Genomic DNA, 57,671 nt, shown 5'->3' with positions numbered 1-57,671 from the left:
GGTCAGCACGCCGAACCCGACCGGCACGCCGGTGTCCACGCTGACCTGGGTCAGTCCGAGGGTGGCCGCTTCGCAGACGTAGTCGAAGTGCGGGGTGCCACCGCGGATCACCACGCCGAGGGCGACCACCGCGTCGTAGCCGCGCTCGGCCAGACGCTTGGCGGCGACCGGCAGTTCGAAGGTGCCGGGCACCCGGATGACGGTGGGCTCGGCGATGCCGAGCTCCTTCAGGGCGCGCTGGGCGCCGGCCAGCAGCCCGTCCATCACCTGGGTGTGCCACTGGGCGGCGATCACCGCGACCTTCAGGTCCTGGGCGTTCTCGACGGTCAGCTCGGGTGCTCCGTGGCCGCTCACGTTCGGTTTCCTCTCGTGCAGTTCACGTCGGGTAGGGGCTTGGTGGGGTCAGCCGACGAGCCACGGCAGGTCGTGGCCCATCCGGTCGCGCTTGGTCAGCAGGTAGGCCAGGTTGTGCTCGCCGGCCTGCACCGGGATCGGCTCCCGGCCCTTGATCTTGAGACCGTGCTCGCTGAGCGCGGCCAGCTTCTCGGGGTTGTTGGTCAGCAGGCTCAGCGAGCGCACCCCGAGATCGGTGAGCATCTGGGCGGCGACGCTGTACTCCCGGGCGTCGGCGGGCAGGCCCAGCTCCAGGTTGGCGTCCACCGTGTCGCGGCCCTGCTCCTGCAGCTGGTAGGCGCGCAGCTTGTGGCCCAGGCCGATGCCGCGCCCCTCGTGACCGCGCAGGTAGAGCACGACGCCGTGGCCGGCCTCGGCCACCCGGGCCAGCGAGGCCTGGAGTTGCGGGCCGCAGTCGCAGCGCAGCGAGCCGAGGACGTCGCCGGTCAGGCACTCGGAGTGGACCCGGACCAGCACGTCCTCGCCGTCCGGCAGCCGCCCGGCGGCATCCAGGCCACCGGCGACCAGCGCGATGTGCTCGGTGCCGTCGATCGTGCCGCGGTAGCCGACCGCCGTGAACTCGCCGTGCACGGTGGGGAGTTTGGTGACCGCGACGCGCTCCGCGTGCAGCTCGGTGCGGCGGCGGTAGGCGATCAGGTCCTCGATCGAGATGATCGCCAGGCCGTGCTCGCGGGCGAAGGCGACCAGTTCGGGCAGCCGGGCCATGGTGCCGTCGTCGTTGACCACCTCGCAGATCGCGGCGGCCGGCGGCAGCCCCGCGAGCCGGGCCAGGTCCACGCCGGCTTCGGTGTGGCCCGGGCGGACCAGTACCCCGCCGTCCACCGCGCGCAGCGGGAAGACATGCCCCGGACGGGTGAAGTCGGCTGCGGTGCTGGTCGTTTCACCCAGCAGACGGACCGTCAGGGCGCGGTCGACGGCGGAGATGCCGGTCGACTCCACCTCGCGGGCGTCCACCGAGACGGTGTAGGCAGTGCCCTTGCGGTCCTCGTTCACCTGGGTCATCGGCGGCAGGTTCAACCGGTCGGCGTCCGCCTGGGTGACCGGCACGCAGATCACGCCGGAGCTGTAGCGGATGGTGAAGGCGAGCAGTTCGGGCGTGGCGGCGGTGGCCGCGAAGATCAGGTCGCCCTCGTTCTCGCGGTTCTCGTCGTCCACCACGATCACGGCGCGGCCGGCGGCGATGTCGGCGATGGCGCGCTCGACCGGGTCGAGGGTGAGGTCGATAGCGGTGCTGCTCATGCCGTTGCTCCCTGCAGGGTCGAGGTGGCGGTGGTCCGAGGGGTGCGGCCGCGCAGCCACCAGGCGCGCAGGCCGAACAGCACCAGCACGAAGTAGATGCTGTAGGTCAGACCGGAGAACGCGTAGCCGTTGTTGAACGCGAGCGGGACGCCGACCACGTCGACGGCGATCCAGGCGATCCAGAACTCCACCCAGCCGCGCGCCTGGGCGACCATCGCCGCCAGGGTGCCGGTGAAGATGTAGGCGTCCGACCACGGACTCCAGGACATCCAGGAGTAGTGGGTGAAGAGCAGCGCCAGGCCCACCGTGGCCAGCGCCGTGGCGCCGACCAGCACCGCGCGCTCGGTCCAGCCGGCGAACCGCACCTGGACCTCACCGGTGTCCCGGCGGCCGCGCTGCCACTGGAACCAGCCCCAGATCGCGGTGACGATCACGATCACCTGCTTGCCCGCGAGACCGGACAGGTGACCCGACGCGAAGGCGCCGAACAGCACGACCCCGGAGAGGAGTTGGGCCGGCCAGCTCCAGATCGAGCGCCGCCAGCCGAGCGCCAGCGCGCCCAGGCCCAGCAGGTTGCCGATCATGTCGGTCCACTTCACGTGCTCGCCGAATATCGAGAAGGCGACACTGTTGAGCCAGTTCACGAGGCGTCCTTCGAGCCGGCCGGGGCGGTGCCGAGGATGGAGACGGCCGAGGCGCTCGGGACGGTGCCCGCGCCGAGCAGCCGTTCGACGTACTTGGCCAGCACGTCCACCTCCAGGTTGACCGGCTCGCCGACCGCCTTGCCGCCCAGCGTGGTGAGCGCGAGGGTGGCCGGGATCAGGCTGACCGTGAAGGTGTCGGCGGCGGCCTCGACCACGGTGAGGCTGATGCCGTCCACGGTGATCGAGCCCTTGTCGACCAGGTAGCGCGAGATGCTCTGCGGCAGCGAGAAACGCAGCACCTCCCAGCGCGGCAGCCCGTCCTCGTCCAGTTCGCCGGGAGCCCGGCCGAGCAGGGTGCCGGTGGCGTCGACATGCCCCTGCACCAGGTGGCCGCCGAGCCGGGCACCGAGCGCCATCGCGCGCTCCAGGTTGACCCGCGAGCCGGGGCCAAGTGCGCCGAGGCTGGACCGGTCGAGCGTCTCGGCCATCACGTCGGCGCTGAACTCGCCGGTGTCGGCGGCCAGTTCCTCAGGGGTGTCGACCACGGTCAGGCAGACGCCGTTGACCGCGATGGAGTCGCCGTGCCGGGCGTCGGCACAGACCAGGGGGCCGCGCAGGCGGATCCGCGAGGAGTCGCCGAACTCCTCGATGGAGACGACCTCGCCGAGCTCTTCGATGATGCCGGTGAACACCCGGGTTCTCCTCGCGCTAGAGGCGCGGACTCCGGGGCGGCAAGAATCATGGGAAGACCACACGGGTCGGGTGTACGGGCGGGAGGGCCGACCGAGCGCGCACCGCCTCGCCGAGAACGAGGACCGTACGCCGAACGTCGAACACCACCTGCCGAACGCGGTACCCCCGGGAGGGGAACCGCGGCACCACACCTGATCCGTCGCGCACGCCTCCCATCCGGACTTTAACCGTCGGTCCAGGAGTTTCACCTGGTCAACCGGCCGCTGGCTGCGGACGGGTCGCGGACTGTAACCGCCGGTTCGGATTTTCACCGACCCCGGAGTGCGCTGAACGTCACTGCTTACTGCATTGCCGTCATTCTGCCACGGCCCGCGAGCGCGGCGGGAGGGGGTGGTGCTGTGCTCTGTTTCACTCGGCGCCCGGGAATGTCGGCGACGTGGACGTTCGGACCCGGCCGTCAGACCGGCGAGCACGCCATCAGCAGCCTTCTCGACTCTTCCGATAACAGCATGATCACAACCTGACGGTAGGTCAGGACGAGCTGACAGGCTGTGCCGCCACCACTTGTTCGCGCGTCAGGCAGAGGATCATCATGCCCAACACTTCTCCCGCACAGCCCGGTTGGGGCCGGCCGCAGCAGCCGGCGCCGCGTCGGCCGCGCAAGGGCCTCAAGATAGCCGGCATCGGATGCGGCATACCGGTCGGGCTGCTGGTGCTGCTCGTCGCCGTCGCGGCCGCGGTCGGACCGACCAAGACGACGGCCACCGCGAAGCCGGCGACCGCGAAGCCCGCGACGGCGACGGCGTCCTCGCTCGCCCCGGTGGTCACGCCGACGCCCACGCCCGCCCCTCCCACACCTGCCCCGTCGCCCTCCCCCACGGAGCGGCCCAGCACGGTCCGGCCGACCCCGACCCCGACCCCGCCGGCGCCCAAGCCCACCCCGCCCGCGACGCAGCCCGCGACGACCGAGCCGCAGCCGGCCGACCCCACCACCCCTGCGGCCCCAGCCGGCCCCGCCACCGCCGGGGTGATCCTCTCGCCGAGCGGCAACTTCTACCGGGCCGGCGAGTTCTGCCCCACCGCCGACCTCGGGGAGTCCACCGTGGACAGCCACGGCACCAGCATCACCTGCATCACCGAGAGCGGCGGCCACCACTGGCACTACTGAGGCGCTCAGGGTGACGAGCGGGCCGGTGCGGTCGGCGCAGTGGTCGGCCGGTCGCCGGTGCCGGTGCCGCCGACCGGGCGGGTGAACAGTTGGCCGGTGTTCTGGTCGACCAGCACCAGCGAGCCGACCGGCGCCGGGGCGGGCTGGACGACCGCCACCGCGCCGGCGTCGAAGGCGGGCCAGGGGCCACCGGCGTACTGCGGCGCCGCCGTGTCCGTGGTCGGCGCCAGCAACGGGTTGCCGCAGGCGCACCGGGCCCGGGGGACGCCGCGGTCGTCCACCAGCACCGCGCTGCCGGCCTGCAGGACGGACTGGAAGCCGGTCCCGGCGCCGTCGACGAAGCCGTGGTTGGTCACCCGGGTGTCGACCCGCAGCACGACCGGGGTGAGCGTGGACAGGTACTCGGGGATCCCGCCGATGTCGATGCCCTCGGCGGCGGCCCAGGCGTGCCCCCTGTCCGTGTGGCTGGTCAGGAAGTCGGAGAGCTCGGCGACATCACAGCCGGCGGCCTGCTCGGTGCCGCCGTAGAGCCCGGCCGACCCGCCGTTCACGGTTCGTACACCGCCCGGACCGGCCGAGGCGCTGACGGCGACGGGTGAAGCGCTCGGGGCGGGTGAAGCGCTCGGGCTGCCGGACGGCGGGACGACGACGGAGGGCGTGTACGGGTCCCGACCCGGGTCGCCCGCCGCCTGAAGGGTCACCTCCGGCGCGGCGGACCCGGTGGCTCCGCTCGACTCGGGCTGCCGCTCCACCAGGATCACCGCGAGCCCGGCCACGACGGCCACCAGAACGGCGGCCGCCGCCAGCGAGCGGCGCCGGTGCCACCACGGTGGCCTCGGCCCCTGGCCCGCGGCACCGACCACGGTGCGCGGCGGCACCGGCGGGGGTGGCGTGCTGGCCGACCCAGCGGCCTCACCCGCCCCGCTCGCCCCGCCCTCCCCGCTCGACCCGCTGGGGGCGGCCCGCTCGCTCGGTCGGTCGGGCCGGTCTGACGGTGTCTCAGCGCTCACGGGCCATTGTCTGTGCACACGGCCCAGCCCCCGCAACCGCTGCTGCGGTGAACGGCCCACGCACCGTCAACCGCTCCAGGACGATCTGATGGTCCGTCAGCCCTGTGGATCGATCACCCGCTCGGTCGATTTCGCACAGCTGCCCGATTTGACAGGCTGGACCTCCCCTCGGCGATGGAGGTGAGGTCATGACCGAGACGATGACCGATACGTCGACTGATACGACGCCCCTGACGGTCGATCAGGTGCTGGCCCGGATGCGCGATCTCACGCCAGGCTTCCCGCCGGCCGACGGCGTCGGCGTCTTCCACCGGATGTACCTGACGGTGACCGAGCTGGTCGCCGCCAAGCTCGACGCCGGCTACTTCGCCGACCCCGCCGCGCTGGCCGTGCTGGACGCGCTGTTCGCCGGCCGGTACCTGGCCGCGGTGGACGCGGACGCCGTGGGCAGTCCCCCGCAGGCCTGCTGGCGACCGCTCTTCGAGCTGCGCCGAGGACCCGGGATCCACCCGCTGCAGGCCGCGCTCTCGGGGATGAACACGCACATCGAGCACGATCTGCCGCTCGCCGTGCTGGACACCGCTCGGCGGCTCGGCCGCGACCCGGTCTCCTTCGAGGCCGACTACCAGCGGATCAACGACCTGCTGGCCCAGGTGGAGGCCCAGATCCGCACCGAGCTGCTGCCGGAGCCCGGGCCGGTCCAGGCCGCCGAACCGCTGCTGCACGTGATCGGCGTCTGGAGCATCGACCGGGCCCGGGAGGCCGCCTGGGCCACCGTGCTGGCGCTGCGCGCTCTGCGCGACGCGCCGCTCGCCTACCAGGCGCTGGTCGACGCGCTCGACGGCACGGTCGGGATGGTCAGCCGCGCCCTGCTCACTCCGGTGGCGTGACGGCGGCGGCGCAGCGAGGGTGTGGCGGCGGGCGGGATCAGGGTCCGACCTTGAGCTGACCTTAAATCATGACCGGTTCACCACAGCTCTCTTGACGCAGCTATTGGTCTCTACCAATGTGGGGATGCCGCGGCACACCCCCACATTGTCCTGGCGGCGTGCCCGTGCGCCGCCCCACGCCGAGGAGGCCCGCCCATGAGGCGTGTCACCCTGCCCACCCTGGTCGCCACCACCCTGCTGACCGGTGTCGTCCTGCCCCTTTCGCTCCCGGCGACCGCACAGGCCGCCAGTGGTATCACCGGCCTGGTCGCCACCCTCACCGAGCCGCAGAGCTGGCAGGGCGGCCTCGAAGCCGACTACACGATCACCAACGACACCAGGGCGACCGTCAACTCCTGGTCGCTCACCTTCGACCTGCCCGCCGGGGAGAGCGTCAGCAGCTCCTGGAACGGCACCCTCACCAGCAGCGCGACCAGCACCGGCACGCACTACACGCTCACCTCGCCGAGCTGGGCCGCCGCGCTGGCCCCCGGAGCGAGCGCACCGGTGGTCGGGATGGACATCACCACCGGCAGCAGCCAGGTGCTGCCGGCCAACTGCCTGATCGACAACCTGCCGTGTGCCGGGGTCCCGGTCAACAACACGCCGCCGACCGTCCCCACCGGCCTGGCGGTCGCCGGCACCGGTCCGGATGCCGTCTCGCTCTCCTGGAACGCCTCCACCGACAGCTCGGGCGTGGCCGGCTACAACGTCTACGAAGGTTCCTCGGTGGTCGCCTCGACCACCACGGCCACCTCGGTCACGGTCAGCGGCCTGCTGGCGGGCAGCAGCCACACCTTCACCGTCACCGCCTTCGACGCGCTCGGCAACGAGTCCGCGAAGTCCGCCGCGGTGACCGGGGTGGCCGGCAGCGGCACCTCCGCCGGGGTGGCCGCCCCGTTCGTCGACCTGGGTGCCTACCCGACCCCCAACCTGCCGCAGATCGCCGCCACCACCGGGCTCAAGCAGTTCTCGCTCGGCTTCATCGTGAACGGCACCAGCGCCTGCACCGCCAGCTGGTTCAACGCCTACGACCCCGGCACCGGCTGGGACAAGGCCGACTTCGACGCGGTCCGGGCCGCCGGCGGCGACGTCCGCCCCTCCTTCGGCGGCGCGAACGGCACCGAGCTGGCGCAGTCCTGCACCGACGTGCCGAGCCTCACCGCCCAGTACCAGAAGGTGGTCGACGCCTACGGCCTGGACCGGATCGACTTCGACATCGAGGGCGCCGCGGTCTCCGACCACGCCTCGATCGACCGCCGCTCGGCCGCGATCGCCGCCGTCCAGGCGGCCCAGCGGGCCAAGGGTCGCGACCTGTTGGTCAGCCTGACCCTGCCGGTGCTGCCCAGCGGCCTGACCGCGGACGGCGTCTACGTCCTGCAGTCGGCAGCGGCCGCGGGGGTGAAGGTCGACGTGGTCAACGTGATGGCGATGGACTTCGGCGACAGCGAGGCCCCCAACCCGTCCGGCCAGATGGGCAAGTACGCGATCCAGTCGGCGCAGTCCACCCGGGCACAGATCGCCCAGGTCTGGCCGAACCTGACCAGCGCGCAGACCTGGGCGATGGTCGGCGTCACCCCGATGCTGGGTCAGAACGACAACACCAACGAGGTGTTCGGCCTCTCGGACGCCCAGCAGCTGCTCACCTTCGCCCAGCAGAACCACCTGGGCGAGCTCTCCTTCTGGGAGGTCACCCGGGACGGCAACGCCTGCACGGGCGCCCTGTACAAGTGCACCAACATCACCCAGACGCCGTACGAGTTCTCCAAGATGTGGGCCGGCTACCAGGGCTGAGCACGCAGACGGCCGAGCCCCCGACCACCTGGTTCTCCCAGGCGGTCGGGGGCTCGGCCGTGCGTCGCGCCGGGCGCGCGGGCGATCAGGCCCAGCTGGAGTGCAGCGGCTTGCCCTCGGCGAAGCCGGCCGCGCTCTGGACTCCGACGATCGCCTTCTCGTGGAACTCCTCCAGGCTGCTGGCGCCCGCGTAGGTGCAGGAGCTGCGGACGCCCGCGATCACCGAGTCGATCAGGTCCTCGACACCCGGGCGGGCCGGGTCGAGGAACATCCGCGAGGTGGAGATGCCCTCCTCGAAGAGCGCCTTGCGGGCCCGGTCGTAGCCGGACTCCTCAGCGGTGCGGTTCAGCACCGCGCGGGCCGAGGCCATGCCGAAGCTCTCCTTGTACTGGCGGCCGTCGGCGGCGGTCTGCAGGTCGCCCGGCGACTCGTAGGTACCGGCGAACCAGGAGCCGACCATCACGTTGGACGCGCCGGCGGCCAACGCCATCGCGACGTCGCGCGGGTGCCGCACGCCGCCGTCCGCCCAGACGTGCTTGCCCAGCCGGCGCGCCTCGGCCGCGCACTCCAGCACCGCCGAGAACTGCGGGCGCCCCACGCCGGTCATCATCCGGGTGGTGCACATCGCGCCCGGGCCGACCCCGACCTTGAGGATGTCCGCGCCCGCCTCGACCAGGTCACGCACGCCCACCGCGGAGACCACGTTGCCGGCCACGATCGGCACCTTCGGGTCCAGCCCGCGCACCGCGCGCAGCGCGCTGATCATCGACTCCTGGTGACCGTGCGCGGTGTCCACCACCAGCACGTCCGCACCGGCCTCGAGCAGCGCCTTGGCCTTGCCGGCAACGTCCCCGTTGATCCCCACGGTCGCCGCGATCCGCAGCTTGCCGGCGGCGTCCACCGCCGGGGTGTAGAGCGTGGCGCGCAGCGCGCCCTTGCGGGTCAGGATGCCGACCAGCATCCCCGCCGCGTCCACCACGGGCGCGACCTTGCGGTGCCCCTCGTTGAGCCGCTCGAAGGCGGCGCGCGGGTCGATGCCCTCGTCGAGCAGCAGCAGATCGCGCGACATCACCTGGGAGACACTGGTGAACCGGTCGACCCCCTGGCAGTCGCTCTCCGCCACCACACCGACCGGCTTGCCATCCTCGACCACCACCAGCGCCCCGTGCGCCCGCTTCGGCAGCAGCGCCAGCGCGTCGGCCACCGTGGCGCCGGGCGCGAGCGTGACCGGAGTGTCGAACACCAGGTGCCGCTGCTTCACCCAGTCGATCACCTCGGCGATCACCTCGGTCGGGATGTCCTGCGGAATGGCCACCAGCCCACCCCGCCGCGCCACCGTCTCGGCCATCCGCCGGCCGGCGACCGCCGTCATGTTGGCCACGACCAGCGGGATGGTGGTGCCGGTCCCGTCGTTCGAGGAGAGGTCGACGCCCTGCCGGGAGCCCACTGCGGAGCGGCTGGGGACCATGAAGACGTCGTCGTACGTCAGGTCGTACGGTCCCGAATAACGGTCGTCGATCGTGCCGGTCTGGGGGTTCAAGAAGCGCATGAACGGGGCTCTCTGACTTCGGGAGGGTAGACCTCGGGTGCAGGTAGGGCCGGTCGGCCGAGCGCACTCGGGCGCCCCGCACCCAACCGTCGATCCTTACGGATACCCAGCTCGAAAGCCAGTTCACACGCAAACGCTGAAGATCCACACAACAGCAGTCCGCTGCAGGCCCTGCGGGATTGTAGGAACCTCTAACCCAGCGGGCATCCGCTCCCAGGACCATCCGGCGCGCTGAATGCGGCACTGCCGTTGACCGCCGGCCACGGCGGCAACGGCAAGCCGCAGCCCCCGGTGCTCACGGGAGGAACGTCACCGCCGGGAAGGCCGGAGACGGCCCGTCGAGCAGGTGCCCGCGGCGGTGGCGCAGGTGCTCGTCGAAGAACGCCAGGGGGTACGCCTGCTGGATCTTCACCCCCTGGTCGGGATCGAGGGTGCCGATCGTGCCCTGGAGCTGCTGCCCGCTCCATCCGAGCAGCTTCGCCACCTGCGGGAACAGCGCCTCGTTGTCGCCGTACGACACGTGAACGGCGCCCTGGGCCTGGATGTTCAGCCGCCAGCCCCGCAGGTGCGACCAGAACGCGGCGGCCTGGGGATCGGTGGCCCGGGTGAACACGGCGGTCATCATCATGAACGGCCGGTCCAGGTCGCCGGTCAGCGGCGGGTTCATCTGCATCGGGCCGTCGAGGCTCAGCCCGGCTCGGATGCGCTCGTCCGCGAGCGTGGCGCAGGCGGTGGCCGTCCCGCCCTTCGACCAGCCGAACGCGCCCATGCGGTGGGGGTCGAGGGAGCCGAGCAGCCCGGCCGGCAGCTCCCGCCGGCCGACGTCCGGATTGCACCCGGCGGCCAGCTGCTCGACGCAGTCGAGGACGAAGCGGAGGTCCGCGGCGAAGTCCCCCGGGTAGGTGGGGGCGTTCCGGTTGTCGCTGGGGACGGCGATCCGGCCGTCCGGGAACTCGGTGTACGTGTCGTACTGGTGAGCGATCGTCACGACCGCGCATCCGTGGCTGGCCAGCTCCTGGACCATGATCGTGTGGTCGCCCTGGTGACTGTGCGCGCCGTGCGAGTACACGAGGACGGGCAGCCGCCGGCCCGACCGCCGCACCGGAGCGCCCACGTGGCCGGCGGTGAGCGGCGCCAGGGGGGCGAGGGCGCTGAATCCCACGTCGGCGAGGAACGCCTGAAGGGCGCCGGCCGGCATCCAGGGCGCCAGCGGGTACCGCTCGACGTCCCGGGCGGGGTACCAGACGGTGGCCATCAGCTCGCGGAAGTGTCCGGGGCCCGCGATGTCGTCCGGGCGCGACCGGTCGACGAGGTGCAGCTGGACCGTGCCCACCGGGTGCGGCCCGGTGGGCACGGGCAGCGTGAGCCGCGTCGGGCCGGGGGCGGGCGGAGCGGCCGGGGCGCCCGGCTCTGCCCACGCGGGCCCGGCGATGGCGGCAAGCGGCACGGCGGCTCCAGCGGTCAGCGTGGCTCCGAGCATGCGGCGGCGCGTCAGGTCCTTGCGGCCGGTGAACGGCGTGGTGGTCACGGCTCCCCCTGGGATGACGGATCGTCAATCATGGCGCGACGGCCAGTCCGTGGGCACGGGGGGAACGTTGTCACGTGCCCCTTGCGTGCGACATCAGCCCACCGATCGATCACTCGCGCCGGCATCGGCCCACGGGTTTACATCCTGGGGCCGATGCGGTCGGCGGCGTCGTCCTCCCGTGCCAGGCCAGCGGCCGGCCAGGTGTTCGACGAACCGGCGCCGTTGCGGCGGCTTCGCAACTTCCCACCCGCACGGAGCCGCTGTGGCGCGGGGTGTCGCTGGACCTGCGCGCGCAGTAGGTATCGGGCCCAGCCCGTACTAGCCGGGCAGCTCACAGACGGTGCTGGTGAGTCGGAGCGGGCCGAGGCCGGTCGGGACGGACTTGATCATGTGGTGGGTGACCACAGGGGCCTCCGGAGGGCGGTCGCGTCCTGGCGGGCGCGAAAGCGGACGGTGGAGCGGAGGAGCGGGGATGGGAGCTCATCCGCGGGGACGCGTGAGCTGAGCAGCGCGATGGCGGAGTCAGCGACACGCGGGGAACATAAATGGCTCTGTAACTCTGGTTATTTAGCTGGTTAACCTAGGTCGGACGGATGGCCGGAGCAATCCCCGACCGACGAGTAGTCCCGCCGCCACGGTTGCGATTCGGTTACGGCGCCTGGAGAGAAGGGGCAGCACGGGAGGAAGCGGGCGCAACGGGAGGGAACGGCCGCGGCGGCGCTGTGATAGGAGTGTTCGGCCGTGCTCCCGCTGAGGGAGCCTGGCCATGAGCGGACCATGACGGGCGATCAGATCGCCGCAACCAGGACCAGGAAGGAAGCCCCATGGCCGGGGAGGGTACCGGCGAGCCGAAGCAGGTCGGCGAGCGCATCCAACGGCTGCGCACCGAACTCGGCTTGACCCAGCGGCAGCTCGCGGAGCCCCAGTACACCGCTGCCTACGTCTCCACCCTGGAGGCGGGCAAGGGCCGTCCCTCCGAGACCGCGCTGCGCTACCTCGCGGAGAAGCTCGGCACCAGCTACGAGCAGCTGGCCACCGGCATTCCCACCGGCCTGCGCGCCCGACTGCGGCTTGGCCTGAGCGAGGCCCGCCGCCTGCTCGGCACCGGCGAGGGCACCGCCGCAGACCTGTTGAGCGATCTGCTGGAGCAGACCGTCCAACTCGACCTGACCGACCTGCGGTCCGAGGTTCTCGTCGCGCTCGGCGACTGCGCGCTGGAACGCGGCGACCTCACGACCGCTCGGAACCGGTTCGAGGAGGCCGAGCAGTTGCTCGCCGAGGAGCCGCTACCACGCCGAGTCGCCGCGATCCGCGGGCGGGCGCGAACACTGCGGCTTGCCGGCGAACTCCGTTATGCCTGCTACCTGCTGGAGAACACCCTCGACGAGCTCAACGACCAGGGCCTGGCCGACCCCGACGCGCTGCTGCTGCTCTACACCACGGTACTCACCCTCTACCTGGACATGGGCGCCTACGAGCGAGCCGGACAGGCGGCGAACCACGCCCTGGAGCTGGCGCCACGCGTGCACGATCCCGTGTCCGTCGCCAACCTGCACCGGGGCGTGGCCCGCACACTCGCGGCCCAGGGCCGCTTCGAGGACGCGGAGGCCTACCTGGTCAAGGCACAGACGGTGTACCAGCAGTGGGAGATCCGCACCGACCTGGCGCACTGCCACTGGATGCGCGGCTACCTGCACACCCAGCACGGTCGACTGCCCGCGGCGGAGGCCGAGCTGGAGGCCGCGCGGGACATGTTGCGCGCCGCCGGGGCAGAGTTCTACGCCCTCCAGGTGGAGGTGGAACTCGCCGACGTGTGGTGGCGGCGCGGCCGTGGCGAGGAGGCTGCGGACTTGCTCACCGGGATGCTCGGCGACCTGGGCCTCGGCCACGGCTCCGTGCACGCCGCCGCCGCGCACCGCCTGCTCGGCTCGATCCGAGAGGAGCACGCCGACACCGACGCGGCCGAGCGGCACTACCGCGCCGCCGTTGCCCTGCTGGAGGAGGCCGGCGCGTCCGGCGACCTGGCCGACGCCTGCCGCATGCTCGGAGACCTGCTGCACCGTCTCGAGCGCACCGATGAGGCCGTGGCGGCCTACCGCCAGGGCCTGCTGCGCGCCGCCCACCCCGGCACCACGACGCTCGGCCCGGCACCGGCCGTCCCCGTCGTGCCACCCGAGCGACACGGCTGAGACCGTCGCGGCGGCCGCCGTTTCCTCCCACTCGAAAGCGACTTGGCGGTAGGGGTTGCGGGGCTCCGTCGGTTACCCCTAACTTAACCAGCCATGTAACTGAAGTTATCTCACGAGTATCAGTGCTCGCCCTTGGGCTCGGCCAGCCGGCCACGGTGCTGCTCCGTCGTGAGATCTCTGCGGGAGCGGAAGGCCGTGAAGGTCGCCCGGGCGCTGGGGATGGGCCGGCACGGGGCGGCCGTACTCGCTGCCTGCGCCACGCTCGCCGCACCGCCCGATGACCTCGCACGCGGCGAACCCCCCGTCGCCGTCGCCGAGTCGGGATCCGGCGGGCGGCCGTTCTCGCACTCGAGCCGGCCACCTGGCGTCCCCGAGCCACCCGGCAGGGCCCGCGACCACCCGCGCCACTGCTCCGGCGGGATGCGTCAACGCGTGGGCACCGCCTCGGCGTTCACGAACGGACCCGAGGTGGCGATCGCCGACAGCGCGCGAACTGTCGGCGCCGGGCCCCCAACCTCCCGGGACCAGCCCGTCCCCGGGACGAACCCCCACAGAAAAAGGGTCAGTCATGTCCATCCGAAGAACACTCACCGCGCTCGGCGCGGCAGCGCTTGGGCTCTCGCTCCTGCTGCCCGTGCAGAGCGCGGACGCCGCGACCTACCGAAACGGCGCGTGGTTCAGCTACGTCTCCGGTCAGCAGAACACCAACGCCACCGGCGCCGGCGTCACCATGATGCAGGCCACCCCCTACGTGGCGAGCGCACAAGGCCACTCACTGCAGGAACTGTCCGTGCAGGACGCGAACCAGCAGTCCACCATCGAGGTGGGCTGGACCGTCGACCCGCAGGTCAACGGCGACTACCTGCCGCACCTGTTCGTCTTCCACTGGGTCAACGGCCAGGTCTCGTGCTACAACGGCTGCGGCTTCGTCCCCGCCACCGGCACCGGTGTCTGGCCCGGTATGCCCGTCACCTCGGGCGTCACCGCCACCTACCAGATCGACCACGACGCCAACACCCAGGCCTGGTGGATCTACTACAACGGTCACGCCGTCGGCGACTTCCCCGACTCGCTCTGGCAGGACCCCGTCACCCAGGCCGACACGTTCACCAGCGCGCAACTCGTCAGCGCCTTCGGTGAAGTCGCCGACCCCGACCAGGTCAGCCAGAGCTGGATGGGCGACGGCTCCTGCGGCAGCCGGTCCAACTCCTCCTCCATCTCGAACTACCAGCTCTACGGGTCCAACGACCAACCGAACTTCGTGGTGCGGGCGACCGATCCCGCTGACTACAACTTCGGCAGCGCCACCGCCACTTCGTTCCAGCTCGGCGGACCCGGCGCCGGCGGCGCCTGCTAGGGCGGACGCCCCGCTGACCGGGCGTGGCTCCGGGCACCTCCCCCACCGGCCGCCCGGAGCCACGCCCCTGACCAACAGCCGGCAGCCCCGCCACCGGTGGCGTGCGTCGATCACGCACGCCACCCACTCCCCCGCCCCGCCACGTCCGCCCACCACAGCCAGAGGAAGCCTCGCTGTGCACAACACCTCCGCCGGCCCCGCCACTTCGGACCGCGAGCCCGACACGGGCGGCTTCGTCGTGATCGGGACGACCAACCTCACCCGACGTGTCTGCGCCGCTCTGCGCCAACAGCGCCGGCAGGTACACCACCTCCCGGCACCCGACGACCAGGAGCTCGGACGAGCCCTGGCCGGCAGACCGGCGGGAGTAGCCGTCCTGACACGCGACGACGTCACCGCACTCCGCTACGCCCTCGCCGTCCGGCACCTCAGCCCTGCCGCACCCGTCGTCGTCACCGTCTTCGACCGCACCATCGCGCAACAGCTCCAGGCCCTCCTGCCGCACTGCACAACCCTCTCCCCGGCCGAACTGCTGGCCCCCACTCTTGCCGGGCTCTGCGCGGCCCCCGACCTCCTGGCGCTGTCCCGGACGGGACACGCGGTGCGACGGCAGGACGGCCGCCCGACACACACGACATGGCAGAACGCCGCGACCGCGCGGTGGCGATCCCTGCTCGGGCGGCTCAGCGGACAACTGCGGCCCTACGACGCGGACACCCGCATGTTCCTCGGCGGACTCGCCGGCATCACGGCCGTGCTGGGTCTGGACTGGGCCTGGCTGTGCACGGCCTTCCACGAACCGGTCGGGACGGCGTTCGTCGAGGCCGCGCGGGTCGTCACAGCCGTCGGACCCGCCGTCACGCACCCCGGGCACACCGCCTACCAAGCGGTCTCCGGCGCCATGATGCTGGCGACACTCGGCTTCACCGCGCTGCTCACGGCCGGCCTCGTCAACCGCATGAGCGGCCCGCGCCTCGTCGGCATCCTCGGCCCGCGCGCACTACCCCGGTCCGGCCACGTCCTCGTCGTAGGACTCGGACACGTGGGCATCCGCTTGTGCCAGGCACTGCACCAACTGCACATCCCCGTGGTCGCCATCGAACGCGACCCGACCGCCGCCCACCTCCGACTGGCCCGCTCACTGGGCATACCCGTCGTACTCGCCCACGGCGAGGACCGCCACGTACTCCAGCGACTCGGACTGCACCGCGCGCGGGCGCTGGCTGCCATGGGATCGGACGAGCTGGACAACATCGCCGTGGCCGTCGCCGCGCACGGCGCGGCCCCGGGTGTCCGTGTGGTGCTGCGGGCCGGGGAGAACGAGGCCATCGCCGAAACGCGGTCACTTCTGCCACTCGGACACACCCGTGACGTCACGCGGGCGAGCGCCGCCTTCATCGTGGCCCAACTCACCGGTGGACAACCGGAATTCGTCGTGGCCGACATCGACTGCGACTACCTCGAACTGCCCGGCGAGGGCCTGGTTGCCAGCCCCGTCCCGGCCCGCGACGACTGCGACCACATCGCCGCGTGGCCACCGGAGCAGCCGGACCGGCCCAGAGCCGACGCCACCTGCTCCTGAGCCGGCCGCTACGGGTCGGCGAGGCGGTCGAGGCAGTGCACGGAAGCGTCGGTCGAGCCCGCACACCGCAGTTCGAACCAGACCGTCTTTCCCGGGTGAGCCGGACGGACGCCACAGCGATGGGACAGCTCATGGAGCAGTTGCATGCCCCGACCGGATTCGTCGTCGGCGGCCGCCTCCTTGAAACAGGGGGCTGCCGGATGGGCATCGGTGACTTCGCACCGCAGCGACCTGCCGAGGACGGTCACGGTGAGCAGGATCGGGCCGGCTCCGTAGCGCACGGCGTTGGTCACCAGTTCACTGACGAGCAGCTCGGCGGTTTCCGATTCCTCAAGGGGCTGTCCGACCAGGCAGTCGCGGGTGAATCTCCGCGCGGCGGCCACGGATGCGGGGTGGCGATCGAACCGTTGAGATCTGGTCTCATCTCGGTGCGGCTGGGGAATCGGGCGGGTGAGTTGGAGCAGGAAGCAGGCCAGGCGCCCGCGCAGGGAGGAGGGGACTTCCCGGCGGGGAGTCGTGCGGCGACGCGGTCCTCGGCGCATGGGCGGGACGAGCAGCGCCGGGGTGTTCGCGAGCGGCGGGCGCCGCAGGATCGGCGGGCCGTCCGCTTCACCGATCGTCATGACGCTGCCCCCTGTCATAAGAGGTCCCTGATGGCGGGAGAGTGCGGAAGCGATGGCAGGGGCAGCTGGACGGCACGGGATTTCAGCGTCCGGATGTCCTGGACATCTGTTTCAAGGGAACGCCGGCAGTCACTGTGAGATCAACGCGTAAGCACACCCATAAAGCGAGGAGAACGATGGGTACCGCACAGCGGTAGGCGGGTGGGGGGCGACAGGGCGACCGTCGCTCTGCCGGGCGTCCCGTTCGCGCTTCGCGCGTTAGCGTGGTGGTGACGAGGTTGCGGGGTGTGACGCGGGATGTGACGGCAGCCGCCACCCGTGGCCGTGGTGAACGGCTGGGTGCGTCATGGTGGTTGGTTTCGATCCCGGTCCCCGCCCCGCAGGCGGCGGCGGTTTCGCCTTCGTGGGCCGTCGACGGGAGTCCGGTCTCCTGCGGGGAGCCCTGGAGCATCCACCCGCAGTGGTGCTGATCGAGGGGGAAGCCGGGGTCGGCAAGTCCCGCCTGGTCAGCGAGGTGACCGCGGACCTGATCGACCGGGGCGGGCGGGTCCTGTACGGATCCTGCCACCCGCTGCGCGAACCTTTCCCCTACGGGCCGGTCATCGATGCCCTGCGCCAGGCCGGCCCCTACCTGCCGCCGGCCGCCGAGATCACCCCACTGGCCGGCGCCCTGGCGCCGCTGCTGCCGGAGCTGGCCGACCACCTGCCTCCCGCTCCCGCCGACGTGCAGGCGGCCGGGGCCGAGCGCTACCAGCTGGTACGGGCGGCGCGCGCGGTCCTGGAGGCCTGCGGCACCGCGGTCCTGGTCATCGAGGATCTGCACTGGGTGGACGAAGCCACCCGCGAGCTGCTGCTGCTCCTGGCCCGCGACCTGCCACCGCAGCTCGGCCTGGTGCTCACCTACCGGCACGAGGAGCTGCCGGTAGGTGAGCCTGTCCTCGGTGCGGCCTATCGCCGCCCGCCGGGCACCAGCGGCGCGGAGGTCCATCTGGCTCCGCTGACCGAAGCCGACATCCACAACCTGACCGCTGCCGCCCTGGGCCCGCGCGCCACTCACGCGTTGGGCAGCATCCTGTTCGAGCGCAGTGCGGGCCTGCCCTTGGTGGTCGAGGAGGACCTGATCACCTTGAGTGAGCAGGGAAGCCGGGGACACTTGAGCATCGAGGTGGTCGATCCAGCGACCGGGTTCGGCCAAGCGATGGTGCCTCGCGGACTGCGGGAGGCGGTGACCACGCGGGTGCGAGGCCTGGCCCCGCAGGCGGTGGCGATGGTGGAGGCCGCCGCGGTGCTGGCGGTGCCCGCCGACGAACTCGTGCTGACTCGGGTCGCAGATCTCGACCCCGAGCAAGGCATGGCGGCCTTGCTGGAGGTGCTGGGGGCTGCGGTACTGCGCGAGAGCCGGCCGATGCGGTACGGGTTCCGCCACACCCTCGCCCAGCAAGCCGTCTACCAGACCATTCCCGGCCCTCAGCGTCGCCGCCTGCACGAACGGGCGATCGCGGCCCTGCGCACCGTGGGCAACCCCCCGCTGGTGCAGATCGCCCATCACTTCCGCGCCCTCGGCGACCGGGAGGGCTGGCTCACGCAGGCCGAGGCGGCCGCCGCTCAGGCGCTCGCGCTTGGTGACCAGGGCACCGCCGCCGCCCTTCTGCACGCCATCCTCGCCGAACCCGGGCTGGACGAGGACGTGCGCACCCGAGTGGCCCTGGCCCTCAGCCGCACCGCCACCTACAGCGTCGAGTACACGGCGTCGGTGGCGGTCCTGCGACGAATCCTGGCCGACCCCCAGCTGCCCGCCACCACCCGCGGTGAGATCCGCGTCGGACTCGGCCTCATCCTCACCAGTCAGGCCGGCGACCCGGCAGGCATTCGGGAGCTCGAAAGGGCCATCGAGGAGCTGGACCAGCAGCGGCCTGAGACGGCTGCGCACGCGATGAGTCACATAGCCCTGTACGCGACGTTCAGAGGGCGGCCCGCCGCGGAGGCGACGGCCTGGATCGAGCACGCCGAGCGCACCGTGCAGGCCAGCACCGATGAGGCGGCCCGGGCCACGGTGCGCGCCGACAAGATCGCGGTGCTGGCCCAGCTCGGGCATCCGGAGGTGTGGGAGCTGGTCGACCGCCTGCCCCGGGAAGGCAGCGACCCGGGTGTTCTGCGGCAGACCGCCAGAGCGCTGTACAACGCGGCTGACGCCGCGCTGGATCTGGGCCACGACCGACGGGTGGGCGCCCTGCTCGAACAGAGCCGGGAGCTCGCCCACCGCACCGGTGTCCCGCATCTTGACGCCGTGTGCCGCATTCTGCGCCAGGAACTCGCCTGGTACGAGGGCACCTGGGGCGGCCTGGAGACCGCCTACGCGTCCCTGTTCGCCCAAGTCCCGGACATCCAGATGCTGGAGGTCGAGGGATCGCTGGTTCTGGGTGCGCTCGCCGAGGCCCGCGGACAGTGGAGCCAGGCTCTGAAGAGGTACACCACCGCGAGAGACGCGAGCAACTACGCGGTGTGGACCGCTGATGCCGCCGCAGGTCTGGGCCGGGTCAGGCTTGCCCAGGGTGAGCCCGAGACGGCGTGGGCGATCAGCGCCCCGGCAACGGACCGCCTGCGACGCGACGGGCCCTGGCTCAGGGCCTCAGCCCTGGTTCCGGTCGCCGTCGAGGCCGCCCTGGCCACCGGGCGGCCCGCGTCGGCCACACAGCTGACCAGGGACTTCGAGCACGCGGTCGAGGACCACGACGCGCCCGCTGCCACCGCTCACCTTCACCTCTGCCGCGGACTGCTCCTGCGCGACGACGACCCGGCCCAGGCTTGCGAGCACTTCGACCGTGCTCGCGCCACCTTCCAAGGTATCGGCCGCCCCTACCCCGCAGCCCAGGCCGCAGAGCACGCCGCGCGCACCCGGATCCCCGGCACGCCGCACCGTGCCGCGCTGGACCTGACGGAGATCGACGACGTCTACCGGCGCCTGGGTGCCACGTCCGACGCCGCCCGCTGCCAGCGCACGCTGCGCGACCTCGGCCAAGCCCGCCCCCAGGTCGGACGCCGCGGATACGGCGAGCAGCTCTCCCCCCGCGAGCAGGAAGTCGCCGACCTCCTCGCCTCGGGTGCCACCAACCGCGACATCGCCCAAGCCCTCTTCCTCTCCCCCCGTACGGCAGAACACCATGTGGCCAGCGTCCTGAAGAAGCTCGGCGTCACCAGTCGACACGCCGTCGCCGACGCCCTGACCCACGACCCGTAGCGCCCTGGAACGCCGCGGTGCGGCGGCCTCAGCGCGTCGCCACCAGGTCGCGCACGGCAGTGGGGACGCCGAACTGGTTGATCGGGCGGGGCAGACCGTAGTGCTCGCGCAACGTGGTACCGGTGTAGGCGGTGCGGAACAGGCCGCGTTCACGCAGGATCGGGACCACCCGGTCCGCGAACACCTCCAACCCGTCGGGCAGGACGGCGGGCATGATGTTGAACCCGTCCGCCGCGCCCTGCCGGAACCACTGCTCGATGGTGTCCGCCACCTGCACGGCCGTGCCGGCGAAAGTACGGTGCCCACGACCGCCGCCGAGCCGCCCGATCAGCTGACGAGCGGTCAGCCGCTCACGCCGGGCCAGCTCGACGATCAACGTGTAGCGGCTCTTGGCACCCTCGATCACATCCTCCTCGGGCAGGTCCGCAGGCAGTTGCTCGTCCAGGGCGAGCCGCTCGGGCTCGATCCCCAGCAGCCCGGCGAGCTGGCGCTGCGCGAACTCAGGCCGGATCAGGCGGTCCAGTTCCTCCTCCAACTCCTTTGCCTCGGCGGCGGTGTCCCCGATCACCGGCACGATGCCGGGCAGGATCTTCAGATGGTCAGGGTCACGACCGACCGCGGCGGCGCGGCGCTTCACGTCCGCGTAGAACGCCTGCCCCTCCTCCAGGGTCGGCTGCGCGGTGAAGACCGCCTCGGCATAGCGCGCGGCGAAGTCCTTGCCGTCCTCGCTCGACCCTGCCTGCACCAGGAGCGGGTAGCCCTGCGGCGAGCGGGGAACGTTCAGCGCGCCGTCCACCCGGAAGTACGGGCCCGCGTGGCCGATCGGGCGGACCCGGTCCGCCTCCGCGTGCACGCCGCGCTCCTTGTCGGCCACGACCGCGTCGTCCTGCCAGCTGTCCCACAGCCGGGTCGACACCTCGATGAACTCCGCCGCACGCTCGTAGCGTTCGGCGTGCGCCGGCTGTGCGTCGAGCCCGAAGTTGCGGGCGGCGACGTCGCCGGCCGTGGTGACGATGTTCCAGCCGGCCCGGCCGCCCGAGATGTGGTCCAGCGAGGCGAATCTGCGGGCGAGGTTGTAGGGCTCGTTGTAGCTGGTGGAAGCGGTGGCGATCAGGCCGATCCGGCTGGTCGCGCCGGCCAGCGCCGCCAGCAGCAGGGTCGGCTCGAGCCGGCCGCTGGGCCGCTGACCCGGGTCTCCCCAGAGCGCCGGACTGTCGGCGAGGAAGACCGAGTCGAAGGTCGCCGCTTCGGCGATCCGGGCCAGCTTCTGGTGGTACGCGAGATCGATGTGAGCCAGCGGGTCGGACTGCGGCAGGCGCCAGGACGCCTCGTGGTGACCCGTGTCGAGGATGAACAGGTTGAAGTGAAGCCGGCGGTCGGCCGTGGTCATGGTTCTGCTCCGAATCGCGTCGTTGATGGGTGGTTCCGTCAGATCGAGTGGTAGCGGCCGTCGTGGTGGACCAGCGGCCGGTGGCCGTCCGGCAGCCAGGCCTCCTCGACCCGGGCGAGGACCAGGCGGTGGTCGCCGGCGGCCACCAGCCGCTCGATGCGGATCGTGAGCAGGCCGGCCGTCCCGTCGAGGGCAGGCTCGCCACCGGCCAGCCGGTGCCAGCAGGTCGGCTCGGCGAAACGGTTGATCCCGCTGGTGGCGAACCGCCTTGCCAGTGCCTCCTGTTCAGCTCCGAGGAGGTTGATCACCGCCGTCCCGGCGTCGCGGACGTGCGGCCAGCACGACGAGGTCACCGCGATGCCGAAGGAGACCAGCGGCGGATCGAGGGAGAGCGAGCTGAGCGAGGTCGCGGTGAAGCCGACCGGACCGCGCCCGGCGTCCACCGTGACCACGACGACGCCCGCCGGATGCCGGCGAAAGGCCTGTCTGAACCGGTCGGGTGAGATTCGGGCGCTCTGTGCGGGCAGGACGTCGGTCACGGGGTGTCCACCTCGTCGGGGTCGTGCGCCACACCCAGCTCGGTCAGCAGGGCGGTGCGCAGTGCGGCGAAATCCGGGTGGTTGCGGGGCCGGGGCTCGGGCAGCCGGACCTCACGGCCGGGGCCCAGCCGCCCGTCGGTGAGGACCACGACGCGGTCGGCGAGCAGGATGGCCTCGTCGACGTCGTGGGTCACCAGCAGCACGGCGGGCCGGTGCCGGTGGCACAGCTCCCGCAGCAGGCTGTGCATCCGGATCCGGGTGAGCGCGTCCAGCGCGCCGAACGGCTCGTCCAGCAACAGCAGTTCGGGTGCACGGACGAGCGCTCGCGCGAGCGCCGCGCGCTGCGCCTCGCCGCCGGACAGGGTGACCGGCCAGGCACCGGCGCGCTGACCCAGACCGACCTCCTCCAGCGCCGCGAGCCCCCGGGCCCGAGCACCGGCGCGCGGGCCGGGCAGGCCCAGCACGACGTTGTCCAGCACCCGCTTCCAGGGCTGAAGCCTCGGGTCCTGGAAGACGACGGACCGGCGCTGTGGCACCAGCAACCGCCCCTGGTAGTCCGGGTCGAGCCCGGCCATGGCGCGCAGCAGCGTGCTCTTGCCGGAGCCGCTGCGCCCCAGCAGGGCCAGGAACTCGCCGCGGCGGATCCGCAGGTCCACTCCCGCAAGCACCTCGCGGCCCTCGAAGAACCGGTGCAGGCCCGTGGCCAGGACGGCGGTGTCGGGCGGGATGCCGGCCCCGCCGGCGGCCGCAGCGGCCCCCGCAGCAGCGGCCTCGGCAGCCGCCTCAGCGGCCGCCGCACCGCTGGCGGCGGTGGACTTGGCGATGGTGGTGGTCATGGGTCCGGCTCCCTTCAGGTGCCGTCGAATCCGCGCCGCCAACGGAGCAGGCGGCGTTCCAGCAGGCGGACCAGGGCATCGGCGCCGAGGCCCAGCAGGCCGTAGATCAGCAGACCGAGCACGATGATGTCGGTGCGGTACCAGGCCTGGGCCTGGTTCATCAGGTACCCGATGCCACTGGTGGCGTTGAGCTGCTCCGCGATGATGATCACCAGCCAGGCGCTGGTCAGGGCGAACCGCAGGCCGACCAGGAAGCCGGGGACGGCACCGGGCAGGATGACGTGGCGGATCAGGCCCGCTCGGCCTAGGCCGAGCACTCGGGCGGACTCCACCAGGCGGCTCTCCACCCCCCTGATGCCGGCGTAGGTGTTGATGTAGACGGGGAAGACGGTGGCGAAGACGACCAGCGCGACCTTGGGCTCCTCGCCGACGCCGAACCAGATGATCACCAGCGGCAGCAGTCCCAGGGCCGGCAGCGCCCGCAGGACCTGCATGGTGGAGTCGACGAGTTCCTCACCCAGTCGGAACAGCCCTGCGGCCACCGCCAGGACGACGCCGGCGGTCACCCCGAACAGCAGTCCCTCCGCGACCCGTTGCAGCGAGGCGAACAGGTTGCTCGCCAGCTCCCCGTTGCGGGTCAACTCCCAGCCCGCAGCCAGCACCTGACCGGGTGTGGCGAGGATCCGCGGGTCGATCTCGCCGAGGCTGCCGAGCAGTTGCCAGATCAGCAGGAGCAACAGCGGTCCGGCCAACCGCCGCAGCGGGCGCGGCAGCGGGATCCGCGGCCGGCGCGAACGGCTCACTGCCGCAGCGTCCACCAGGGGGGACGGCGGCGGGGACGGCAACGGGTCCACGGGCCGGCGGTCCACGACTGTCCGTGCCGGGCCACCGGGGGGTTTCTCGATGGTGCGCGCCGTGCCGGCGATCGCGTCGGTGCTCGCCATGGGCGGCATCCTTTCCTCTGCTGGTGGTCCACCCGCCCCCCGGAGTGAGACGGTGCGAGCGGGCGGGCCACCGGGCGAGCGGGGTCAGACCGCGCTGACCGCGCGGTCGGCGGTGAACGGGCGGCCGTGGACCAGTTCGGACTCCCGCCCGTCCGGGCCCACCGGCACCTCGCCGATCAGGGTGACCCGGTGCAGCGTGCGCGCCACGTCCAGGTGCGCGAGGTCGCGCGGGGCCAGGTGGGCGGTGGCCCGGTTGTCCCAGAAGGCGACGTGCCCGGCCTCCCAGCGGAAACGGACGGTGTACTCGGGCCGGGTGATCTCCGCGTAGAGCAGTTCCAGGATCCGCCGGCTCTCGGTCGCCGTTACGTCGACGATGTGGCTGGTGAAGCCGGGGTTGACGAACAGGGCCCGCTCACCGGTCTCCGGGTGCACCCGCACCACGGGGTGGACGGCGACCAGCAGGTTGCCGTCGATGCGCCTGGCGTACTCGGTGCCGCGCTCGACGGCGCGGCCGCCGCCGTAGCGGTGCTCGGCCCGCAGCGTGTCCACGAAGGCCCGGAGCGGGGCGGACAGGCCCTGGTAGGCCGCCACCAGGTTGGTCCACTGGGTGTCCCCGCCGATCTCGGGGGCGGTCTCCGCGCGCAGGATCGATCCCGCGGGCGGGTTCACCGCGGCCGTGACGTCGGTGTGCCAGCCGTCGAAGTAGCTGTACTGGCGCTTGCGGTACTCATCGATGAAGCCGGCACCGTAGCGTTCCTCGAAGCGGCGCGGGTCGACGGTGAAGATCTCCGGGTGGTCCTCCGGCGGGGTGTCGTCGTGCGGGTGGGCGTAGGTGAGCTCGCCGAACTGGCGGGCGAAGGCGATCTGCGCGGTGTGATCCAGGCTCTGGCCCCGGAAGAAGACCACCTTGTGCCGGTGCAGCGCCTCCTTGATCTGCTGCACGGCGTCGGTGGACAGCGGCCGGGACAGGTCGACGCCGTCGATGTCGGCGCCGATGTGTCCGGCGACCTGGCGCACGGAGAGGGCGGGGGTGCTCATGATGATTCCCTTCACTATGGCTGACGATACGAATGTGCTGATGCCGCAGAGGGATTGACGGAGGGTCAGTTCTGCTCGGCGGCGACCACGGCGTTGAAGGCACCCTGCACGTCGGCGGGGAACTCGCCGGAGACGTCCACGTTCTTGGGGAGCTGGCCGTTGGCCAGGAAGAGGCTCGCCTGGCGCTGCTGGGCACTGACGACCTGTCCGTCCACCGGGGCGAACCTCGTCTCCCCGGAGGCCTGCCAGATGAGCTTGCCGACGTCGGGCGTCTGCTTGTTGACCTTGACGTAGTAGGCGTCGATCCACGCGTCCGGGTGGGCGACGTTCCAGCTGTTGGCCTTGACGATCCGTCCGACGAAGTCCAGCAGCGCCGTGCGGCGCGCCGGGTCGCCCAGTGCCTTGCGGGTCGCCAACCAGAAGGTGTAGCCGGAGGAGACGTTCTGACCGTTGATCAGCGAGACCGCGCCGGAGTGCGCCCGGGTGTAGGTGATCAGGTCCTGGGGCGAGGCCGTGGCGGCGTCCACGGTGCCGGACTCCAGCACCTCGCCGATGTTCTGCAGCGGCACGTCCACCGGAGTGACGTCCTGCTGTTCGAGGTCCACCGTGGCCAGTGCCTGGATCAGGAAGCCCTGGTTGGCGGTGCCCTTGGAGTAGGCGACCTTGTGTCCCTTGAGGTCGGCGAGGCTGCGGACTCCGGAGCCGGGTCGGGCGACCAGGGTATAGCCGGGTCCCACGGTGTGGCTGGCGGCGACCACATCCACCGGGACGCCCGCGGCCGCCGCGTAGATGGCCGGGGTGTCGCCCATCACGCCGAAGTCGACCGCTCCGGCGACGAAGGCCTGGTTGACCAACGGACCGCTGTTGAACTGGTCGAAGACCACGTGGTAGCCCAGGCCCTGAAGTTGACCGGAGGTCTCCAGCAGGGTCTGCAGGTACTTGCCCTGATCGCCGACGTGCAAGGTGATCTGCCCTGATCCGGCGGCGCCCGAGGACGTATCGGCGCCTGCGCCGGTGGCGCAGGCGGCCACCAACGACAGCAGGGCGGCCAGGGCCGGCGGGCGGACGACGCTGCGGATTGCTCGGGGTCTCATGCGGCTCCTCGGGAGGGGTGCGACGGGCATGGCGATCGCTGCGGACACGGCGCGGGGCAGCGGGCCGGCAGGCGCACCAGGGCAGGGGGGCGACCCGCGGCGGGTCGGCAGCGCCGAAGCGCTCGCGCCGGTCGCGGCGGGTGGAGGCGGGTGGAGCAGGGTGGAGGCCAGTGAAACCAGGTGAAGGCGAACTGGCTTCAGCGCCCCGGTGTGGTCACGGGAAGCCGCGCCCGGGAGGTCGCCTAACAGCCCAGCCCGGCGAAGTGGTGCACGCGGAAGGCGTTCACGGGGTGCCGGTCGGCGGCTTCCCGGATCGTCGCCTTGCGCTGTGCGTCCATGCGAACAGTCTGTCGGGGCGGCTTCCGCTGGGCAACGATTTGTGACGGTCCGGAAGTAATGTCCCTCACCGCGAGCTCCCCGCGGTGCGCAGCCCGAGCGGGTCCTGGTAGACGGCGGCCAGCACCGGCGCGCCGGCCGCGACCGCCAACACGTCCTTGCCGAACGAGCTGGGGCGGACCAACTCCCCGCCCGCCCGTGGGCCGCGGGCGGCGACCTCCTCGCGCAGGACGGGGAAGAGCTCCGGAAGGTGCACGGTGACAGCCTCCGTGACCACCAGAACCTGCGGGCCCATCATGTCCAGCAGCAGGGTCACGGCGGTGGCGACCAGACGCAGCCGGGTCCGGCAGAGTTCCAGCGCTCGCGTGTCGCCGGCCCGGGCCGCGTCGAGCAGCAGCCTGAGGTCCGGGCGCGCGATGACGCCTTCGGAGACAGCCCGCACCGCGAACGCGCGATCGGAGACCGTGGCCTGGAGGCACCCCACCGCACCGCACGGGCAGCGCAACTCGGACCCCGGCACCGGCAGGTGGGCGATGCCGCCGGCCCCGTTGCGACGACCGCGCAGCAGCGTGGCGCCCGCCACGATGGCCGCGTCGACGACGTTGCCCACGAAGAGGTGGACCAGGTCGTCGCTGCGCGCGGCCCCGAACAGCACCTCGGCGCGAGCCAGGGCTCGGGCGTGGCTCTCCACGTGCACCGGCAGCCGGGTGGCCTGCTGCAACGCCCGGCGCAGCGGGACGTCCCGCCACCCGAGGGCGGTGTTCTCCACCACGGTCCCCAGGTCCGGGTCGACCCAGCCGCCGGTGACCGCGCCCAGGCCGAGCACCGAGCGCCCGCCGACGTGCCGGCGCAGGAAGTCGGGCAGCCGACCGGCGATGGCCCGCAGGTCCTGGAGCCCGTCGGAGGACGGGCCGCACGAGGTGCTGCGAGCGACCTGCTCCTGTGCGACCACCCGCCCGCGCAGGTCGGTGAGGGAGAAGGTCAGGTGGCGAACCGCGATGTGGACCCCGGCGGCGAGATGCTGTCCGGTGTCGATGTCCAGCGGGATCCGCGGGCGGCCGGGCCGGGGCGCGGCCTTCGGCAGCGGCGGCTCGCGGACCAGGCCCAGCGCGAGCAGGTCGGTGGTGTGCCGGGAGACCGCGGCCGGACTGAGCCCGGTCGCCCGGCTGATCTCGGCGCGGGCCACCGGCCCGTGGTCCAAGGCCACTTTGAGCACGGCGGTCGCTCCGTCGGGCTTGTCGGCGGCAGGGGGCGGCGTGGGCTCGGCGACGAGCGCGAGAGGCATCGGAGGTCCTCGCTCCAGGGAACCCCGGGGCGGAGCCGGGGACGGTTCAGTGGCGTCGGTGACGGCGGCCCACTGTGGGGCTACCGGCGGCGAGGACAGGTCGCGGAGGTCATGCGCAGATCGTGGCAAGGCGACGCCACTCGGTCAATGGCTGGACGTTACAGACGCATGGCAGTCCTGCGAAGCCAGGTCGGCGGCGCCGCGGCGCGGTGCGCGGCAGTGGGCGCTCGACTCCTGCCTTCCGTGGCGCCTGGCCGGCAACGTGATGAGAATCCGCGACTTCGGTTCTGCCCGTGGTTCCGTGAAGACGCCGATCAGCCGCCGCTGTGCCGCGCGGACTTGAGGCTCTACCCCAGCCCGGTCACGCGGTGCTCCGCGGGACCGGGCCTCCTTCGGGATCAGTGAGCGCTGCTGGAGATGCTGGCTGGAGCGCATGTCTTGGGGGTGGCGTCATGGTGTCCGGCGAGCCAGAGCCCGCCGAGGAGACCTGCGATCGCGAGGACCCTGTGCCGGTTCTGCTTCCACCACGACGGTGACCCGGCCGCCATGAACCGCAGTTGCGTGAAGTCCGGATGCTCGCTGGGCGGCGTGTCCTTGAACAGCCCCATGGACGGTGAACCTCCTTTCGCCATCGGGAGGTTCACGACCATACGCGGCGTTCCGCCATGATCGCCGGGATTAAACACCGAGCCAGCGCCCCGACGAGCCGGCGCGGGCCCCAGGGTGCGTGTCGGGGTCCGCGCCGGCGATGTGACGTACTGTCAGGCTACGGGTTGACGGTGATGGCGAACGTGGACGTGGTGTTCTGGATGTTCACGTCGTCGTTGTTCTCCACCAGGTGGTTGAAGGTGACCGAACCGACCGCCGGGCCCTGGCCCGGCTCGGGCAGCGGGTTGGCCCAGATGCCGAAGCCGGACTTCCCGGTGCCGTAGGCGTCGTTGTACGCGTGCGCTCCGGTGATGGTGGTGTTGGTGAAGACGGTGTCCGTCACCGGGTTGAGGGCGGTGCCGCCGGAGTAGTCGGTCTGGAACATGATGCCGCTGTAGGTGGGGTCGGTGATGGTCGCGTCGCTGACCCTGATGCCCTGGAACGGCTGGGTGGCCGAGAAGGCCCAGATCGCGCCGAACACCTGGCTGCCCCAGAAGTGGCCGCCGTCCCGGGCCAGGGTGAAGTTGCGGATGACGGTCTGCGGGGTGGACTCGAAGCCCTCGAAGGCGTAGCCGAAGTTCAGCGAGGAGATGGTCAGACCCGAGTAGCAGAGCGTGTCGGAGACGGTGAAGTTCTGCACGGTGTTGCCGCCGCCGCCGTAGACCGCCACGCCGGCCGCCCGCCACGGGGTCATCGCGGTGACGTTCTGGATGGTGTTGTTCTCCTCCTTGGCGCCCGCGTTCTGGTCCTGTGCGGCGAACAGCGCGAAGCTGTCGTCACCGGTGCTGCGGGCCTCGTCGTTGGAGATCAGGTTGCCCTGGCTGCCGTTGGTGAGGTTGATCCCGTCGGCCATGGTGTCGCGGATGCGCATGTTCGTGAACGTGGAGTTCTGCACGTTCGACGAACCCCAGACACCGACCACGTTGTGCTCGATCCACACGTTGTCGATGGTGATGTTGGACTGGTTGCGCAGGTCCCAGGTGTGGCCGGGTCCGTCCTGGCGGGTGTTGTAGTTGCCGAACCAGGCGAAGCCGGTGAAGGTCGAGCCGGAGGCGCCGCTCTGCAGGTCCCAGCCGGTGTCGGTGTCGGTCTGGTTCTGCGGCGCGACGAACTGGGCGTACCAGACGCCGGCGCCGACCACCTTGACCGCCTTGCCGTAGACCAGCAGGCGGCCGGAGACCGGGTACTGGCCGGCCGGGAGGTAGACCCCGGTCCAGGTGCCGGTGGTGTCCATCCGCACCTTGTCCAGCGCGGCCTGCACGTCCTGCTGGGTGAAGCCGCCCGGGACGACCAGGTGGGCCGGGTCCGGGTTGGCCACCTGGGTGGCCTGCTCCAGGTTCATGAAGTCGATCGCGTACTGCGAGGTGTTGGCGGCGTCCTTCTTCAGGGTGAAGACGGTGCCCTGCGGGTACGACTGGTTCAGCAGGAAGCTGGACTCGTCGTAGATGTGCCGGGGCCCGCCGGCGCTGGGGCTCTTGCCGGGGCTGGTCTCCGCGCCGTACAGCCAGGCGTAGTGCGAGCTCAGGTTGAGCGGCTGCACCAACTGCCCGTTGGCGTACAGGTCCAGGGTGGCGTTGATGCCACCACCGCCCGCCGCGTCCGGGATCGAGTAGCGCAGCACGAAGGTGTTGCTGGCCTCCCGCGAGGTCCAACTGACCGAGTCACCCGAGTTGTTCAGGGTCACGGCCATGCGCTGGGTGGCCTCGCCGGCGATGTCGCCGATCGTGCGGTTGGGGCCCACGACGCCGGCCGAGCCGCCGAGCGTGCCGTCGGTGGACTTGTAGGAGTCGTAGGGCATGTTGGCGCCCTGGCCGACGAACACCGCGGTGTCGCTGGTCAGGTGCGGCTGCTTGACCGGCAGCTCGTTGGGGTCGGCGGCGAGCACCAGGTGCGCGGTGAACTTGCCGTTGACCGCCGTCCAGGAGCCGAGGCCGACCGGGGCCGCGGTGGCGCCGGCCGCGATCGCCCCGCTGACCGAGCCGGTGAGCGTGCTGACCGTCGCACCGGAGGAGTCGAGCAGCGTCAGCGTGATGCCGTGGCTGGCCGCGGTGGTGGCGATGGTGCCCTGGTTCTTCACCGTGACGGTGAAGTTGACGGAGTTGCCGGCCGCCGGGGTGCTCGGGGTCCAGTTGAGGGTGCCGACCAGGTCGGCGGACTGCACCGGGGCGACCTGCAGGCTGGTCGGGTTGGTGTAGCTCTGGTCGGCGGTCAGGTTGATGTTCTTCTTCGACTCGTCGACCTTGGTGGTGAGTTGGTAGCTGCCGGCGGTCTGGGTGCCGATCGTGGCGGAGACCGTCTGGGTGGCCCCGGGGGCCAGCGCGCCGACGGTGGTGGAGCCGACCTTGGTGGTGCCCAGGTAGAAGTTGACGTCGGTGGCGACCGAGGCCGCGGTACCGCCGTTCTTCACCACGGCCGAGGTGGTGATCGAGTCGGTCTCCACCGGGGAGGCCGGGCTCCAGGAACTGGAGGTGACGGTCAGGTCGGGGTTGGGCGCCGGAGTGCCGTAGACCTCGAACTCGGCGGCCTGGCCGCCGGGCGCACCGCTGTTGCTGGTGATGGAGAGTTCGACGTCGGCCACCCGGCCGGCCACCGGGATGGTGACGGTGTTCTGGTTGGCGCTCGGGTCGAAGGAGTAGGACTGGGCCGCGACCAGGGTGGTGAAGGACGAGGAACTCTGCTCACGGCCGAGCACCGCGATGGTCTGGGTCCGCGCCGACCAGACCGAAGCCGGGTTCAGCTTGACCTTGATCGAGCTGAGGTCGGCGTTGGCGCCCAGGTGGACGGTCAACTGCGAGGGGTAGGAGGAGCCTTCGAAGTAGGTGGTGGTGTCCCCGTCGTTCGCGTTGACCGGCGCGTAGACGTAGGTGTAGGCGGTGCCGTCGATCGGCTTGTGCAGCGCCAGGTTGGTCGCGGAGCCGCCCGAGCCGGTGCGGGTGACAGTGTTGGACTGCGTGGACTCCAGGCCCGCCGCGTTGGTCGCGGTCACGTAGTAGGAGACCGTCAGGTTGTCCGCGACCGAGTCGGTGTAGCTCAGCGTGCTGCCGCTGACCGAGGCGGTCTTGGTGTTGTTGCGGTAGACGTTGTAGCCGGTCACCCCGACCGCGTCGGAGGAGGCCGACCAGGTCAGCGCGACCTGGCCGGAGGCCGGCTGGGTGTAGGCGAGGTTGCTCGGCGCGGTCGGCGCGGTGGCCTGCGAGCCGGTGCGGGTGACGCTGTTGCTGTTGGCCGACTGGTTGCCCGCCGCGTCCTTGGCCCGGACGAAGTAGGTCACGGTGGCGGTGGTGGCCGGGTTGTCGGTGTAACTGGTCGCACTTGCCGGCACCGAGGTGAGCAGCGCGTTGTTGGCGTAGATGTCGTAGCCGGCCACGCCCGTGCTGGTGGAGGCGGTCCACGTCAGGGTGACCGCGCCGCTGGAGCTCTGGGTGTAGGCGAGGTTGGTGGGCGCCGCCGGCGGCTGGGCGCCACCGGTCGGGCCGTAGACCTCGAACTCGGAGACCTGGGCGGCCGGCCAGCCGGTGTTGGCGGTGACGTTCAGCCGGACGTAACGGGTGGTGGCCTGGCCGAAGTTGATGGTGACGGTGTTCCCGGTGGCCGGATCGAAGGTGTAGCCGGCCGAGGCCACCAGGTCGGTGAACGCGCTGCCGTCGGTGCTGCCCTGAACGGCCAGAGTCTGGGTGCGGGCGTTCCACGCGGTGGACGGCGGCAGCTTGAGCACCACCTGGTTCACCGCGACCGAGGCGCCGAGGTCGACCTGCAGCCACTGCGGGAAGGCGTTGTTGGCGGACTCCCAGTAGCTGTTCGCGTCACCGTCGTTGGCGTTGGACGCGACGTAGTTCTGGGTGTGGCTGGACTCGCTCATGGTCTTGCCCAGCGCCAGGTTGCTGCCGGCCGCGCTGGCACGGTCCGGCTGGAGCAGCGGCAGCAGCGCCAGCAGCAGGGCGAGCAGAGCCATCGAGGCTGCGCGGCCTCTCGCTGTCGAACGTGTGGTGGACGACATGGTCTCCCTCACGGGTGGGGGGTGGGAGCTGAGCGGTGAGGCGGCCAGGGGCGACCGGCCGACGGGGCAGACACCCCTAGTCCGTGCGGAGCGTATGGTTTCCGACCAGCTGTCGCAAGACATCTAACAAAGACTGCAAGATCCCTTCCTTGCTACGAAATCTCTTGGCCCCGCGTCGGGCCCGGGGTGGGGCTACGGCCAGGGAGTGGGGGCGGCCGGGGGTACGACGGGCGGGCGGTCGTTGCAGGTGATGGTGTTGGGCAGTTCCCACGGGGCGAGCCAGGGCCCGGTCGTGCCGCCGCGGAATGGTGACGTGCCAGATCCTGCGCAGCACGCCCGCGCCGTCCAGTTCGGCGGCCTCGTACAGCTCGCCGCACCCCGCCATCGCAGAGTTTTGCGTTTGAGTCGTGTATTTGCAGAGCCGCATCGACCTATTGCTCATGAGTATCCGTCAGGTTACGTTCCTCCCAGCACGCTGAGTGCCGCCCGAGTGTGCCCGACCAGGGAGGACCCTCGATGAGACGCACACCGCACCTCGCCGCACGCCGCTGGATGAGTGCGGCCGTCGCGGCGGTGCTCACCGGCTGCACGCTTGCCGCGTTCGCCACAACGCCGACCGCGGCGGCCGCCGGCGTTGGGGCAACGGCGCCGACCGCAGCGGCCGCCGGCGTCGGGGCGACGGTGCCGTTCACCAGCTTCGAGGGCGAGGCCGGCACGCTCGCCGGGGGTGCCAGCGTCGTGTCGTTGACCTCGGCGCCGACCACGCAGTACTCGAGCGCGGCCGTGGAGGCCTCCGGCCACGCGTACGTCCAGCTCACCGGCACCGGGCAGAGCGTCCAGTGGACGAACACCACCGGCGCGCCGATCAGCGCGGTCAACCTCCGCGTGAGCATCCCGGACTCCCCGACCGGCGGTGGCAGCACCGCGACGCTCGACCTCTACGTCGACGGCACGTTCCGGCAGGCGCTGAACCTCAACTCGAAGCAGAGCTGGTTCTACGAGAACAGCGGCAACTACAACGGCAGCAGCCAGAATCCGGCCGACGGCAACCCGCGGCAGTACTTCGACGAGTCCCACACCTTCCTCACCGGCGCACCGATCGCCCCCGGCAGCACCCTGACGTTGCAGAAGGACGCCGCGAACACGGCCGCGTTCTACTACATCGACGTCATCGACGTGGAGAACCCGCCGCCGCCGCTGGCACAACCGGCCAACTCGATCTCCATCACCAGCTGCGGCGCGGTGGCGGACAACACCCCGACGAACGGTTCCGCCGACAGCGGTGCCGTCGACAGCACCGCGGCCATCCAGAACTGCATCAACCAGGCCCAGTCACAGAACAAGGTCCTCTGGATCCCCGCCGGCACCTTCTACCTGAAGGGCACGACGGGTCTGCGCGCCCAGGGCATCACCATCGCCGGCGCGGGCCCGTGGTACAGCACGATCTACCGGGACGTCCCGCTGCCCAACAACGTCGCTCTGGCAGCACTCTTCGAGCTGACCTCGTGCACCGTCCAGGACTTCCACCTGGACTCCGACGCCACCAGTCGGGCCACGGTCGACGGCGGCGGCGGAGCGATGGACACCTCCGGCACCAACTGGGTCGCCAACGACATCTGGAGCCAGCACACCGAGTCCGGCTTCTGGGCGTCGGGCACCGGCGGCACGGTCGAGAACAGCCGCCTCACCGCGATCTGGGCCGACGGCATCAACCTCAACAACGTGTCGCTGAACAACTCCGTCGGCAACAACCTGACCGCGACGAACAACTTCGTCCGAAGCACCGGTGACGACGGAATGGCCATCAACTCGGTCAACTACAACACCGACTCAAGCGGTGACAAGACCTACTACACACCCATGTCGCACATCACGATGACGCACAACACCGTCATCGCGCCGTGGGGCGGCAAGGGCATCGGCATCTACGGCGGAAGCAACCAGGACGTCGAGTTCAACTACATCGCCGACACCGCCCGCTACATCGGCCTGGGCGCCGGGCGCTTCGGCGTCAACGGCAACGACCTGCTCACCGCCACGGTCAACGGCAACGTCATCGTCCGATCCGGCGGCAACGGCTACGGCCAGGGCCAGCCGGCCCTACAGATCGGCAACGGCGGCGACGGTCAGAACGTCGGTGTCGTCGACCACGTCACCGCCACCAACAACACGGTCGTCAACGCGCTGTACGACGGCGTCGGCTTCTCCACGTCCACGAACACGCTCCTGCAGAACAACACCGTCACCTCGCCCTGGCGCAACGGCATCGTGATCGCACCGCCGTTCTACCCCGCGCCCACCGGATCGGCCGCCATCACCGGCAACACCGTCACCGGCCTGGGCTCGGGGATGTCGCCGTTCCTCAGCAACTCCAGCGGTTTCACCGCGACAGCGAGCGGCAACAGCTGGCAGGGTGGCAGCCCGGAGGGACCGTACGGCGGCAGCGCCGCCGCCGTCCCCGGCCTCGTCCAGGCGGAGAACTACGACACCGGCGGCCAAGGCGTCGGCTACAACGCCACGTCCGTCAACGGCAACGCCAACAGCTACCGGGCCGACGGCGTCGACCTGGAGACGACCTCGGACACCGGCGGCGGCTACGACGTCGGCTGGACCACGAGCGGCCAGTGGTTCCGCTACACCGTCGACGTCGCCACCGCCGGGACGTACACGGTCAGCCTGCGGGTCGCCGCTCCCGCCGCCGTGACCGACGCCCTGCACCTGTCCGACGCGTCGGGAACCAACCTCAGCGGCAACGTCGACATCCCCGCCACCGGCGGCTGGCAGACCTGGACCACCGTCACCACCCAGGTGGCGCTGCCCGCCGGACAACAGGTGCTGACCCTCAACCAGGACAACGGCGGCTGGAACGTCAACAGCCTGCAGTTCGCGGCCATCGGTGGCGGGGGAACCGGCACGCTGACGACGAGGCCGTCCTCGCTGACCTTCGGCAGCCAGGCCGTGGCCACCACCAGCGCCTCGCAGGCGGTGACGGTGACCAACACCGGGACGGCAGCCGCATCGGTCTCCTCGGTCACCGCGTCCGGTGACTTCAGCCAGACGAACACCTGCGGCAGCTCGATCGCCGTGAACGCCTCCTGCACGGTCGACGTCAGCTTCACGCCCAGCGCCTCGGGCACCCGGAGCGGCTCCCTGACGATCATCGGCAACGCGTCGAACACCCCGACCACCGTGACGCTGTCCGGCACCGGAACCACCAGCACCAATCTCGCCGCGAGCAGGCCGACCTCCGAGTCCTCGCACACGGACGTGTATCCGTCGTCGAACGTGACCGACGGCAACCAGAACTCGTACTGGGAGAGCGCGAACAACCTGCTCCCGCAGTGGGTCCAGGTCGATCTGGGCTCGGCCCAGTCGGTGAGCCGGGTGGTGCTCCAACTGCCCGCCACCTGGGGCGCGCGCGACGAGACGCTGTCCCTGCTCGGCTCGACGGACGGGGTGACCTTCAACACCGTGAAGGCGTCGGCCGCCTACACGTTCACCCCGTCGGCCAACAACACCGTCACGATCACCTTCCCCGCCACCTCGCAGCAGTACTGGCGGGCCACCATCACCGCGAACACCGGTTGGCCCGCCGGCCAGATCTCCGAGTTCCAGATCTGGAACCAGTAGCACGGTCCGGACCAGCACGGCACCGCAGAGCCCAAGCGGAAGCCGTGGTCTCGCAGTTGGCGGCGAAGCTGGTGGTGACCGCCGGCCTTGCCACCGCCGCTGTCGCCAGCTCGACGGTAGCCGCCGACGCAGCCACACCGACGAACCTGGCGGCCGTGACACCGCCGCCCGTGACGCCGAACGGGAACCTGATCTCGGCTCCGGTCGCCCCGCCCGTCCCACCTCCGTACCCGCTGTACGCCCCGGCACAGCAAGCGGCGGCTGCCGCCTGGGCGGCCGGCCTGCCCGACCGGGGCGTTGATCGACGCCAAGAACGTGCGCAAGATGGACTGCAGTCCGCGAACCCTCCAAGGCCTCCAGGAAAACAACTTCATGAGCAACATCTTCCTGGGCAAGGACTCTGACGAGTTCTCGTCCCGTCCGGCCCGGATACGGCCACGCTCACAAGGAATCCACAAGGTCCTCCGGCACGATCACCGCAGCTCGGGAAAACGGCGGAAGGAGAAGGATGGACTTCGCGGGGAAGCGGCTTTTGTGCTCACTCCTGCTGACGCTGGCCGTGGGCCTGACCGGCTCGGCGTGCCAGCGGATCGTCAGCTCACGATCGCCCACACCGGGTTCGGCGCTGCCGTCGGTGTCACCACCGACCTGCCAGTCCGGGCCCGCGCCGGCGCAGCCGCAGCTCAACGGCGTCCACAGCGCAAGTCTGACCGTCCCGGCCCAGCCGTTCGGGCTGGTCTACGCCCCGAAGGGAAACGTCGCCTTCACCGTGTTGCAGTCGGCGCTGGGAGTGCTGTCCACTGACAGCGGCACGCCCCGACTCGTGCGGACGGTCCCGCTTCCGGCCGCCAGCCTGGGTAAGGAGGGAGCCACCGGGATCGCGCTCACCCACGACGGAAGAGAACTGCTCATTGCTGCGGGCAGCGGAGCGATCGTGGTGGATGCGGCCAAGGCCGCGGCCAGCACAGCGGGGGCCGTGCTGGGAACGCTCACCGGGACGGCGGGCACCAGCGCGATCGAGGTCACTGTCTCACCCGACGACCGCTATGCCTTCGTCAGCCAGGAGTACGGAGACGCCGGGACCGGCCACCACGGCGACATCGAGGTCTTCGATCTGCGCACGGCGGTTCGCACCGGGTTCGGCCAGGCCTCGGACATCGGTGACCTTCCGCTCGGCGACGCCGTGGTCGGCACCGCAATCTCCCCCGACGGGCGGCGGCTGTACGCCACCAGCGAGGTCGCCCCGGACCAGACGGGGTCGGTGGACTCCAAGCACGGTGAGCTCAGCGTCATCGACCTCTCCACCCTGGAGTCCACTCCGGACAAGGCCCTGCTGGCCAGCGTCGCCGTGGGCTGCCAGCCGGTGCGGGTTGTCGCCGCACCGGACGGGCGAACTGTGTGGGTCACCGCGCGGGGCAGCAACGCCCTGCTGGCCTTCGACGCCGGCAGGCTCACCGGCGACCCACAACACGCCCTGCTGGCCTCCATCCTGGTCGGCACCGCCCCGGTCGGCCTCGCCCTGGTCCAGGACGGCAGCCGCGTCATCACCGCGGACTCCGACCGGTTCCACACCGCAGGCGCCACCACCGGCCTGACCGTGGTTGACACCCGGGCCGCGCTCGCGGGGAAGCCGGCCGTCCTCGGACGCATCCCCACCGGCGCCTTCCCCCGCGAGTTCGCTCTCAGCCCGGACGGGAAGAGCCTGCTCGTCTCGGACCACGACTCGAACCAGATTCAGGAGATCGACACCGCCACAATGCCGTGAGGCCGGGGCGTGCCTGCTACCTCTACCTTGGCGACGAGCCAGCCTGACCAACACCCCTCCACGAACTAACGCGGAGCAGCACCAAGGCCTGTCCCGTAATCGATCTATGAGGGGCCCGCGTTGTCGAGATGGGGGCGGCCTGGCAGGCCTGGTTCACCCAGGCTTTGAGGACTGCAGAGCTTCCGGACTCGGCCAGGTTCGTGAACACCCTCGCCTGGGAAATTCCCTGAACTCTGCCACGGCCCCGACCTAGCCACCCAACTGACACGACTTGCAGCGCGCGCTCCTCGGTCTCCGCCTTGCTCACGACCTTGCCCAGGTCAACCAGGTTGGGAAGGAGGTCGAGTGGATCAGCCCTACCTCCAGAGGTCAACCCCATCCCGTCCGCTCGGATCCATGGTGAGGAGTTCCTAAGTCAGTCCTGCAGGTCTTCCATCCGGTCCAGGAGCGTAGCCAGCATTACCGAGCGACCCTCTTCCACACGAGTCACCAGCTCTCGTAGCCGCCGCATGTCCTCCTGGACCAAAGCAGTGCCAAGGTCCTGGGTACGGAGCGCTTCACCCACAGCAAAGCCGGCCGCATCCAGCGAGATGACGATGCCGGGGTGGCCTTGAAGTGGGCTCTGCTGGCGTCGGCGAGGCCGCCCCCATCGGCGTGAGCGCTGCAACCCGCGCATGGCCTCCTCGCTGCTGGGGGACTGCGGGAGGCCGAATCCGTCGATCGTGGAAGTGTCCGCCGCATCCGTGACGGCGTTTCGTGCCACTTGCCAGCCGGCCATGAACTCGTCTCTGGAGTCTGGCCGGCCAGACTCCAGACCTTCCACCGCGTCCGACAGGTACTTCAGCGCCTCCCGGGTGCTCTTGCGCAAGTCGATGAGCCGACGCATCTCCTCCTCGGCACGCGAGCGTCGTCGGATGCGTTCCGCCGTTCTGGTCTGAAGTGCTGACGAGAACATGGTGGCCCCCGCTCCCAATACGGCTCCCCCGAGCACGCCGATCAGACCGAAGAGCTCTGCACTGTCTGCCATACGGGCATCCTCACGGATGGGTGGCCGCGTGTCAGGGCCTTCTCAATGTTGAGGGCGGCAGGCCACGCCGGTACGGGCAGTCTCGGGGGCTCAGACTCCCCTCCTCCTGCTCGCACGCCGCCTACGTCGTCGGCGACTTCGTGCCCGCGTTGGGATGGTTCTTGGGTAACTAGGCCGGACTGTCGCCAGCCGCCACCACTAGGCTGACCACCCCGATGGGGTCGTGGCTGCGGTCGCCACGGACATCAGTGCGGACCGCGACGCGGCACTGCGGTCCTTCGGCAACGCAGTAGGAGAGGCACCGCACGCGGGCCCCCGGGACCGCTTTCCGCAGACGGTGCCAGTCGGCTCGCGCCAACCCGGTTCGCGGCCCGGGTGAGATCCAGCAGCGTGCCCGGGCGTCGGTGGGACGGCAGGCCATTGTGCGAAACGGTGTCGCCGGACGAGTTGTACGTGTCACTGTGTCCGTCTGTGACGACGGCAACACGTTCGGGGGAGGCTTGGTGGCTGCCGGCAGGAAGACCGACGGCATACGGACGCAGCAGCCTGTGTTCGTGGGCCCGCACCAGTTGCTGCGGCCGTTGGGCGAGGGTGGGATGGGGGAGGTGTACCTGGCCCGCTCACCCGGGCTGAGACTGCTCGCGGTGAAGGTGGTCAGGGCTGAGTACGCCGAGGACCCGCAGTTCCAGCGGCGCTTCCGGCAGGAGGTCGAGGCCGCGCGGCGGGTGACCGGCTTTCACACGCCACCCGTGGTGGACGCGGAACCGCGCGGTCGCCGGCCCTGGATGGCCACGTCCTACTTACCTGCGCCGGACCTCGGCGAGGTTGTCCTGCGGTTCGGCACCCTCGGCGAGACGGGAACACGGGCCCTGGGAGCGGCCATCGCCGAGGCGTTGGCCGCGATCCACGCGGCCGGGTTGGTGCACCGTGATCTTAAACCGGGCAATGTGCTCATCGCGCGGGACGGTCCGCGCGTCATCGACTTCGGGATCAGCCGCGCCTTCGACGCCGCACACCTGACCCGGACCGGCATGGTGTGCGGCACACCCGGCTACGTGGCCCCTGAACGCATCGTCGCCGACTCCGCCACCACCGGCGCGGCCGATGTGTTCTCGCTCGGCTGCCTACTGGTGTACGCACTCACCGGCCGCACGCCGTTCGGCGACGGTGAACCCGCACACGTCAACCACCGGGTCGTGTACGAGGAGCCAGACCTCTCCGGAGTGCCCGCCTCGCTGCTCTCCCTGGTGGCCTCCTGTTTGGCCAAGGACCCCGCACAGCGGCCCACCGTGATGGCCGTGCTGGGCGCACTGGCCCCAGCCGATCCTGCGGCAGTACTGAGCCCGTGGCTGCTCGCCGACCTCGACGCCAGGGAGCGGCAGGCTGAGGCCGACCGGGGCGCGCCGCCCGCTGATCCGCCCGCGTTGCCCGTGCGCAAGTGGCAGTCGCTCACCCGCCGCGGCCTGCTCGGCCTCGGGGCCGGGATCGGCGCGGTGGCGGCCAGCGCGGTTGGCGTACCGCTGCTGCTCGAGCGGCGCAAGCAGGCGGCGAGCAATCGTGCGACGGTGGGGCAGGCCTCGAACCCCTGGGGTGCCGCCGCCAAGCAACCGAGCCCGCTGCCGGGCGGGCCCGCCCCGGTGTGGACCCAGTCGCTGTCGGGCCTGATGGAGGCGCAAATCTCACTGCTCGGCCCCACCGTGGCCTGGTGGGCGGAGGGACAGGGCGCCTTCGGCTACGACACGTCGACGGGACGCCAACTCTGGTCCTCAGCACCGGACTTCCAGGCTGTCGAGGAGGCAGGCGGCCTACTGTACGCACCGTCGGCGGACCTGCAGACCCTGTCGTGGCTGGATTCGGCGGGCACCAACCACAGCAGCCCGCTCGGCTCGACCGTCCCCGCTGCGCAGCAGACGTACGCCCAGATGAGCTTGCGGGTGCTCGGCGCTCAGGGCCAGGTGGTGGTGTTGGCCTTCCAGACCGTGGAGGAGGGCGGCGGGGTGATCACCGGGGTCGAGCTCGGCACCGGCCGTGACGTGTGGCGGCACGCGATCGCCCAGACGGATGCGGTCTATACAGCACGCGGCGCGGAACAACTTTTGAGCGGCTCCGGCAGCAACTTGGGCCTGGTCGCCGACGGTCGCTGCTACTACCAGGACAACGGCGTCACCTATGCGGTCGACCTGGCCACCGGGAAGATCCTTTGGCAGGCCGCCAGCACCGCGTCGGGAAACGGCACCCTGCCCTATCGGCTCGTGCGGACCGCCGACCTGCTGCTCGTCGTGCACGGCCAGACGGTCCACGCCCTGGATGAGGCAAGCGGGAAACAGCGCTGGACCTCCCCGACCGTCCCCGAGGTCGCCCTGGGCTGTGCGCTGGGCACGGGCAGGCTACTGCTGGCCGGGGCATTCGGCACCGCATACTGCCTGGACACCGCGACCGGCAAGGGACTGTGGCACACCACCGTCGCGGCGACCACCCCTACCGGCGCCGGCACCTCCTTCCGGGCCCCGTCTGCGGGCGACGGGTTCTTCGCCGTCCCCGTCGTTCAACAGGCCTCCGGTGTGGCCGTGCTGAGTGCCGCCGACGGTGCGATCCGCTGGATGGCGCGCGGATCCGCCGCCGAGAACGTGTGGACCACCGCCGCCTCGGGGCAGATGGTCTACTGCGCTTCCTCCACCACGCTGCGCGCCTACCGGGTGAGTGTGTGAGCGCCGAGACCATCGGCCCCTACCGGATCCTGCGGCGCCTCGGCGCGGGAGGCATGGGCGACGTCCACCTGGGCATCACCGAGAGCGGTCGCCCGGTCGCGGTCAAAACCGTGCGGAAGCAGTACGCGGCTGACACTGAGTTCCGGCGGCGGTTCGCCCAGGAGGTGAACGTGGCTCGGCTGGTGGGCGGGGCCTTCACGGCGGCCGTGGTGGACGCCGACACCGAGGCCGAACTGCCCTGGCTGGCGACCGAGTTCGTGGCCGGTCCGTCACTGCAGCAGGCTGTGGCGCGGCACGGGAAGATGGACGGTGCCGCGTTGCAGGTGCTGGGCGCGGGCCTGGTCGAAGCACTTGGCAAGATCCACCGGGTCGGGATCATCCATCGCGACCTCAACCCCTCCAACATCCTGCTCACCCGCGACGGACCCAGGGTCATCGACTTCGGGATCAGCAAGCCGGCCAAGGACGCGACGCTGACCGCGACGGGCGGGATCATCGGCACCCCCGGCTTCATGTCGCCTGAGCACGCCGCAGGCAAGGAACTCACTCCGGCCAGCGACCTGTTCTCGCTCGGCGCTGTGCTGGCGTTCGCCGCGACCGGGGAGCCGCCCTTCGGCGACGGGCCCGCCGCGGTTCTGCTCTACCGCTCGGCCGAGGAGCCGCCACATCTGGACGGAGCACCGCAGGAGCTGATCGACCTCCTAGTGCGATGCCTGAACAAGGATCCGGGCGGGCGACCTCAACCGGCCGAGCTCACTGAGGCGTTTCGGCACGGACCGGCTGTCGGCACCGCCTGGCTGGGCGGGGCCGAGCGCAGCGTTCGGCAGCGCGAGCGCGAGCTGCAGCAGGCTCTGGACGACCCCAACGGCACCCGGCGGCGGCTGCTGCTGCTCGGCGGCACGCTGCTTGCCACAGCGGCCGCGGGGGGGACCGGCTGGGGCCTGTGGCAGGGCTCGGCCGAGCCGGGCGACCTGCCCCGTCGCACCTGGACGGCGACGCTACCCCGCTCCGGGATGATACCGCTGGCCTGCGCGGCCCAAGTGGTGGTGTGCGCCGACCGCACCGGCGTGGTCAGCTACGACCGCTCCGTGGGACGGCAGTTGTGGAGCACCTCCGACGCACAGGGCGCGCTCTCGACCAGTGACGGCAGCCGGGTCTGGACGGTGGGATCGGACGGCAGCGTCCAGGCGTACGACGCACGCAGCGGCACCCGGCTATGGCACGCGGTCAGTGCCGTACCCGACGCACAGGCCGTCTCCCAGCCGTTACCCGAACTGCTGCTGGTGACCGACGCCGCAGGTGCGCTCCACGCCTTCGACGCGGTCAAGGGCGCTGCACGCTGGACGACTTCGGCACTCGGCTACTCGTACCGCACCCAAGCCGTGGCCTCGGCGGGCCTGCTGGTCCTGGATTTCCCGACCCCCTCTGCAGGCGACAACGGGCACTTCACCGCGCTCGACAGCGCGACCGGCACGCAGCGGTGGACGGCCGACGCCCAGGACCTGTACGCGCCGCCGGGCGGCAGCCTGCTGTACGCGCTCACTTCCGATCTACGGGTGGCGGCACTCAACGCGCGCGACGGAACGATGTCCTGGAGCCGACCGAGCGGGCTGCCCTCACCCGAGGCCACGATGACCCTGGCCGCGTACGACGGCTCGCTCTCGCTCCAGCAGGGCCTGCTGGCTTGCCTGCCGCCCGTGTCGTCGTCGGGCTCCGCCGGACGGATCGCCCTCGCGGGCTTCGCCCCCGCGGACGGCACCCGGCTGTGGACCGCAACCCGCGCCGACAGCATCACCGGTCAGGCCAGCGCCGCAGGCGTACTTGCACTCGGCGGGGTGAACGAGGTGACCGGCCTCGCCTTGCGGGCTGGCCGGACCGTCTGGACCTGGCGGTCCGCGCACGGCACCGCCACCGTGCAGTCCGCCACCGCGAATCTCTTTCTGGTCACGGCACCCACTGCCACCGGGGGTGCCACCCTGCTGGCGCTCGACGCGGGCAGCGGCTCTTCCCGGTGGCACCAGAATTTCGCCCGGCAGCAGGGAGATCCCCGCCTGCTGATGCAGGGCTCGACTCTTCTGCTCGGCTACGGCAGTGATCTGACGGCATACCGACTCCAGAACACGTGAGGCCCGCCCATGGACATGGAAGATACCCCGCCCGCGATTCCCGCCACGCGGGCGCTGCCCGTGTCACCGACCCCGGCAACCCTTCCCGACCAGGCCGACCTGCGGCCCGCCGGGCCCGCCCGACGTTGGACGTGGTTGCTCGGTGGCGTGGCGGGCGGCGCCGGTGGCGTCGCGCTCGTACTCGGCCTGACTGCGGCACTCACCAGCCCGCCAGCCACGGTCGCCGCCAGCTCTGCTGCTCCGCGCCCGAGCGTCTCCTCCACCACGAGCCCCGCTGCTCCGCCCCCGAGCGTCTCCTCCACCACGAGCCCCGCTGTTAGCGCCACGGGCAGCCCCACGGCTCTCTACACCCACCTGGTCGACGGCTGCTCGCTGTTGCGCCCCGCCACCGTCACCACGTACGTGAGCGGCGCGAAGTGCCAGGCCCACGAGGCCGAACCGGGCGCCGTGACCTCGGGCGCGGTTTGGCAGTCCAGCATGCCCGACACCAGCCTCACCGATCTCTTCGTTGGCGCCCAGCTCGACTCATACAACGACTCCGTCTACCAGGAACTGCTCGCCACCGACCGGTCGATGTTGTCCGCCTCCGGCCAGGAGCTGGTCGATGACCGTCCAGTGAACGGCCTCGGAGACAAGGCCACCATCTTCTACAGCACCGACTCCGACATTGGTCAGGTGAACCTCGTCGTACTGCAGCGCAATGCCCTGGTCACCATCATGTACGAGGCGACCACTATGTCCGGCTACGCCATGCGCCCGGTCCCTCAGTCCACTGCCGAGTCCGCCGCGATCGCCTGCGCCCGCGACGCGCTGACCACACTCAGCTAGTGTCCTGCGCCAGAGATCCGTCGCCAGAAGCGGGCGGGGGAGTCCAGGATCTCTTCGGCGGTTTTGGTTCCAGGTGAACGGCTTGGGGTTCTCGTTCCAGTCCTTGATCCATGCGCGGATGTCGGCTTTGAGGGCCTGGACGTTCTTGTGGGCGCCGCGTCGGATCATCTGGTCGCTCAGGAAGCCGAACCACCGCTCGACCTGGTCGATCCATGAGGAGTTGGTCGCGATGGCGGCCGCGACCAGGTAGCGCACAGCGTCGACCAGTTGCCGGTGGCAGTAACCTTCCGGCGGGCCGCTGCGGCCTTCCAGCCAGGCGGGCACCGGCATCGCGTTGCGCACGACGGCCCTGAGGGGTGTCAAAACTCCGGTCAGGCCGCTGAACTGGGCCTTTCCGGTGGGTCGACAGGTGGACGCGTCGGGATGGCGTGGTCGCGCGCCACCGCCATCCGCACCAAGGCCCGGCAAGCGGCAGAGCTCTGAAAAGAACGGCTCTGGCCCATTCACGGTGGTAGCGCTCAGTGCCCACTCCGCGTCCGTCACGTCCGACGGATATCGCGGCTCGCGGTCCGCACGGGCGTCCGCATTCCCGAACCGGTGCGCGAGGCAGTCACACGACCGGGCAACCGAGTTGGACGACACGGGCACGGCAACGCAAGACTGCGACACAAGGGCCTCCTGAGCAGCTCGTTCGGTCTCACCAACCCTGAGCTGGCCAGGAGGCCCTGCCTTCATGCCGCACCCGCCGGAGATCACCCGACCGAGTCGTCCCAGTCGAACCGATGTCCACGGCGGCGCTGAGTATCCGGTATGCCGCCCACTGCCGGTGGCCAGCAGCTGCACTCAGTGGGCGCGTGGTACTTGCCCCGGGCGTGAGAGCAGTGGAGGCCGAACTGGCTACCTCTCCCGAGTGGGGGCCCGAGAAGTACGCCAGCATCCGCTGGCGCTTGGAGGGCGGCACCTCCGCCGGGCAAGACGGTAGGTGCCCACGGGGTGCCGGCTCGGCGTTTGAAGGCCGCGCCGGCGCCCTCCGTGCCGATGGCTGTTGACGTCTTCCAGGGATGGTCCGGCTCTGCTTGTAGCGGGTTCGGCCGCCTGATCAGGCACTGCGGAACGCCAGGACCACGTTGTGGCCGCCGAAGCCGACGGAGGTGCTGAGTGCCGCGCTGACGCGTTCGTGGGTGGCGGTCTTGGTGACCAGGTTCAGGTCGAAGGCCGGGTCGGGGGTGTCGAGGTTGGCGGTGGGCGGGATCAGGGAGTGCTGCACGCTGAGGATGGTCAGGGCGGCCTCGACGGCGCCGGCCGCTCCCAGCGAGTGGCCGAGGGCTCCTTTGGTGGAGGTGACGGACGGGCCGTGCGGCAGTAGGGCGTTGATCGCGTCGGCTTCGACGGCGTCGCCTTGGATGGTGGCGGTGCCATGGGCGTTGACGTAGCGCACGTCGTGCGGGTTGAGGTCGGCGTCGGCCAGCGCGGTGCGGATGGCCTGCTTGATGCCGCGGCCCTGCGGGTGGGGGCTGGTGGGGTGGTGGGCGTCGGTGGCGGAGCCGCATCCGGCGAGCAGCGCCCGGGGCGGGTGTCGGCGGGCTGCGGCGTGTTCGGCGCGCTCCAGCACGAGGACGGCGGCGGCCTCGGCCAGTACGAAGCCGTCCCTGGTCTGGTCGAAGGGCCGGGAGGCGGTGGCGGGGTCGTCGCGGCGGGTCGACAGTGCGCCGAGTTGGGCGAAGCCGGTGGTGATCAGGGGTGTGGTGCATGCTTCGGTGCCGCCGGCCAGCACGATGTCGCACTGGCCGGTGGTGAGCAGGTCGCGGGCGACGGCGATCGCGGTCGCTCCGGAGGCGCAGGCGGTGCCGGTGGCCAGGGCGGGGCCGTGGGCGCCGCAGGCCATGGCGATCTCGCTGGCCGGGGTGCTGGGTCCGATCATCGAGATCAGCAGCGGGGAGATGCGCCCTGGGCCGCGCTCGTGGAGTTCGCGGCCTTGGCTCTCCCAGGTGTGGGAGGCGCCCAGGCCACTGCCGATGACGACTCCGACCCGGGCGGCGTCCCAGGCGAGTGGGTCGAGCGCGGCGTCACGCAGTGCCTCCTGGGCGGCCAGCAGGGCGAGGTGGGTGGAGCGGTCCAGGCGGTGCGCGATGCGCCGACCGAGGGCCTGCGCCGCGTCGAAGGCGGGCACTCTGCAGCAGAAGTCGACGGGCAGTCCTGCGAGTTGGTCGCAGGTGGCGGCGGTCGTCTCGCCGGCGCAGACGCCTCGCCAGGTGGCTGCCGCGTCGATGCCTGCGGGGGTGAGCATGCCGAGTCCGGTGACGGCGATGTCGGGTCGGCTCATCGCGTTCCGGTCCTGCCTCGTGGGTGCTGGGGGTGGATCCGGGTTTCGGGTGCCGGCAGGCCGGTCATGGCGTCGTCGTCACCGGGGTGTCGTCGGGCAGGGGGTGAGGTGTGCGGCGGCATCGGCCAGGGTGGTGTCCAGGGTCCAGCCGGTGGGCAGTGGGCTGGTGTCGTCGGCGAGCATGACGGTCAGCTCGGTCATCGAGAGGGAGTCCATCGCCAGCTCGCGGAAGGTGGTCTGCGGGCTGGCGTGCGAGGTGTCGATCCCGATCTCGAACAGCAGCTCAACGATCCTGTCGTACACGGGGGTTCTCCGGTCCGTCGGGGTGGGCGCGGCCCGGCCGGGGTGCGGCCGGGCCTGCGGTGGTTGTGGTCACGGGCGCGGTACGGAGTCCTCGGCGTTGCGCTGGTGTGCGGCGGCCAGGCCGGCGAGGTGGGCCGAGAGCGCGGCGATGGTGGGGTGGCGCCGCATGTCCGTGAGGGGAAGCGCCAGTCCGTACCGGGCTTCCAGGTCAGCGGTGAGCATCTGCTCCTCCAGGGAGGACACGCCGAGGGCGTCCAGGGGCACGGTCGGCTCGATCTCCTCGGCGGGGATCTCCAGCAGGGCGGCCAGGCGCAGGGTCAGCCAGCCGGCGACGTCCGCAGGGGCGGGGGCTCGGGTCACGGGGTCGTCCTGGTGTCTGTGGGCGCGGCCGGGGCGAACCGGTCGGTGAGGTAGCGGTCGCGGCAGTCACCGCGCCTGAGTTTGCCGCTGGTGGTGCGCGGCAGGCTGCCGCGCCGCAGCGCGAGGATGTCGTGAGGGCGGACACCGTGGTGCTCGCCGACAGCGGCCATGACCCGGCGGCGCAGTCCGATGTCCTGGGCATGGCGGGGGCCGGCGGCCAGCTCCACCAGCACGACCAGCCGGTCACCCTCGCCGTCGTCGCCCGGTACCGCGAAGGCGGCCACCGCGCCCGGAACGGCTTCGGGGATCGCGCGGCCGACGGTGTCCTCGATGTCGCCGGGGGTGTGGTTGGCGCCGTTGATGATGATCACGTCTTTGATCCGGCCGAGGACGAAGAGCTCGCCGTCGTGCAGGAACCCCAGGTCACCGGTGCGCAGCCAGCCGTTCTCGAAGCCGTCGGAGGTCTTCAGGACTTGGTCGAACAGCTTGGCGCAGTCCTGGGGTTGGCGCCAGTAGCCGTTCGCGGTGTTGGGGCCGCGTACCCAGAGTTCGCCGACGGTTCCCGGTGGCTGCTCGACGCGGGTCTCGGGGTCCGCTACCCGCACGTCCTGGCCGACGGGCCTGCCGCAACCCACCACCGTGGTAAGCCGTGGCGGTGCCTGGCGGTCGTTCAGGACACGCACCTGGCCGGCGGCCAGCGCCTCGGTGTCCAGGCGCAGTTCGGTCCAGCGTTGCCCGATACGGTTGCACGCCACCAGCACGGTGGCTTCGGCCAGACCGTAGCTGGGCTTGAGGGTGTCGGGGGCCAGCCCGCCGGCGGCGAACGCCTCGGTGAAGCGGTGCAGTGTGCCGGTGCGCACCGGTTCGGCGCCGTTGGTCAGCACGCGGACGCTGCTGAGGTCCAGGCCGTCGCGGTCTGTTTCCGGGATCCGGCGTACGCACAGGTCGTAGGCGAAGTTCGGTGCGCCGCTGAAGTGGGCGCGGTGCGCGTCGAGCAGTCGCAGCCATCGCAGCGGACGCTGGGCGAAGGCCAGGGGGGACATGAGGGCGAGGTGCGCGCCGGCGAGGATCGGTGCGAGCACGCCGATGGACAGGCCCATGTCGTGGAAGAGCGGCAGCCAGCTCGCGACGGGGGTGTCGGAGGACAGGCCGCAGCCGTCGATGACCTGCCGGGTGCTGGCAACCAGGTTCTGGTGGGTGATGACGGCGCCCCGAGGGTGGCCGGTGGAGCCGGAGGTGTACTGCAGGTAGGCCGGTTCCGCGGGGTCGGCCCGGTACTGCGACCAGTGCGGTGCGAGGTGGGGTTCGGCTTCGTCGACCGGCCACACCTCGACCGGTCGGTGAGTCAGGTCCTGGCAGCTGTCGGCATGGCGGCTGTCGGTCAGCAGGCACACCGGGTCGGCGTCCGCGAGCACGGCCGTCAGCTGGGCGATGCGCCGGGAGTCCTCCGGCGGGAAGAGCGGCACCGCGATCATCCCGGCGTACAGGCAGGCCAGGAACCCCAGGCCGTACTCCAGCCCCTGGGGACAGAGCAGGGCGACGCGCGCTCCGCGCACAAAGCGGGATTCGAGGGCGGCGGCGAGCGCCCGCGCGCGCTGGTCCACCTCGGCGAAGGTGAGTGTCCGCCAGGTACCGTCCGGATCGCGGCTGTAGTCCACGAAGCTGAGCGCCGGGCGGTCCGGGCACCGTGCCGCGTGGCCGGTCAGCACCGCAGGCAGCGGCTCCCACTCCCACTGCCCGCCCGGCGGCGGGGCAGCGAGGCCGCGAGCGGACCGGTCGCGCATGCCGAGGGCCCCTTTCGCCGGGCAGCCGAGGTGAGGTGGGCGGCCGGCTGGGGCAAGGTGCGCGGCTGCGGGGCAAGCTGATCGCAACGCCGAAGCCCAGCGCAACCGCGCGAGCGGCGAGGGGTGTATTCGGGGCGGTCTTTCCCTCGTTCGAGCGATGGGGAGTTGACTGGCGCGCCGACGCGTGGTCAGCCGGCGTGGCGTAACCAAACCGGGCGCGGGACCGTTCGGTTGACAGAGAGCCTGCGTCGCGCGGCGGTGCGGCGGAGTCTGCCGAAGGGCCCAGGAGGCGAAGCAGCGGTGAACCAGGCGCAGGCGCCCGCCCCGGTGAGCGACGCCCGAAGCCCGGTGCGGCACATGGCGGAGAGCGACCCGGCGGCGGAACCCGACGCCGGCCAGGACCGGGGCATGCTGGAGTGGGCACGGCTGCGCCCGCACGACGGCTTCGTCATCGGCGCCGTCCTTCGGCTGCGCGGCCCCGCCCCCACGCCCGGACGGGTCGCGGCCCTGGTCCGCGCTCGCCTGCCCCAACTGCCCGTACTCGCCGAGCACCTGGACGGCCCGGCCCGCCGGGAGCACTGGCGCCGCGCCGACGCCTTCGACGCCGCCCAGCACGTGCACCGCATCGACGGCCCCGCCGATCCGGCCCACTGCGCCGAGCTGATGGCCAACCAGCCGGTCCCGGCCGACCGGCCCCGGTGGGGCCTGTGGCTGATCGACACCGGACGCCACGACGAGTACCTGCTCGCCTACCGGGTCCACCACGCCGCCCAGGACGGCGCGGCCGTCGCCCACACGATCAGCCGCCTGCTCGACGCACGGGCCCCGGCCGTCCCGGCCGGCGACGCACCCACCAGCGGCCGTGGGGCGAGCGCCCCGCCCCGCAGCGACAGCCGCCTGCTGGCGGCGGCCGGCGTTCCCGCCGACGCGCTGCGCGCGGTCAGCCGGGCCTCCGGGGCCTCGCTCAACGACGTCTACCTCGCCGCCCTCGCCGGGGCCCTGCGCAACTGGCTGGCACCCGCGCAGCGGGATCAACCCGTTCCCGTGCGAGTCCCCTTCAGCCTGCGTCTGCGCCACGAGCGCCAGGACCGCGGCAACCGGATCGGCTACACCCGGGTGCTGCTGCCGGTGGACGAACCCGCTGCCGAGCGGCGGCTGGCGCGCGTCGCCGAACAGACCAGCTGCCTGCCCCGGGACCGCACCCGACGGCTGCTGGAGCGCATGCCACCTGAGCTGATGTGGGAGCACACCTCGACCGTCGTCTCTCCCGGCGACGCCCTCGCCAGCGCCACCCTGCTGGGCATCCCCACCCCGCTCGCCTTCGACAACTCGCCGGTCACCGGCGGCCTCGCACTGCCCCCGCTCGCCGACGGCCACCTGTTCTCCACCGTTCTGTTCCTGCACGGCGGCCACGCCACCTTCTGCGCCACCGCGCAGACCCGGCACCAGCACGTCCGCGACCTACCCGGCCTGTGGGCGCGCGAGGTCCGCGAACTGGCCGCCACCACCCACCCGTAACCTGCGAGGACACCATGACCGCCGCCTCCCGTCCCACCGTTGTGCTCACCGGCGCGACCGGCGTGATCGGGACCAGCCTCCTCACCTCGCTCACCGCCCACTACGAGGTCACCGCACTGGTCCACCGACGCCGACCCGAGGGCGCCACCACCTGCCTGAAGGCCGACCTCACCTCCCACCGCCTGGGCCTGACCGCCAGTCAGTACAGGGAGTTCGCCGCCGGAATCGACGCCGTCGTGCACTGCGCGGGCCTGACCGACTTCGCCCCGCCCGACCTCGCCAGCTTCGACCAGGTCAACGCCGAGGGCACGCGCCGCATCCTGGAACTCGCCGAAGCCGCACACGTCCCCGTCATCCTGCTCTCCTCCGCCGCAGCCGCCTTCGACATCCCCGGCGAGGACCTGGTCGCCCGCTCCCTGCGCGCCTACAGCCACTCCAAACGCCGCGCCGAGGAACTCGCCACCCGCACCAGCCAACCGGTCGCCGTCGTACGCGCGGCCCTGCTCTTCGCCGCCCGCGACGCCGTCACGGCACCACGCCAGCAGTTCCCCCACGCCCTGCTCACCGCGCTGCTCCAGGACCGGCCCGGCGGCCTGCCCGTCCACCCCGAGCACTGGGCCGACATCCTCCCGATGGAATCCCTCGTCGACTACCTCACCGCACTCACCGCGGCGATGCTGCGCGGCGACAGGGCCGCACCCGGTCTCCACTGGACCACCGCCGGCCCCGCCCGCCTGACGGCAGCCGACCTGGAACGAGCCTGCCTCGACCACCTCCAGGAGGCGGGCCGCCCGCCGAAGGGACGACTGCTGGCCGATCCCGCGACGGCCCGCGGCCGCTCGCACGGCATGGCCCGGATCGCCCAACTCGGCCTCCTGCCACCCGAGGAGCCCGCACTTCCCACCGATCTGCTCCGCTACCTGCCGGCCCAACCGAGCCGCGCCGACGTGCTGGACGCTCTCGCCCACACCGTCCGGCGCTGCGCACCCTGGGCACCGTGCCCCGAGCGCCGGGGGCCATCCGGGTGATCACCGCCCGGACGGCGTTCCCGTGCGGACCGCCGGTCGTTGCCGGGGGCATGAAGATCTTCAACAGCAAGAAGCGCGTGGTCGCGCTCTCCTTCGCCGCGGTGGCCGTCGTCGGCGCCGGCGCCGTCCAGGCCGGTGCCATCAGCATCGACCTTCCCGTGCGCGGCAACGGCAAGGAATGCCTGGTGCCAGCCGCGGCACAGGCCCTGACAGACCAGCAAGTGACCATGGAGCCCATCGCACCCGCGACAGTCACCGGCGGCTGCCTCAGCTACCCCGGCTCCGGCACCGTCTCACCGAACCTCACGGGCGGCGAGATGCCGATCCAGGGCGGCGTGCGCTTCACCGGCGCGGGCCACACCCTCGAACTGACCAACATGGTCATCCACACCCGCCTCGGCGAGGGCTACACCAGCGCGGACCTCTCCCAGGACGGCGCGCCCGCCACGAACATCACCCTGTTCAAGTTCCCGGTCTCCCCCAGCCTGGTCACCTTCACACCGACCACCGTCGACACCAGGAACATCCCGCTCAGCCTGAGCGCGCCCGCGGCAACGGCCTTCACCAACACGTTCGGCTCCAGCCCGGTGGCGGCCGGCGACACGATGTTCACCTTCGACGGTCACGCGGAGATCACCAACGCACCGAGCTTCCCGACGCTGCCGTAGCGGCAGGGGCGTGAGACCGGACGGTGCCCCTGCCGCTACGGGGTGCCGTAACCGGTCCGTCGACCGTCAGCGTGGCGGGGAGCCGGTAGCCGGCCTGGGTGAGCCAGTGGGGGAGCCGGCTTCCGCGCCCGGCGGCATCGACCACGAGGTCCGCGCGGACGAGCAGTTCCTCGCCGTCCGGCCCGTCGCCTGCGCGCGGGTGGGCGGCGAGGGCGACGGTATCGGCCGCCGGGTCGATCAGCAGCCGCTCCGAGCCATCGGGTCCTCCGTCTGTCGTGGCCGGCCTCACCGTAGACCGGACGTTGACGGTGAATCATCACCTTGCGCGAGCTCTGGCCGGAACCCGCGGAGTGCCTGCTCGGCACGGTCGGGAGTGGCGTGATGCGACCTTCCCAAACTTGATGATGGCCTGACAAGATCGGCGCATGGCTGACAGATCATCAGCCGCCGGCGCATGTGAGCCGGCGGCGCTGCTGCGCTGGGCACGCGGGACGGGTCTGGTGGCCGACGCCCGGGACGAGCGGCGCCTGGAAGCGATGCGCCTGCCGGTGCTCGCCGCCGGCGCACTCCCGGACGGCAGCACGGCGGACGTGGAGCTGACGGCGCAGTGGGCGGCGTTCATCTGCTGGGTCGACGACCGGATCGACCGCCGGGGTCTTGGCTCGGCGCCGGGCGAGCTGGAACGCTTCACCGCCCCGCTGCGCCAGGTGCTCGTGCCAGGCGCTCCTGCGGCAAAGGCCCCGCAGGCGGTGCTCCTGGCGGGGCTGTGGGAGCGGACAGCCCCAGGCATGCCCGAGCGGTGGCAGAAACGTTTCGCCACCGATTACGGGGACTTCCTGGACGCCAGCGAGCAGGAGGCCGCCCTGCGCCGGGCCGGAGCGAGGCTGCCGCCGACGGACTACGTCGAACTGCGGCGCCGCACGATCACTCTGCTGCCCATGCTCAACGTCCTGGAACGCACCGGCCACGCCCACCTCGTGGAGGACCCGAGGGTGGACACCGACCTGCGCGACCTGCGCCGGGCGTTGGCCGACATCGCGGGCTGGGCCAACGACCTCGCCTCGCACGAGCAGGACAGCGCCGCCAGCCAGCACAACCTGGTCTCCCTGATCGCCCGCCGGGACAACTGCCCCACCGCCGAGGCCCAGATGCGGGTGGCCGCGATGATCGACCAGCGCCGAGCCGACTTCCACGCCACCGCGACAGCGCTGCGCACGACCTCCGACCTGCCGACCCACACCCTGCGCGAACTGCACGCGTACGTCGACCTGGTGGAGACCTTCATGGCCGCGACCCTGCACTGGCTGGCGAGCACCGGCCGGTTCGCCACCGACCCCGAGCCACCGCCCGGCATCCAAGATCCGGCCCCGCCGGACACCCTCCGTGCCGACGCGGCCCGGCGGCTGCGCGAGGGTGGCGGTGCGGACGGGCTCGCATGAGACCGGCAGCGGTCACCGCGAGCCTGCCCCGCTGGCCGCGCGACGCCTTCCCCACCGACCTCGCCACGGCCACCGACCGACTGCGCGGCCACCTGGCGGGACGAATCGAGGCGGACGGAGCCCTCCGCTCCCCGTGCCACAGCCGCGTCCTGGAATCCTCGCTGCTCAAAGCCCTACTGGATCGCACAGGCACGGAGCCCGCGGCGGGCGCCCGGCTCATCGACTACCTCGCGGCGCACCGCGACTCGACCCGACCGCTGGACCGCCTACTGGCCCGGACCGCCCTGGGCGACCTGACCACCACCGCTCCGCTGGACGTCGAGGACTTCCTCACCCACGCACCGGACTTCACCAGCGCACGCAAACACGCCCTACTCGACGCGGTCCTCCTGCTGCTCGGCGCTGCCGCCCGGCCCGCCAGGCTCCCGGGCCCCGACGCCTTCGCCCTGCACGGACTGCACCCGTGGGCACAAGTGCAGGTCACCGCGGTCAAGGCCATCCTCGCCCACGCCCACGGGCAGAACGCGCTCATCTCCGTGGGAGAGGTGGCCCTGCTGCGCTCCACCCAGCGTCCGGGCACCCTCTGGGAGGGCAACCTCCTCATCCACCTGTCCGTCCTGCACGCCCTGACCCCCGTACCCGGCCAGCACGACCTCGTCGCCGACGGCATCCGCACCGCACTCACGTACCAGCGCCCGGACGGCGGAATGCCGTTCATCGCCGACGAGGACACCTGGGTCACCGCCACCGCCGCAGTCGCCCTGCACACGGCAGGCGCCCCACCGGCCGCCCTGGACAGCATCACCCAGCGCCTGCTGCACCTCCAGGACCCCGGCGGCGGCTGGTCCTACACCGAAGGTGCCCAACTCACCGACGTCGACTGCACCTCCGCCGCGCTCGAAGCCCTCCACCTCGCCGGACCCGCCACCCACCGCGCCCCGATCCGCCGCGCCCTCGACCACCTGACGGCCCTGCGCGCCCCGGACGGCGGCTTCCCGACCTACCTGGCCGGCGCCCCCTCCGAAGCCTGCATGACGGCCGCCGCCGCCAACGCGCTCAGCACCCAGGGCCCGGCCCAACACACCGCCCTGGACGCCGCACTCGACCACCTCGCCTCCCATCAGCGACCTGACGGCTCCTTCGCACCCGACTGGAGCAGCAGCCGCCACCACACCCTCTTTCGGGCCGTCCTCGCCGCCGCCCACCGACCCGGCCCACCCCACAGCCCCGCCCGCCTCATCACCCGCCGAGCAACCCACCTGGTCCTCAACTCCCAGAACCCCGACGGAGGATGGGGTCACCAGGACGGCGACCCGAGCGACGCACTCAGCACCGCCTACGCCCTCATCACCCTCACCGGACACCCCGCCCACGCCCCCGCCGCCCGAGGCACCGCCTACCTGCTCACCCAGCAACGCCCCAACGGTTCCATCACCAGCATCCCGGACTCCATCGGACCCCGCCCCTTCGGCTTCCACGTCCCCGCGCTCGCCGACATCTTCACCCTCCTCGCCCTCGGCCACCTCACCCACCGCCTCAGCCCCGTGACGCAGGAACAGCCGGCAGGGTGACGACAAGCCAACAGAAGTCCGCCCGCCGAACCGAGCGAACACCAGACCGGAAAGGGCCACCATGCCCGAGCGCCCAAGCACCACGCCTGCACTCACCAGCGAGTCGGTGGGAGACTTCTACGACCACATGGGGGCGTTCTTCGACGCCCTCTACGGCGAGAACATCCACTTCGGGCTCTGGGACGACGACCCGAACCCGTCCATGCCCGAAGCGCAGAACCGCCTCACCGACCGCATGATCGACACCCTGAACCTCCAGGACGACGAGTACCTCCTCGACGTCGGCTGCGGCACCGGACACCCCGCCCTGCGACTGGCCGAACGCACCCGCGCCCGGGTGCTCGGTGTCAGCATCACCCCCACCCAGGTGGCCAGGGCCACCGAGAAGGCCAAGAACGCCGGCCTCGCCACGCAACTCAAGTTCATCCGGGCCGACGCCATGCACCTGCCCTGCGAGCCCGAAACCTTCGACGCCGCCTGGGCCATCGAAATGCTCTTCCACGTCCCCGACCGCCTCCACGTCCTACGCGAGATCCACCGCAGCCTCAAACCCGGCGGACGCCTCGTCCTCGCCGACTTCGTCCAGACCGCCCACCTCACCGACGACGACTGGAACCTCCTCACCCAGGGCTTCGCCTTCTCCTCCCTCCTGAACACCGACACCTACACCGACGTCCTCACCCAGGCCGGTTTCGAGGCCGTCCAGATCCACGACGTCACCAACCAGGCCAGGCCGAACATCCGTTGGATCGAATCCCGCTACACCGACCAACGCGACGACCTGACCGCCCACTACGGACCGGACTTCACCGCCCAGATGGACCAGTTGCTCCCCACCGGGGTGTCCATCTACACGGAGAAGCTCGGCTACGTGATCGCCGAGGCCCGACGGCCCATCGACCGCTGAGTTCGACCGGTGGGGCAAGTCCTCGCCAGGGCCTGGCCCAGGTCACGCCGTGCGTCCGCCAGCGCGCGCAGGTGGATCAAGGGCTTCATGGTGACCAGCGTCGTCCACATCCGGCATACGTGGACGAACCCCCGCCGCCGGACAGAGCAGTTCGCCAACCCCGCGTGATCGGACTCGCATCTGCTGACGAGTATGAGCGGCCCCGGTCGCCCTGTGCCGTTCGGAGACTCATCGCTGCTGATCGGAGCAAGTCCAGTGGTGACGTCAGCGGTTCGTCCGCCGGGCTGTACAGCCCCGTCGCCGTGGCGCAGCGATCTGGTGGTTCGGAGACTGGAGGTGCCGTCCGAGGAGCCGGCGGACCGAGCGGATCAGGTGACAGCATCCGACGCGTGTGGACCGCGATCGCCCTGCACACCACCCCCGGCGCCCCGGAGTTCATCGAGCCGGAGGTGGCACTGGTGACCGCGGGCGTCGACTACGACGTCCTCGGCATCGGCCACCACGACGTCGATGAGGCAGACCGCGCGGCGATTGTCGCCGCGCACCCGCGCCCCCGCTTCAAGCAGCGCATCCTGGAGGCATTCACCGACGGGATGCGGTCCAGGCCGGAGGGCACGTTCGGCACCGTCAACGCCGATGTACTCGCGCACTACGTGCCCGGCTTCGAGCGCGGCGACTTCGTCGACACGATCCTGGACTCCCCCTGGGCCGAATAGCCACCCGCAAGCCGGCGCCCACGCCGCACCCCCGGAACTCGACGATCCCACCATCGACGGCTCACATCGAAGCCGCCCCGACTCGGTCCCGACGCGTGCGCCACCTGCGGCGCCATCGGTGAGTGCATCGAGGCATTCTCGGCAATGCCTCACAGCGGAGCGTGACCAGCGGAACGGTGTGGCTGGACTCGGCGGGCCCCACTGCGGGACACACGGATACTGATCGGCCGTCCCAGGCGAATCGTGACAAACCACGAGAGTTCCCGGTCCGTCGCGGACCGGGAACTCTCATGTCGTCACCGGCAGGGCTCAGCTGGGCTGGTCCCCGGTGTAGCGGAAGATCGTGCCGGCGCCGTTGACGCCCCACACGGTGCCGTCAACGCCCGTACCGATGTCGGACAGGGCGCCGGGAATGCCGACGAACGGGTTGGCGTCGTACCCGGAGTACCTGAAGATGGCGCTGGCCCCGTTGACGCCCCAGACGTTGGTCCTGGACCCGGCCGAGATCCGGGTCAGGCTGCCGGTGATCCCGAGCCAGGGGTTCGAGGAACCCTGGTCACCGGTGTACCGGAAGATGTTGCCGGCCGCGTTGACGCCCCACACGGTACCGTCGGCGGCCGCGCCGATGTCGGTCAGGGAACCGGGGATGCTGACCCACGGGTTCGCGTCGTACCCGGAGTACCTGAAGATCTCCCCGCTGCCGTTGACGCCCCAGACGTTCGTCCTGGACCCGGCCGAGATCCGGGTCAGGCTGCCGGTGATCCCGAGCCAGGGGTTCGAGGAACCCTGGTCACCGGTGTACCGGAAGATATTGCCGGCCGCGTTGACGCCCCACACGGTACCGTCGGCGGCCGCGCCGATGTCGGTCAGGGAACCGGGGATGCTGACCCACGGGTTCGCGTCGTA

General features: G+C 71.3%; 41 protein-coding genes, 1 pseudogene and 1 riboswitch (1 of these 43 running past the window's edge). Of the genes and pseudogenes, 19 read left to right on the top strand and 23 right to left on the bottom strand.

Annotated elements, in window-relative coordinates; genetic code table 11:
- The 4 genes in view from ribH to P3T41_RS33370 are tightly spaced (at most 48 nt apart) and all read right to left on the bottom strand, a layout consistent with a single transcriptional unit that may run on beyond the window.
- Positions 1–354: the 5' portion of a 6,7-dimethyl-8-ribityllumazine synthase gene (gene ribH, locus P3T41_RS33385; protein ID WP_280694367.1), read on the bottom strand. 120 nt of this gene lie to the left of the window's left edge; only the first 354 of its 474 coding nucleotides appear in the window; its start codon is at positions 352–354; the stop codon falls past the left edge of the window.
- A 48-nt stretch (positions 355–402) separates the two neighbouring features.
- Positions 403–1,653 (bottom strand): bifunctional 3,4-dihydroxy-2-butanone-4-phosphate synthase/GTP cyclohydrolase II, encoded by a 1,251-nt coding sequence (locus tag P3T41_RS33380; RefSeq protein WP_280694366.1) that lies wholly within the window; start codon positions 1,651–1,653, stop codon positions 403–405.
- A complete protein-coding gene (locus tag P3T41_RS33375; protein WP_280694364.1) occupies positions 1,650–2,297 on the bottom strand; it encodes a nicotinamide mononucleotide transporter family protein in 648 nt (215 codons plus the stop codon). The genes P3T41_RS33380 and P3T41_RS33375 overlap by 4 nt, the downstream gene beginning before the upstream one ends.
- Positions 2,294–2,989 (bottom strand): riboflavin synthase, encoded by a 696-nt coding sequence (locus P3T41_RS33370; RefSeq protein WP_280694363.1) that lies wholly within the window; start codon positions 2,987–2,989, stop codon positions 2,294–2,296. The genes P3T41_RS33375 and P3T41_RS33370 overlap by 4 nt, the downstream gene beginning before the upstream one ends.
- Before the next feature lie 201 nt (positions 2,990–3,190).
- A riboswitch (FMN riboswitch) is annotated at positions 3,191–3,318 on the bottom strand.
- Positions 3,319–3,582: 264 nt separating this feature from the next.
- Here P3T41_RS33370 and P3T41_RS33365 point away from each other — a divergent pair.
- Positions 3,583–4,158, top strand: a complete 576-nt coding sequence (locus tag P3T41_RS33365) for a hypothetical protein (protein ID WP_280694362.1) — start codon at positions 3,583–3,585, stop codon at positions 4,156–4,158.
- Between the two features lie 5 nt (positions 4,159–4,163).
- Here the strand turns inward: P3T41_RS33365 and P3T41_RS33360 are convergent, their stop codons facing one another.
- Entirely contained in the window at positions 4,164–5,168 is a 1,005-nt protein-coding gene (locus tag P3T41_RS33360; RefSeq protein ID WP_280694361.1) for a DUF6777 domain-containing protein, read from the bottom strand.
- A 188-nt stretch (positions 5,169–5,356) separates the two neighbouring features.
- Between P3T41_RS33360 and P3T41_RS33355 the strand changes: the two genes are divergently transcribed.
- On the top strand, positions 5,357–6,058 hold the full coding sequence (locus P3T41_RS33355; protein ID WP_280694360.1) for a DUF5995 family protein: 702 nt from the start codon (positions 5,357–5,359) through the stop codon (positions 6,056–6,058).
- 195 nt (positions 6,059–6,253) lie between these two features.
- Complete coding sequence (locus P3T41_RS33350; RefSeq protein WP_280694359.1) at positions 6,254–7,891, top strand: cellulose binding domain-containing protein; 1,638 nt, start codon at positions 6,254–6,256, stop codon at positions 7,889–7,891.
- An 85-nt stretch (positions 7,892–7,976) separates the two neighbouring features.
- On the opposite strand, the gene P3T41_RS33345 is transcribed toward P3T41_RS33350, so the two are convergent.
- Positions 7,977–9,440 (bottom strand): GuaB1 family IMP dehydrogenase-related protein, encoded by a 1,464-nt coding sequence (locus P3T41_RS33345; RefSeq protein ID WP_280694358.1) that lies wholly within the window; start codon positions 9,438–9,440, stop codon positions 7,977–7,979.
- A gap of 295 nt (positions 9,441–9,735) precedes the next feature.
- Entirely contained in the window at positions 9,736–10,968 is a 1,233-nt protein-coding gene (locus P3T41_RS33340) for an acetylhydrolase (RefSeq protein WP_280694357.1), read from the bottom strand.
- A gap of 824 nt (positions 10,969–11,792) precedes the next feature.
- Between P3T41_RS33340 and P3T41_RS33335 the strand changes: the two genes are divergently transcribed.
- The 3 genes from P3T41_RS33335 (at position 11,793) to P3T41_RS33325 (ending at position 16,096) form a co-directional block, all read left to right on the top strand.
- Positions 11,793–13,157 carry a helix-turn-helix transcriptional regulator gene (locus P3T41_RS33335; protein WP_280694356.1) on the top strand — a complete coding sequence of 455 codons (1,365 nt, stop codon included), beginning with the start codon at positions 11,793–11,795 and terminating at the stop codon, positions 13,155–13,157.
- A gap of 568 nt (positions 13,158–13,725) precedes the next feature.
- Positions 13,726–14,514, top strand: a complete 789-nt coding sequence (locus P3T41_RS33330; protein ID WP_280694355.1) for a neprosin family prolyl endopeptidase — start codon at positions 13,726–13,728, stop codon at positions 14,512–14,514.
- A 175-nt stretch (positions 14,515–14,689) separates the two neighbouring features.
- Positions 14,690–16,096, top strand: a complete 1,407-nt coding sequence (locus P3T41_RS33325) for an NAD-binding protein (RefSeq protein ID WP_280694354.1) — start codon at positions 14,690–14,692, stop codon at positions 16,094–16,096.
- An 8-nt stretch (positions 16,097–16,104) separates the two neighbouring features.
- Here the strand turns inward: P3T41_RS33325 and P3T41_RS33320 are convergent, their stop codons facing one another.
- Positions 16,105–16,479 carry an ATP-binding protein gene (locus P3T41_RS33320; protein WP_280694353.1) on the bottom strand — a complete coding sequence of 125 codons (375 nt, stop codon included), beginning with the start codon at positions 16,477–16,479 and terminating at the stop codon, positions 16,105–16,107.
- Between the two features lie 586 nt (positions 16,480–17,065).
- On the opposite strand from P3T41_RS33320, the gene P3T41_RS33315 reads away from it, so the two are divergent.
- The gene (locus tag P3T41_RS33315) at positions 17,066–19,957 is read left to right on the top strand and encodes a LuxR family transcriptional regulator (RefSeq protein WP_280694352.1); all 2,892 of its coding nucleotides are present in this window, start codon (positions 17,066–17,068) and stop codon (positions 19,955–19,957) included.
- A 28-nt stretch (positions 19,958–19,985) separates the two neighbouring features.
- Here the strand turns inward: P3T41_RS33315 and P3T41_RS33310 are convergent, their stop codons facing one another.
- The 9 genes from P3T41_RS33310 to P3T41_RS33270 all read right to left on the bottom strand — a co-directional run bounded on the left by P3T41_RS33310 (position 19,986) and on the right by P3T41_RS33270 (position 32,019).
- Positions 19,986–21,347: an LLM class flavin-dependent oxidoreductase gene (locus P3T41_RS33310; protein ID WP_280694351.1), complete on the bottom strand. Its 1,362-nt coding sequence runs from the start codon at positions 21,345–21,347 to the stop codon at positions 19,986–19,988.
- A 38-nt stretch (positions 21,348–21,385) separates the two neighbouring features.
- The gene (locus tag P3T41_RS33305; RefSeq protein ID WP_280694350.1) at positions 21,386–21,886 is read right to left on the bottom strand and encodes a flavin reductase family protein; all 501 of its coding nucleotides are present in this window, start codon (positions 21,884–21,886) and stop codon (positions 21,386–21,388) included.
- Entirely contained in the window at positions 21,883–22,722 is an 840-nt protein-coding gene (locus P3T41_RS33300) for an ABC transporter ATP-binding protein (protein WP_280694349.1), read from the bottom strand. Before P3T41_RS33300 ends, P3T41_RS33305 begins: the two co-directional genes overlap by 4 nt.
- 14 nt (positions 22,723–22,736) lie before the next feature.
- Positions 22,737–23,666, bottom strand: coding sequence for an ABC transporter permease (locus tag P3T41_RS33295; RefSeq protein ID WP_280694348.1), 930 nt, complete (start codon positions 23,664–23,666; stop codon positions 22,737–22,739).
- Between the two features lie 84 nt (positions 23,667–23,750).
- Entirely contained in the window at positions 23,751–24,704 is a 954-nt protein-coding gene (locus P3T41_RS33290) for a TauD/TfdA family dioxygenase (RefSeq protein WP_280694347.1), read from the bottom strand.
- Between the two features lie 65 nt (positions 24,705–24,769).
- Entirely contained in the window at positions 24,770–25,798 is a 1,029-nt protein-coding gene (locus P3T41_RS33285; protein ID WP_280694345.1) for an ABC transporter substrate-binding protein, read from the bottom strand.
- Between the two features lie 403 nt (positions 25,799–26,201).
- Positions 26,202–27,419 carry an ROK family protein gene (locus P3T41_RS33280; RefSeq protein WP_280694344.1) on the bottom strand — a complete coding sequence of 406 codons (1,218 nt, stop codon included), beginning with the start codon at positions 27,417–27,419 and terminating at the stop codon, positions 26,202–26,204.
- A gap of 398 nt (positions 27,420–27,817) precedes the next feature.
- Complete coding sequence (locus P3T41_RS33275) at positions 27,818–28,027, bottom strand: hypothetical protein (protein WP_280694343.1); 210 nt, start codon at positions 28,025–28,027, stop codon at positions 27,818–27,820.
- Between the two features lie 158 nt (positions 28,028–28,185).
- Positions 28,186–32,019, bottom strand: a complete 3,834-nt coding sequence (locus P3T41_RS33270) for a discoidin domain-containing protein (RefSeq protein WP_280694342.1) — start codon at positions 32,017–32,019, stop codon at positions 28,186–28,188.
- A 561-nt stretch (positions 32,020–32,580) separates the two neighbouring features.
- On the opposite strand from P3T41_RS33270, the gene P3T41_RS33265 reads away from it, so the two are divergent.
- Positions 32,581–35,694 (top strand): carbohydrate-binding protein, encoded by a 3,114-nt coding sequence (locus P3T41_RS33265; protein ID WP_280694341.1) that lies wholly within the window; start codon positions 32,581–32,583, stop codon positions 35,692–35,694.
- 508 nt (positions 35,695–36,202) lie between these two features.
- Positions 36,203–37,459: a YncE family protein gene (locus P3T41_RS33260; RefSeq protein WP_280694340.1), complete on the top strand. Its 1,257-nt coding sequence runs from the start codon at positions 36,203–36,205 to the stop codon at positions 37,457–37,459.
- A gap of 415 nt (positions 37,460–37,874) precedes the next feature.
- On the opposite strand, the gene P3T41_RS33255 is transcribed toward P3T41_RS33260, so the two are convergent.
- Entirely contained in the window at positions 37,875–38,486 is a 612-nt protein-coding gene (locus P3T41_RS33255) for a hypothetical protein (RefSeq protein WP_280694339.1), read from the bottom strand.
- Positions 38,487–38,890: 404 nt separating this feature from the next.
- Between P3T41_RS33255 and P3T41_RS33250 the strand changes: the two genes are divergently transcribed.
- The 3 genes from P3T41_RS33250 to P3T41_RS33240 are packed head-to-tail and all read left to right on the top strand — an operon-like array spanning position 38,891 to position 44,148.
- Entirely contained in the window at positions 38,891–41,194 is a 2,304-nt protein-coding gene (locus P3T41_RS33250; protein WP_280694338.1) for a protein kinase, read from the top strand.
- Complete coding sequence (locus P3T41_RS33245) at positions 41,191–43,320, top strand: serine/threonine-protein kinase (RefSeq protein ID WP_280694337.1); 2,130 nt, start codon at positions 41,191–41,193, stop codon at positions 43,318–43,320. Before P3T41_RS33250 ends, P3T41_RS33245 begins: the two co-directional genes overlap by 4 nt.
- Positions 43,321–43,329: 9 nt before the next feature.
- Complete coding sequence (locus P3T41_RS33240; RefSeq protein WP_280694336.1) at positions 43,330–44,148, top strand: hypothetical protein; 819 nt, start codon at positions 43,330–43,332, stop codon at positions 44,146–44,148.
- Positions 44,149–45,247: 1,099 nt separating this feature from the next.
- On the opposite strand, the gene P3T41_RS33230 is transcribed toward P3T41_RS33240, so the two are convergent.
- The 4 genes from P3T41_RS33230 to P3T41_RS33215 all read right to left on the bottom strand — a co-directional run bounded on the left by P3T41_RS33230 (position 45,248) and on the right by P3T41_RS33215 (position 48,918).
- Positions 45,248–46,471 carry a beta-ketoacyl-[acyl-carrier-protein] synthase family protein gene (locus tag P3T41_RS33230; RefSeq protein ID WP_280694335.1) on the bottom strand — a complete coding sequence of 408 codons (1,224 nt, stop codon included), beginning with the start codon at positions 46,469–46,471 and terminating at the stop codon, positions 45,248–45,250.
- A gap of 78 nt (positions 46,472–46,549) precedes the next feature.
- On the bottom strand, positions 46,550–46,774 hold the full coding sequence (locus P3T41_RS33225; RefSeq protein WP_280694334.1) for an acyl carrier protein: 225 nt from the start codon (positions 46,772–46,774) through the stop codon (positions 46,550–46,552).
- Between the two features lie 69 nt (positions 46,775–46,843).
- A complete protein-coding gene (locus P3T41_RS33220) occupies positions 46,844–47,134 on the bottom strand; it encodes an acyl carrier protein (protein WP_280694333.1) in 291 nt (96 codons plus the stop codon).
- Positions 47,131–48,918, bottom strand: a complete 1,788-nt coding sequence (locus P3T41_RS33215; RefSeq protein ID WP_280694332.1) for a fatty acyl-AMP ligase — start codon at positions 48,916–48,918, stop codon at positions 47,131–47,133. Before P3T41_RS33215 ends, P3T41_RS33220 begins: the two co-directional genes overlap by 4 nt.
- Positions 48,919–49,218: 300 nt before the next feature.
- Between P3T41_RS33215 and P3T41_RS33210 the strand changes: the two genes are divergently transcribed.
- The 7 genes and pseudogenes from P3T41_RS33210 to P3T41_RS33180 all read left to right on the top strand — a co-directional run.
- A complete protein-coding gene (locus tag P3T41_RS33210) occupies positions 49,219–50,436 on the top strand; it encodes a wax ester/triacylglycerol synthase domain-containing protein (protein ID WP_280694330.1) in 1,218 nt (405 codons plus the stop codon).
- 14 nt (positions 50,437–50,450) lie between these two features.
- A complete protein-coding gene (locus P3T41_RS33205; protein ID WP_280694329.1) occupies positions 50,451–51,464 on the top strand; it encodes an SDR family oxidoreductase in 1,014 nt (337 codons plus the stop codon).
- The gene (locus P3T41_RS33200) at positions 51,434–52,132 is read left to right on the top strand and encodes an HtaA domain-containing protein (RefSeq protein WP_280694328.1); all 699 of its coding nucleotides are present in this window, start codon (positions 51,434–51,436) and stop codon (positions 52,130–52,132) included. Before P3T41_RS33205 ends, P3T41_RS33200 begins: the two co-directional genes overlap by 31 nt.
- Positions 52,133–52,557: 425 nt before the next feature.
- A complete protein-coding gene (locus P3T41_RS33195) occupies positions 52,558–53,571 on the top strand; it encodes a terpene synthase family protein (RefSeq protein WP_280694327.1) in 1,014 nt (337 codons plus the stop codon).
- A complete protein-coding gene (locus P3T41_RS33190) occupies positions 53,568–55,142 on the top strand; it encodes a terpene cyclase/mutase family protein (RefSeq protein WP_280694326.1) in 1,575 nt (524 codons plus the stop codon). Before P3T41_RS33195 ends, P3T41_RS33190 begins: the two co-directional genes overlap by 4 nt.
- 61 nt (positions 55,143–55,203) lie before the next feature.
- Positions 55,204–56,049 carry a class I SAM-dependent methyltransferase gene (locus tag P3T41_RS33185; protein WP_280694325.1) on the top strand — a complete coding sequence of 282 codons (846 nt, stop codon included), beginning with the start codon at positions 55,204–55,206 and terminating at the stop codon, positions 56,047–56,049.
- Between the two features lie 374 nt (positions 56,050–56,423).
- Positions 56,424–56,765, top strand: a pseudogene (locus tag P3T41_RS33180) (diguanylate cyclase); the annotation flags it as partial.
- A 309-nt stretch (positions 56,766–57,074) separates the two neighbouring features.
- Here P3T41_RS33180 and P3T41_RS33175 read toward each other — a convergent pair.
- Positions 57,075–57,671, bottom strand: a 597-nt coding sequence (locus P3T41_RS33175; RefSeq protein WP_280694324.1) for a tectonin domain-containing protein, incomplete at its 5' end; no start/stop codon positions are given.

This window comes from Kitasatospora sp. GAS204B (genome assembly GCF_029892155.1).
Taxonomy (GTDB): Bacteria; Actinomycetota; Actinomycetes; order Streptomycetales; family Streptomycetaceae; genus Kitasatospora.
Note: the sequence above shows the minus strand (reverse complement) of the source record. Positions and strands in the feature narration are given on the sequence as shown.

Excerpts from the sequence above, each read along its gene's own strand:
- P3T41_RS33185 (WP_280694325.1), top strand. The coding sequence starts at position 55,204 with ATGCCCGAGCGCCCAAGCACCACGCCTGCACTCACCAGCGAGTCGGTG.
- P3T41_RS33195 (WP_280694327.1), top strand. The coding sequence starts at position 52,558 with ATGGCTGACAGATCATCAGCCGCCGGCGCATGTGAGCCGGCGGCGCTG.
- P3T41_RS33310 (WP_280694351.1), bottom strand. The coding sequence starts at position 21,347 with ATGACCACGGCCGACCGCCGGCTTCACTTCAACCTGTTCATCCTCGAC.
- P3T41_RS33335 (WP_280694356.1), top strand. The coding sequence starts at position 11,793 with ATGGCCGGGGAGGGTACCGGCGAGCCGAAGCAGGTCGGCGAGCGCATC.
- P3T41_RS33365 (WP_280694362.1), top strand. The coding sequence starts at position 3,583 with ATGCCCAACACTTCTCCCGCACAGCCCGGTTGGGGCCGGCCGCAGCAG.
- P3T41_RS33350 (WP_280694359.1), top strand. The coding sequence starts at position 6,254 with ATGAGGCGTGTCACCCTGCCCACCCTGGTCGCCACCACCCTGCTGACC.
- P3T41_RS33265 (WP_280694341.1), top strand. The coding sequence starts at position 32,581 with ATGAGACGCACACCGCACCTCGCCGCACGCCGCTGGATGAGTGCGGCC.
- P3T41_RS33260 (WP_280694340.1), top strand. The coding sequence starts at position 36,203 with ATGGACTTCGCGGGGAAGCGGCTTTTGTGCTCACTCCTGCTGACGCTG.
- P3T41_RS33330 (WP_280694355.1), top strand. The coding sequence starts at position 13,726 with ATGTCCATCCGAAGAACACTCACCGCGCTCGGCGCGGCAGCGCTTGGG.
- P3T41_RS33275 (WP_280694343.1), bottom strand. The coding sequence starts at position 28,027 with ATGGGGCTGTTCAAGGACACGCCGCCCAGCGAGCATCCGGACTTCACG.
- P3T41_RS33205 (WP_280694329.1), top strand. The coding sequence starts at position 50,451 with ATGACCGCCGCCTCCCGTCCCACCGTTGTGCTCACCGGCGCGACCGGC.
- P3T41_RS33255 (WP_280694339.1), bottom strand. The coding sequence starts at position 38,486 with ATGGCAGACAGTGCAGAGCTCTTCGGTCTGATCGGCGTGCTCGGGGGA.
- P3T41_RS33345 (WP_280694358.1), bottom strand. The coding sequence starts at position 9,440 with ATGCGCTTCTTGAACCCCCAGACCGGCACGATCGACGACCGTTATTCG.
- P3T41_RS33190 (WP_280694326.1), top strand. The coding sequence starts at position 53,568 with ATGAGACCGGCAGCGGTCACCGCGAGCCTGCCCCGCTGGCCGCGCGAC.
- P3T41_RS33300 (WP_280694349.1), bottom strand. The coding sequence starts at position 22,722 with ATGACCACCACCATCGCCAAGTCCACCGCCGCCAGCGGTGCGGCGGCC.
- P3T41_RS33380 (WP_280694366.1), bottom strand. The coding sequence starts at position 1,653 with ATGAGCAGCACCGCTATCGACCTCACCCTCGACCCGGTCGAGCGCGCC.
- P3T41_RS33290 (WP_280694347.1), bottom strand. The coding sequence starts at position 24,704 with ATGAGCACCCCCGCCCTCTCCGTGCGCCAGGTCGCCGGACACATCGGC.
- P3T41_RS33280 (WP_280694344.1), bottom strand. The coding sequence starts at position 27,419 with ATGCCTCTCGCGCTCGTCGCCGAGCCCACGCCGCCCCCTGCCGCCGAC.
- P3T41_RS33315 (WP_280694352.1), top strand. The coding sequence starts at position 17,066 with ATGGTGGTTGGTTTCGATCCCGGTCCCCGCCCCGCAGGCGGCGGCGGT.
- P3T41_RS33215 (WP_280694332.1), bottom strand. The coding sequence starts at position 48,918 with ATGCGCGACCGGTCCGCTCGCGGCCTCGCTGCCCCGCCGCCGGGCGGG.
- P3T41_RS33230 (WP_280694335.1), bottom strand. The coding sequence starts at position 46,471 with ATGAGCCGACCCGACATCGCCGTCACCGGACTCGGCATGCTCACCCCC.
- P3T41_RS33240 (WP_280694336.1), top strand. The coding sequence starts at position 43,330 with ATGGACATGGAAGATACCCCGCCCGCGATTCCCGCCACGCGGGCGCTG.
- P3T41_RS33270 (WP_280694342.1), bottom strand. The coding sequence starts at position 32,019 with ATGGCTCTGCTCGCCCTGCTGCTGGCGCTGCTGCCGCTGCTCCAGCCG.
- P3T41_RS33285 (WP_280694345.1), bottom strand. The coding sequence starts at position 25,798 with ATGAGACCCCGAGCAATCCGCAGCGTCGTCCGCCCGCCGGCCCTGGCC.
- P3T41_RS33295 (WP_280694348.1), bottom strand. The coding sequence starts at position 23,666 with ATGGCGAGCACCGACGCGATCGCCGGCACGGCGCGCACCATCGAGAAA.
- P3T41_RS33355 (WP_280694360.1), top strand. The coding sequence starts at position 5,357 with ATGACCGAGACGATGACCGATACGTCGACTGATACGACGCCCCTGACG.